A 53758-nucleotide genomic window follows, 5' to 3' on the forward strand; every position below is an offset into this window, starting at 1 on the left:
CGCTCGGCATCGCCATCGGCATCGCGACCATGGTCGCCGTCGTCGGGATCTCGTCGTCGTCCAAGGCCCAGCTGCTGGCCGAGCTCGACCGGCTCGGCACCAACCTGCTGCGGGTCACCCCCGGTCAGAGCCTGTTCGGCGAGCCGACCGCGCTGCCGGAGACCGCGCTCGCGATGGTCGGCGCGGTCGGACCGGTCGAGGTGGCGGGCGCGACCGGCGACACCGGGACGCCCGTCTACCGCACCGACCGGATCGACCCCCAGTCGACCGGCGGGCTGACCACGCGGGCCGCCTCTCCCGAACTGCTGCGGGCGCTGCAGACCCCCGTCGCCGAGGGCGTCTGGCTGAACGAGGCCACGGTCTCCCTCCGGGCCGTCGTGCTCGGCGCGGTGGCGGCCGACCGGCTCGGGGTGCGCGACGTGGGAGAGCAGCTGTGGATCGGCGGCCGGTGGTGGACCGTCGTCGGGGTCCTCGCGCCCTCGCCGCTGGCGCCCGAGGTCGACCGGTCGGCGCTGGTCGGGTTCGCGGCGGCCGGGACGTACCTGAACTTCGACGGCCACCCGACCACGATCTACACCCGGACCGACCCGTCGCAGGTCGACGCGGTGCGGGCGGTCCTCCCGGCCACCGCCTCGCCGGAGAACCCGGAGGAGGTGGAGGTCAGCCGGCCGTCCGACGCGCTGGCGGCGCGGGCCGCCGCCGACTCGGCGTTCACCGGCCTGCTGCTGGGGATCGGCGCGGTGGCGCTGCTCGTCGGCGGGGTGGGGGTGGCCAACACGATGGTCATCTCGGTGCTGGAGCGCCGCAGGGAGATCGGCCTGCGCCGCTCGCTGGGGGCGACCCGGGGCCAGGTGCGCGGCCAGTTCCTCGCCGAGTCGCTGCTGCTCTCGGGCCTGGGCGGGGTCGCCGGGGCGGTGCTGGGCGGGGCGGTGACGGTGGCGTACGCCACCTGGATGGGCCTGCCTCCGACGGTGCCGGCCTGGGCGCCGGCCGGGGCGCTCACCGCGACCCTGCTGGTCGGGACGGTCGCCGGGCTCTACCCGGCGATGCGGGCCGCCCGGATGTCGCCCACCCTCGCCCTGAGCGCTTAACCGGCGTTTACCCCCGGAACGGCAGGATGCGGACCATGCGGGTGCTGGTGGCCGAAGACGAGAAGGTGCTGGCCCGGGTCGTGGCGGCCGGGCTGCGCCGGGAGACGATGGCGGTGGACGTCGTGCACGACGGCGACGCCGCCCTGGAACGCGCGCTGACCAACGACTACGACGTCATCGTGCTCGACCGCGACCTGCCGGCGGTGCACGGCGACGACGTGTGCCGCCAGCTGGTCGCCCGGCGGATCCCGGCCCGCATCATCATGCTCACCGCCGCCGGCGACCTGCGGTCGAAGGTCGAGGGCCTGTCGATCGGCGCCGACGACTACCTCGCCAAGCCGTTCGACTTCCCCGAACTCGTCGCCCGGCTCCGGGCGCTGGCCCGGCGGGTGCCGCTCGCGCACCCGCCGGTGCTGGCGCGGGCCGGGGTGACCCTCGACCCGGCCCGCCGCGAGGTGTTCCGCGACGGCCGGTACGTCGCCCTCAGCCCGAAGGAGTTCGCCGTGCTGGAGATCCTGCTGCGGGCCGAGGGCACCGTGGTCAGCGCGGAGGACCTGCTGGAGAAGGCGTGGGACGAGAACATCAGCTACTTCACCAACTCGGTGAGGGTCACCGTCATGACCCTGCGCAGGAAACTCGGCGACCCGCCCGTCATCGAGACCATCACCGGCGCCGGATACCGCCTGTGAACCGCATGCCGATCAGGGCCCGGCTCACCGTCGTCTACGGGAGCCTGTTCTGCGCGGCGGCGCTGGTCCTCGTGATGATCAACTACATCGTCGTCAGCAGGCAGCTCACCCGGCGGGTGACGATCCGCCTGCCGCTCGACGACCTGCCGCCGCTCACCGGCGACAAGCAGCTGTTCTTCTTCAACAAGCAGGTCGAGGACTACCACGAGACGGTGCTGGGCGCCCTGGTCTGGTGGTCGCTGCTCGCCGCCGTGCTGGTCGGCCTGGTCGGCCTGGCCGTCGGCTGGTACGTCGCCAAACGCGCCCTCGACCCCCTGCAGCACGTCACCGAGACGGCCCGCCGCCTGTCGACCGACACCCTGCACCGGCGCATCTCGATGACCGGGCCGCACGACGAGATCAAGGACCTGGCCGACACCTTCGACTCGATGCTCGAACGCCTCGACAACGCCTTCGACGGCCAGCGCCGCTTCGTCGCCAACGCCTCCCACGAACTGCGCACGCCCCTGGCCATCAACCGCGCGCTGCTGCAGGTCTCCATGTCCGACGGGCTGATCCCCGCGTCGCTGCGGCCGGTCCGCGACGAGCTGCTGGCGTCCAACTCCCGGCAGGAACGCCTCATCGAGGGCCTGCTCACCCTGGCGCTGAGCGAACGCGACCTGAGCGGACGGGAATCGGGCGACCTGGCCGAGCTGGCCCGCCCGTCGCTGCTGGCGCACGGCCTGACGGTGTCGCGCCAGTTCCCGGCGCCGGTGATGGGCGACGGGGTGCTGCTGGAACGGATGATCCGCAACCTGGTCGACAACGCGGTGACCTACAACGACGATCGCGCCGAGGTGACGGTCCGGACGGGCAACGGAGCGGGCCATTCGTACGTGACCGTGGAGAACACCGGCCGCGAGATCGCCCCCGCCCAGGCCGCCCGGCTGTTCGACCCCTTCATCCGCCTCGACCCCGATCGGACGGGATCGGCGGGCGGGGCGGGGCTGGGTTTGTCGATCGTCCGGGCCATCGCGCGGGCCCACGGGGGGACGGCGGAGGCCCGGCCACGGGAGGGCGGGGGGCTGATCGTGACGGTCCGGCTACCGCTCCTCGTCGAGGTCGCTGCCGTCTGACCGGGCCGCGTCGTCGGGCTTCGGGGACTCGGCGGCAGAGCGGAGGGCGCGGCGGATCTCCTCTGCGCCCAGCGCCGCGTGGTCGACCGTCACCGTGAACTCGCCGCCGTCGCGCAGTGCGACCAGCAGGGCCTCGCCCTTGCGGATCAGGACCGCGTGGGTGCGCAGGTTGCGCAGCCGCCAGCCCCAGCCCCACTGGCTCGGGTCGACCTCGATCGCCTCGGCCGTCTCGATGTCGGCCAGGTCGACGCGGCGCAGCGACGGCAGCGGCAGCCGGCCGCGCACGGTGAGCGTGCGGCCGTCGAAAACGGCGGTGACCCCCGACCACAGGTGGAGCCCGGCCAGCGAGATCAGGGCCGGGATGACGGCCCACTCGCTGCCGACGACGGTCACGCCGAGCAGCAGGCAGGCGGCGGCGAGGGTGTTGCGGAACAGCGGGCGGTTCTCGGCCGTCCCGATCCAGATCGACCGGCCCCGGCGGGGCGGCCCGGCCACCGGGTCGTCGGGCAGCGCCTCCTCGTCGTCGCGGCGGCGGCGCAGCGGGCTGACCGCCAGCGCGCCGAACACGGCGCCGGCCGCGCCCATGGCCATCACCAGCGCCGGGGCGTAGCCGGGGGAGCGGGCCTCCTGCCAGGTCGGGGCGTCGAGGTTGCTGAGGATCGGGCCGATCAGGGCTCCGGTGTTCAGCAGCACGATCAGCCCGAGCGCCACGCCCGCGGCCGCGCGGCGGCCGATGGAACCGTCGGGGCGCAGGAACGCGACCAGGCCGAAGACGGCCCAGACGACGGAGCTGAGGATCAGGTCCTCGACGACGGAGGACCACAGGGAGGCCGCCTGGTCGGGACGGCCCTCGGTGAAGTGGACGGCCACCGGGTCGGGCAGGCGGTCCTGGAGCGTCAGCGGCAGGATGGCCGCCGCAAGGTGGATGAGCGCCGGTAAGAGGAGAACCACTCTCGCGAAGTGTGAGGACGCCCTCTTCACCTGATGGTCCTGAACGTGCGAGCGGATTTCACTGGTCCAGGATCTTGTCATAGCTTGGCCCGCTTTGGAAAGCATGTACCACTAGTTCCACCAGCCTGCCCTGAGTCAGCCCCACCCGATGGGCCTCGGCCGCCACGTGGGCGATGGCGCGGGCCAGCCGGGGGTCGCCCACACCGGGCGGTTGCGCCACCACGACGGTGCCGCGGCCGCGCCGGACCTCCAGCAGGCCCTCGTCCCTGAGCAACGCGTACGCGCGGAGAACCGTGTGGAGGTTCACCTGGATGTCATTGGCCAGATCCCTGGCGGGAGGCAGTCGGTCGCCCGTGCGGAGTAGTCCATTGGCCAGAGCGTGGCGGATGCTCCTGGCGATCTGGTCGAACAGGGGTTCCGCCGAGCTCGGATCGATGCTCAGGCGCATGCGGCACTCCCAGCCATCAGCCTGGCCGACGGCACGGTCAGGCGGTTCCACATACCTCGAACGCGAGGCGCGATCATCTTGACACCGCGTCTGCCCGGCCTGTCGTTACGGCCCCATCTGGTCGCGGTGCCGGCCGGGGGGTCGAGGGCGCCGCCAGGAGTGGCGTGTTCGAAGGTCGACACCCCCAAGGTTCTCTCATGACTTGTTCTATGACAACTATGTCAACCCGCCTGGCACAGGCAGGCATTTACAGCGTTGTTTGAGAAGTTATATAACAAGCCAAGTTGGTATCAAGACGGCAACGACCTGGAGTTGGCATGCGACCAATGATCGTCGGAACCATCGTGACCATTTGCGTCATAGCGGCGGGATCGGCCGCGGCGGCGTCCGACCCGCCGGTGAGATACACGGGAGAAGAGCTCTTCTCGGGCCTCCTCCTCTCCCAGGGCCCGGCGGCGGAGACCTACGCCGACCTGCGCGGCCCCCACTCGAACGTCGTCTGGACGGCGGCCGAGGCCAGCCGGCTGACCGGCCGCATCAAGGCCCTGGATCCCCGGTTCTTCGCCTCCTTCAAGGCCGACGTCACCAGCGGCGACCGGGTGCGGGTGCACCGGGCCGCGAATCGGGCGGGCGAACTCGCCGTCAAGGCATACGGGGCCGGCGCCCTCTCCGAGGCGGCCCCCGCCTCGCCGGGCCTGGCCAAGTTCGTCGTGGTCAACCGCACCATCATGAAGCAGACCAGCGTCGTGGTGAACCAGAACAAGTACTGGAGCGGACCCGACCCGTCCGCGAGCAAGCTCGACCACGAACGGTGGGCCGACGAGGTGGCCGACCGCCTCGCTCCATGACGGCGCGGACGGGCGGCGACCGCTGCCTCGGGGCTGCGACGGTCGCGATCGGGCTGGGCTGGATCGTCGTCATCGGCTATGTCGTGCTCGGGCAGCTGCCCTCGCCGGCGCTCGAACTGCCCGGCCAGCGGGTGGTCGCGCGGCACTCCCAGGCGATCGCCCCCCAGGGCTGGGCCTTCTTCACCAAGTCGGCCCGCGATCCGGTGGAGGCCGCCTGGCAGCGCGACTCCGGCGGGACGTGGCGGCCGGCGTCGTCCGGCCCGCACGCCGGGCACAACCTCTTCGGGCTCGACCGGGCGTCCCGGGCACAGGCCGCCGACCTGGGCGTCCTGGTCGCCGCGGTGCATGCGGCCCGGTGGGCCGTCTGCGACGACGGCCTGGTGGACGCCTGCCTCGCCCGGGCCGGGGCGGCCTACCCGGTGACCAACCCGGCGCCGGCGCCCCTGCTGTGCGGGGAGATCGGGATCACCCGGCGGGAGCCCGTCCCGTGGGCGTGGGCCGACGCCGCCGACCGCACCCGCATGCCGGTGACGGCGGTCCGGCTGGAGGTGGCGTGCTGACCCGGCTCGGGGCCGCCGTCCGCGCCCGCGCGGAGACGAGCCCCTGGACGAACGTGTACGGCCTGGCCCGCACGATGCTCGCGGTCGCCACGCTGCTGACCCTGCTGGCGACCGACACCACGAGCCTGTTCCGGCCCGTGGCGGGGGTGCCCGACTTCCCCAACTGTGATGACATCGCCCAGTACGGCCTGTTCTGCGTCGCCGGCCCCGGGCCGGGCCGCTACATCGGGATCGCCGTCCTGGTGGTCGTGGCGACCGGATGGCGGCCCCGGTTCACGGCTCTGCCTCACTGGTGGGTCACGGTCAGCTTCCAGGCGTCCGGCAGCCTGCCCGACGGGGGCGACCAGGTCGCGGCGGTCATGACGTTGCTGCTGCTGCCGGTCGCGCTCACCGACGGGCGGCCCTGGCACTGGGGACCGGCCGCGCGGGTGGCCGACCCGGCCCGGTCGCTGCTGGCCTGGTCGGCGTTCCTGGTGGTCCGACTGCAGGTGGCCGGCATCTACCTGCAGGCCTCGATGGCCAAACTCGGACGCGAGGAATGGGCGAACGGGACCGCGCTGTACTACTGGCTCAACGACCCCATGTTCGGGAGTCCCGAATGGGCCTCCTGGCTGCTCCGGCCGGTGCTGGCCAGCGCCGCCGGGGTCACCCTGCTCACCTGGGGGGCGATCGCGGTCGAGTTCGCCCTCGTGCTGGGACTGGTGGCGCGGCGGGAGGCGTGGCCCTACCTGCTCCTCGCGGGGCTCGGCCTGCACGCGTCGATCGCGCTGCTCATGGGGCTGGGCAGCTTCGCGCTGACCATGATGGCCTGCCTGGTGCTCTATCTGCGCCCGGCGGACACGCCCCTGCCCGGTCCCGTCCCCATGCCGGTCCACGGGTGGCGTCCCGCCCTGCGGCCCGGCCCTGTTCGTGATCTCTCCACCAAATACTGAGCAACTGGGAGGTGCCATGACCGGCGGTCCTGTGAACGGTTTGGTCAGGAAAACCCACAACGGCGAGCCCCGGCCCGAAGCGACTCCACAGCGGCTGGGGATCGACCGGTCGGTCGTCACCCGGCGGACCGGGCTCCAGTTCCCCAACCAGCTCTCCTATCCGGCCTGGGAGCGCATAGGCAAGCAGATCTCGCTGATCTGTGACTCCTCCTCCTGGTGGCTGGGCGACTGGCTGATCTACGGCGAGCAGGCCTACACCGACCGCTACCGGATGGCGATCGAGCAGACCTCGCTCGACTACCAGACGCTCCGCAACTACGCGTGGGTGGCGCGGCGGTTCAGCCTGTCGCGCCGCCGCGACAAGCTGAGCTTCGCCCACCACGCCGAGGTCGCCGCCCTGAGCGAGGAGGACCAGGATCTGTGGTTGCGCCGCGCTGAGCACTTCGGCTGGTCCCGCAACCGGCTGCGGCGCGAGCTGCGCGGCTCGGCCCGGATCGCGGCGGCCGGGGAGGCCCGGCAGGTGGAAGAGGGGAACGGTGAGCCGAGGAAGCGGGCCCGCGCGGCCCGCGCCGCCGGCCCGGACGGCGACGTGCAGCTCACCTACAGCCAGGAACAACTCGAACGCTGGAAGCTGGCGGCCAGCCTGCAGAACAGCGACCTGGTCAACTGGATGGTCGAGGCCCTCGAAAGCATCGCCCAGGAGGTCATCGGCCAGAAACAGCCCGTGGGCTGACCGGCCGCCTCGGGCCGTCTCCGCGTATTCGCGGGGGCGGCCCTTTCCTTTTGTCAATGCCTTTCCGCGATGTTTGCCGCCGCCGGAGTGGGCGTGCTTATTCTTCAGCGCCTTTAAAGAAAGGACGGATGATGAAGGGAATCGTGCTGGCCGGCGGCAGCGGATCGCGTCTCTATCCGCTCACCCTGGCGACCTCGAAACAGCTCCTCGCGATTTACAACAAACCGATGATCTATTACCCGATTTCCGTGCTGATGCTGGCCGGGCTGCGGGACATCCTGGTGATCTCGACCCCCGGCAGCCTCCCGGCGCTGCGCAACGTGCTGGGCGACGGCTCCCAGCTCGGCCTGAACCTCTCCTACGCCGCCCAGCCCGAGCCCAACGGCATCGCCGAGGCGTTCATCATCGGCGCCGACCACATCGGGACCGACCCGGCGGCGCTGATCCTGGGCGACAACTTCTTCCACGGCGCCGGCTTCCCGCGCATCCTGCGGGCCAGCCGCGAACGCCTCGACGGCTGCGTCCTGTTCGGCTACCCGGTCTCCGACCCCGAGCGCTACGGCATCGGCGAGACCGACGCCGAGGGCCGGCTCGTGTCGATCGAGGAGAAGCCGCTGCGGCCCAAGTCGGACAACGCGATCACCGGCCTGTACTTCTACGACAACGACGTCGTGGAGATCGCCCGCGCCCTGACGCCGTCGAAGCGGGGCGAGCTGGAGATCACCGACGTGAATCTGGCCTACCTGAAGCAGGGCCGGGCCCACCTGAACCGGCTCGGCCGGGGCTTCACCTGGCTCGACACCGGCACCCACGACTCGCTGCTGGCGGCCAGCCAGTACGTGCAGGTCATCGAGCACCGCCAGGGCGTGCGGGTGGCCTGCCTGGAGGAGATCGCGCTGCGCATGGGCTACATCGACGCCGACGCCTGCGCCCGTCTCGGGGCCGGGATGAAGAACTCCGAGTACGGCCGGTACCTGATGGAGATCGCGCAGTCGCTCGGCTCCTGAATCCGCCCGCAAGAAGCTGTCCCGCTGGCGGGACCACGTGAAGGAGCACATGTCGTGGACTATCGGGCGCTGACCCCGGCCGGCCTCCTGACGGCCGGGTTCGACACCCTCGACTCCCCGTGGCGGGCCCGCTGGGAGCCGGGGGACCACACGGAGTTCGTACAGGAGCACCTGCCGCCGGAGATCGACTTCGCCACCTCCGGGAGCACCGGCGCCCCCCAGGTCTGGCGGCGGCGGGCCGGGAAGGTGTGGGCGGAGGCGGGCCTGCTGGCCGAGCTGGTGGCCCCCGAGGAGCCAGGGGCGGTGTTGTCGTTCGCGCCGACCGTGCACCTCTACGGGGCCCTCACCAGCGTGCTGATGCCCGCCTGGCTGGGGGTGCCGGTGTGGCACCGGACGTCGTTCTTCGGGGCGATGCCCGCGCTGCCGACGCGGCGGGTCGTGGTGGTGGCCACGCCGTGGATCTTCAAGCTGCTGCTCGAACACCTCGACTGGGTGCGGTCGATGGAGCACGTGACCGTCCTCTACGGCGGCGCGATGTTGCCCGGCACGGCCGGTGAGCTGCTCGACCGGACCGGCCGGACGCTCATCGTCGAGGTGATGGGCTCGACCGAGGCGGGCGGCATCGCCACCCGGCGCTGGTCGTCGGGGGAGCCGCCGGCCTGGACGCTCTTCCGGGACGTCGACTTCCACGGCGTCCCGCCGAAGGAGGAGGCGCCGCTGGTCGTCACGAGCCCCCGGCTCGCCTACCGGCCGGGGGGCGAGCCGCCCGCGTTCTGGGAGGCCGACGACCACGTCGAGGTGACCGGGCCGCGCGAGTTCCTGCTGACCGGGCGGCGGAGCCGCCTGGTGAAGGTGAACGGCCGCCGGATCAACCTCGACCTGGCCGAACACGCCGCCGGCGCGGTGCTCGACTGCGCCGACCTGGCCGTCGTCGCGGTGACCGACCCGGTCATCGGCGAACACGTCGACCTGCTCGTCGTGCTCCGGCCGGGCACCGAGCTGGCCGACCTGGATCTGCCCGCCGCCTTCGAGCGGCTGGGAGTGCGGCCCCGCCGGGTGCGGGCCGTACCGGAAATCGAACGCTCAGCGATGGGCAAGGCGACAACGAAGGTGACCACATGACGGTGATCATGGAACGGACCGAGGACGACTACCTCGCCGAGGTGGTGCGCAGCGCCGCGTGGGACGCCACGATCGCGCCGATCACCCCCGGCGACGTCGAGCGCATGGAGGCCAGCGCGGCGACCATCGCCAAGCACCTGGCGGCCGAGAAGCCCATCTACGGCCTCACCCAGGGCTTCGGCCCGCTCGTGCTCTACAGCGCCGAGTCGGAGCTGGAGCAGGGCTCCTCCCTCATCTCCCACCTGGGCACCGCGCAGGGCCGGCCGCTCGACCCGGAGGTGTCGCGACTGATCCTGTTCCTGCGGCTCAACAGCTCCCGGCGCGGCTACTCGGCGGTCTCGCCGGCGTTCTGGCAGAACCTCGCCGACCTGTGGAACGCCGGGTTCACCCCGGTCATCCCGCGCGACGGCACCGTCAGCGCCAGCGGCGACCTGCAGCCGCTCGCGGCGGCGGCGCTGGCGTACACGGGGTTCGGCGAGGCGTGGCAGCGCGACGGCGACGGCTGGCAGCGGAGGCCCGCCCGGGAGGTGCTCGCCTCGCTGGGATTCGCGCCCTTCGAGTGGCCGGTCCGCGAGGCGCTCGCCTTCGTCAACGGCACCGGCGCCAGCCTGGCCGTCTCGATCCTCAACCAGCAGTCGGCGCTGCGCCTGGTCAGGGCCGGGGCGATGTTGTCGGGGCGGCTGGCGGCCCTGCTCGGCGCCAACCCCGAGCACTACGCCGACGCGCACGCCCACGCCCGCGGCCAGGCCGGCCAGCTGACGGCCGCGCGGTGGATCAGGGCCGAGCTTCCCCCCGGCCACGTGCGCGACGAGCGGCGGGCGCTCCAGGAGCCCTACAGCCTGCGGTGCGCGCCGCAGGTCCTCGGCGCGGTGCTCGACCAACTGCGGATGGCGGGGGACGTGCTGGCGCGGGAGGCGCGGAACTGCCAGGACAACCCGATCACCTTCGAGGGCGAGGTCCTGCACGGCGGCAACTTCCACGCCATGCCCGTCGGGCTCGCCTCCGACCAGATGGGCCTGGCCGTCCACATGGCCGCCTACCTGGCCGAACGTCAGCTCAACCTGCTCCTCAACCCGGCCACCAACGGCGACCTGCCGATGATGCTGACACCGCGCGCGGGCCGGGGCTGCGGCCTGGCCGGGGTGCAGATCAGCGCGACCTCGTTCGTGTCGCGCATCAGGCAGCTCGTCTACCCGGCGTCCCTCACGACGCTCCCGACGAACGGGTGGAACCAGGATCACGTGCCGATGGCCCTCAACGGCGCCAACGGGGTGAGCGACGCGCTCGAATTCGGCTGGCTCATCATCGGGTCGCTGGCGCTGGGCATGGCCCAGCTGGCGGTCATGGTCGGCGACGAGCCGGAGGGGATCTGGGCGGAACTCGCGGAGATCTCCCCGGCGCTGGACGCCGATCGCCCGATGGCGGCGGAGGTGCGCGCGGCCCGGGACCTGTTCGACCGCGTCTGATCGTGAGAAAGCCCGGCGGGTGTCTCCCGCCGGGCTTCCTCCTTGTTCTATTTCTGGACGAACTCCAGCACGGCCATCGCGCTGTGCAGTTTGCAGGTGGCCTGGGTGAAGGCGATGCTGCGCGGGCCGTCGAGCACCTCGGCGGTGACCTCCTCGCCCCGGTGGGCGGGGAGGTCGTGCATGAAGACGGCTTCTGGGCACGCGGCCAGCACCTCGGCGGTCACCTGGAAGGGGGCGAAGAGGGTCCGCCAGTCCGGGTCGGGCTTGCTGGTGCCGGTCGTCTGCCAGCGGGTGGTGTAGACGACGTCGCGGTCGCCCGGCAGGTCGGTCATGTCGTGGCGTTCGCGGACGGTCGCGCCCGACCGCTTGGCCAGGCTGTGCAGGTCGTCGAGCACCTCCGGCTCCAGGCCGTAGCCCGGCGGGGTGCGGAACTCCAGGTCGACGCCGGGGAAGCGGGGGAGGGCGCGGGCCAGGGCGGCGGCGGTGTTGTTGCCCTCGCCCACGTACAGGACCCGGAGGCCCTCCAGGCGGCCGAAGTGGGACCACAGAGTGGTCAGGTCGGCCAGGCCCTGGGTGGGGTGCTCCTCGGCGCTCATCGCGTTGACGACCGGGAGGCCCGCCGCGCTCAGGGCGCGCATCTCGGCCGCCGGGCCGGCCGTTCTGGCAACCAGGGCGTCGAGCATGCCGGCCATCACCCGGCCGGTGTCCTCCAGGGTCTCGCCCGTGTTGAGCTGGAGGTCGCCGGGGCCGTAGGAGATCGTCCGGGCGCCCAGCCGCAGGGCTCCGACGGTGAAGGCGGTCCGGGTGCGGGTGGAGGTCTTGCTGAAGTAGACGCCGACGACCCTGCCGCGCAGCGTCTCCGCACGGTTGCCCGCGAGGTCGACGCCGCGGCGGACGATGCCCTCCAGCTCGGCGTCGGTGAGGTCGTTGAGGGAGATCAGGTTCACGGGGCTCCTTCGGCGAGAGCGCTGGTCAGGGCGCGGGCCAGGTCGGTGACGCAGGGGTCGCGCAGCACGCCCAGATGGTCGCCGGGGACCCGGTGCAGCCGCAGGTCGGCCAGTTCCGACCAGCGGCGCAGGTAGCCGGCGTAGGTGCTGCCCTGGATGGACTCGTGCTTCTCCTGGACGAGTTCGTCGCACAACACCAGGTGCACGGTGCCCTCGTAGCGGGGGAAGGGGTAGTCGAGGCGGGCCTGGAGGAGCTCCCGCCACGACCGCAGGCGGTCGGCCCACTCCGGGCCGAGGTCGTCGGCGGTGATCTGCTCGGCGTCCTCGTCGACCACGTCGCGCAGGACCTCCACCAGTTCGTCGGCCGCGGCGGGATCGCCGAACAGGGCCTCGGCCCGCTTGAAGACCTCCAGCTTGGCCAGGTGGGCCGCGTCGTCGCCGGCCGAGACGTCCAGGACCGGGTCGAGGAGGACCAGCTCGACCTCCTCACCGGCGGCGCGCAGGCGGCGGGCCATCTCCCAGGTGATGCCGCTCGAACCGCACCAGCCCAGCAGGTGGTAGGGGCCCGCCGGGCGGGCCGCGCGCATCGCAGCCAGGTAGAGGTCGGCGATGTCGCCGACCGTGCTCGCCGGGGGGTGGTCGCCGTGCAGGCCCGGCCATTCGAAGGCGGCCAGCGAGCGGCCGAGCGTCTCGGCCAGCACCCGGTACCAGTGGCCGCTGCCGCCGCCCGGGTGCACGCAGAACAGCGGCGTCTCCGGCCCCTCCCGCAACCAGACCAGCGGGGAGCGGGGGCCGCCCGTCACGGTGGCCAGGCCCCGGACGGTACGGTGCCCGAGGAAGTCGCGGAAGGTCAGGGTGATGCCGTGCTCCTCGCGCAGCCGCACGATGATGCGCATCATCAGGAGCGAGTGGCCGCCGATCGCGAAGAAGTCGTCGTCCCGGCCGACCCTCGCCAGCCCGAGCACCTCGGCCCACACCCCGGCGATGGTCTGCTCCCTGGCGCCCCGCGGCGGGTCGTCGCGCGTCGCGGACGTGCCGGCGGGCGACGGCAGGGCCGCCCGGTCGACCTTGCCGTTGGCCAGGCGCGGGAAGGCGTCCATGACCGTGAAGTGGGCGGGCACCATGTGCGCGGGCAGCACCCCGGTCAGGTGGGCGCGCAACGCGGCCACGTCGAGGCCGGGCTCCGCGATCAGGTACGCCGCCAGCGCGCCCCCCGCCGGATGCGCCACCGCGGCGCGGACCCCCGGACAGGCGACCAGCGTGTTCTCGATCTCGCCCAGCTCGACCCGGAAGCCGCGCACCTTCAGCTGGTGGTCGGCCCGGCCGAGGATCTCGATCCGGCCGTCCGGGTGCCGCCGCCCCAGGTCGCCGGTGGCGTAGAGGCGGGCGCCGGGCGGGCCGAACGGGTCGGGGCGGAAGTTCTCCGCCGTGTGGCCGGGCTGGCCGAGGTAGCCCCGGGCCAGGCCGTCGCCGCCGACGTGGATCTCCCCGGGGACCCCGAACGCCGCCGGTTCGCCACCGGGGGTGAGGACGTGGGAGGTGGCGCCGTCCGCCAGGAACCACGTGCCGTCGTCGACCCGGGCGCCGAAGCAGAAGATCGTGGCCTCGTTGGGGCCGTAGCAGTCCCAGACCTGCGCGCCGGTCGCGACCAGGCGGTCCTTCAGCGCCTGGGTCATGGCCTCGCCGCCGGAGACGATCCGGAAGCCCGGCGGCGGCGTCCACCCCGACTCGACCAGCATCCGCCACGTGGTGGGGGAGCACTGCATCCAGCTCACGTCGTGCGCGGTCAGCAGGTCGGCGAGGGAGAACGGGTCGCGGGCCAGGTCCTCGGCGGCCAGGACGAGCCTCGCGCCCTGCGTCAGCGCGCCGAAGACGTCGAGCGTGGCGACGTCGGTGGTGATCGGCACCACGGCCGCCAGCACGTCGTCGGCCGACAGGCCCGGCGTGTGCGCGTTCGACCTGACCCGGTCGGCCAGCGCGGCGTGCCGGACCATCACGCCCTTCGGGCGGCCGGTCGAACCGGAGGTGTAGATGACGCAGGCGACGTCGTCGGGCTGCGGCGACCACGGCGTGACGTCGTCGTCGAGCGGCTCCAGGCCGGGCGTGACGACCACGCGCGCGCCCGCGTCGCGCAGCAGCGCGGCCCGCCGGTCGGCCGGGTCGCGCGGGTCAAGCGGCACGTACGCCGCCCCCGTCCGCAGGACGCCCAGCAGCGCGGCGACCAGGTCGGTGCTCCGGGGCAGGCAGACCCCGACGACGTCACCGGGGGCGACCCCCATCAGCACGAGCCGCGCGGCCCACCGCCTGGCCCGGTCGTGGAGTTCGGCGAAGGTCAGCGCGCCGTCGGGGGCGACCACGGCGACCTGGTCCGACACCGGGATCCGCTCGTGGACGGCTCCCCGCCAGCCTTCTCCCCGGGGTCCGCCGCCGAGCGCGAGGATCTCCGCCCGGTCCTCGGCGGCCAGCGCCGACGCCGCGACGGGGCCGTCGGGGTCGGCGGCCATCGCGGTGAGCACCGTCCGGTACATCCGGGCCAGCAGTTCCCCGTACGGCCGGGCCACCCGCTCCGACCGGAGGGTCAGCACCAGCGCGTCGCCCTCGGTCGAGACGGCCAGCGGGAACTCGTTCGGGCTGATCTCGCTGCTGGCGGCCGTGTCGACGGCCTCCCGGTCGAGGACGTGGAAGTCGAGGTAGTTGAACACGACCTCCAGCAACCGCCCGCCGTCGCCGAACTCGCGCTGCATCTCCGCCAGCGGGAAGCGCCGGTAGGGCCACAACTCGACCTCCTCGGCGAAGGTGGCGCGGACGAGGTCGGTCCAGGTGCCGGAGAAGCCGGGGGCCAGGAACGGGACGGGGTTGAGGAACATGCCCCGCACCCGGTCGCCGTCCTTCACCTCGGGGCGGCCGTTGCTGACCAGTCCGCAGTGGAACCGCGGCGCCGATGTGAGGGAGCGCCAGACGGCCAGGTGGGCGGCGAGCAGCACGCTCTTCTTCGAGGCGCCGGCCCGCTTGGCGAGCAGCCGGAGCCCGGGGTCGAGCCCGGCCAGCGGGACGGTCAGTTCGTAGAGGCCCGGCTCGCCCGCCCAGGACGCCGGGATCTTCACCGGCTCCGCCTCGCCGAGGCGGTCGCGCCAGAAGGCGCGATGGGCCGGGTCGCGCAGGCCGGCCTGCTCCTGGGCGATGAAGTCGGCGTACCGGACCGAGATCCGCTCCTCGGGGAGGGGCAGCCCGGCGCGGGCGGCGCGGTAGCAGGCCAGCAGCTCCGAGATGAGCGAGTTGTGGCTCCAGCCGTCGAGGACGGCGTGGCATTCGGTGAAGGTCAGATACCAGCGGTCGTCGGCGACCCGGTGGGCGCCGAGGCGGACCAGGGGCGCCTTCGTCAGGTCGAACGGCCGCGCCCGTTCGGCCTCCTGGAACTCGAGCAGGGTCGACGTGGGCAGGGTCACCTCCATTTCCGCCGTCTCGTGCACGAGCTGGCGGTAGGAGCCCAGGTCGAAGGAGGTCCGGAGCACCTCGTGGCGCTCGGTGACCGCCTCGGCGGCCCGGCGCAGGGCGGCCGGATCGAAGGGGCCGGTGTCGCGGATCAGATAGCTCGTGACGTTGTGGTAGAGGTTCAGGCCGGGGTCGGCGAGCATCTCGTACACCATGCCGGTCTGGCCCATGGCCATCGGGTAGGCGTCGGCCAGCCCCTCGGGCAGCAGCGCCCGCTCCTCCGCCGGGATCAGCGCGAACGGGGCGACGCCCGGCTCCTCGGCGTGCGTCCCGCCGGTCCGGACGAGCGCGCCCACGGTCGGGTGCCGGAAGAGGTCCTGGACCGAGAAGCCGTGCCCGGCGTCGCGCAGCAGCCCGATCAGCCGGACCGCCCTGATCGAGTCGCCGCCCAGCGCGAAGAAGTTGTCGTCGACGCCGACCCGGTCGACCTGCAGCACCCGCGACCACACCTCGGCGACGGCCCGCTCCGACGGGGTGCGCGGCGCGACGTAGGCCTCCTCCCGGTCGGGGGCGGCCTCGCCGGGCGCGGGCAGGGCCCGCCTGTCGACCTTCCCGTTCACGGTCAGCGGCAGCTTGGCGAGCGGGATGAACAGCGCCGGCACCATGTACGCGGGCATCCGCCCCGCCGCATAGGCGCGCAGCTGCGAGGGCGTCAGCGCCGCGCCGTCCTTCGGCAGCACGTAGGCCACCAGCCGCTGCCGGTCGGCCACGACCACGGCGGTCTCGATGTCGGGGTGGGCGGTCAGGAACGACTCCACCTCGCCGAGCTCGATCCGGAACCCGCGGATCTTCACCTGGTGGTCGAACCGCCCCAGGAACCCGATGTCCCCGTTGGGCAGCCACCGGGCCTTGTCGCCCGACCGGTAGAGCCGCTCGCCGTTCTCGGCGGGCACGAACCGGTCGGCGGTGAGGCCGGGCCGGTCGAGATAGCCGCGCGCGACCCCGGGGCCGCCGACGTAGATCTCACCGGGCACCCCGACCGGCACCGGGCGCATCCGGTCGTCGAGCAGGTGGAGCGTCAGGTCGCGCATCGGCGGCCCGATCGGGCTGCGGTCGCCGCCCAGGTCGGCGCGGGTGAGCGGCCGGTAGGTGACGTGGACGGTGGTCTCGGTGATGCCGTACTTGTTGACGATCTGCGGTGCGGTGTCGGCGAACCGGTTCCACCACGGTTCCAGCGCCGCGACCTCGACGGGTTCCCCCGCCAGGATCACCAGCCGCAGCGCCAGCCCGTCGAGCGCGGGGTCGCCCCGACCGGCGAGCTCGACGAGCCCGTGGAAGGCCGACGGCGTCTGGTTCAGGACGGTGATCCGCTCCCGGACCAGCACGTCGGCCAGCTCCCACGGCGATCGCACCACCGACGACGGCACCACGACGAGCAGCCCGCCGTAGAGCAGCGCGCCCCACATCTCCCACACCGACACGTCGAACGCGTAGGAGTGGCAGAGCACCCACCGGTCCTCCGGCGAGAACCGGTAGGCCTCCTCGTTGGCGGTCAGCAGGCGGACCACGTTGGCGTGGGTGACCTGCACCCCCTTCGGGCGTCCGGTCGAGCCCGAGGTGTAGATGACGTAGGCCAGGTCGCCGGGGTGCGCGCCCGTCTCGGGGGCGGTCGCGTCGCCGCCGAGCGGCTCGTCGAGGTCGACGACGTCGAGCGCCGGGAGCCGGTCGCGCAGCGCGCCCTCGGTCACCACGACCCGGGCCCGCGCGTCGCCCAGCACGTACCCGATCCGTTCGGCCGGGTGGTCGGGGTCGATCGGCAGGTAGGCGCAGCCGGCCTTCAGCACGCCCAGGATCGCCACGATCGTGTTCGCGTCGCGCCGCAGGCAGACGCCGACCAGGTCCTCCCGGCCCAGCCCCTTCGTCAGCAGGTGGTTGGCCAGCCGGTTGGCGCGCAGGTCCAGGTCCCGGTACGTCATCTCGACGTCCCCGGCCCTGAGGGCGACGGCGTCGGGGGTGCGCCGGGCCTGTTCGGCGAACCGCTCGTGCAGGCACGGCGCGGCGGGGGCGGTCCCGGCGGGACCCCGCACCAGCAGCTCGTGCTCCTCCGGCGTGAGCAGCGGCAGGTCGCCCAGCCGGGTCTCCTCGGCCACGACGTCGAGCAGCCGCAGGTAGTGGGCCGTCATCCGGTCGATCGTGGCCCGCGTGAACAGCGCCGTCGCGAAGGTCGCCTCCCCGGCGAGCGACCCGTCGGCCAGCTCCTCCAGCGTCCACGTGAGGTCGAACTTCGCGCCCTGCGAGATGACCGGCAGTTCCGCGCCGGTGAGCCCGCCCGCCTCGAACCGGATCGGCTCCGTCGTCTGCATCACGAAGTTCACCTGGAACAGCGGGTGCGTCGACAGGTCGTGGTCGACCGCCAGCGCGCCGGCCAGCCGCTCGAACGGCACCTCCTGGTGCTCGTACGCGGAGATCGCCGTCTCCCGCGCCCGGTCGAGCACCTCGCCGAACGTCGGGTCGCCGGACAGGTCGGCGCGGAGCACCAGCATGTTGATGAAGACCCCGACCAGATCCTCGATCTCGGTCCGGGTGCGCCCCGCCACCGGGGTGCCCACCGCGAAGTCGTGCCGGCCGCTGTAGCGCGACAGCAGCGCCCAGAACACGGCCAGGTACGTCATGAACGGCGTCGCCCGGTGGTCGCGGCCCAGCGCGGTCACCCGGCGGGCCGTGGCGGCCGGGATCGTGAACGTCACCGTGTCGCCGAGCGAGTCCCACACGGCGGGCCTCGGCCGGTCGGCCGGCAGCTCCAGCGGCGGCAGCCCGTCGAGCGCCTTCAACCAGTGGGCGAGCCCGCTCTCCAGCCGCGGCCCCGACACGCGCTCCCGCTGCCATGCGGCGAAGTCGGCGTACTGGATCGGCAGCGGCGCCAGCCCGGACGAGGCGTAGGCGGCGGCGAGGTCGCGGACGAAGACGCCGCTCGACCAGCCGTCCATCGCGATGTGGTGCACCACCACGGCCAGCACGTTGTCGTCCGGCCCGACCTCGATGACCTTGGCCCGCAGCACCGGACCGGTCTCCAGGTCGAACCGCCGGGCGCCCTCCTCCTTGAGCAGCGCGTCCAGATCGCCCGAGACGACCTCGACCTCGATCGGCGCCGGGTCGTCGACGACCTGGACCGGGTTGCCGTCGGGATCGGTCACGTAGCGGGTGCGGAGGATCTCGTGCCGGGCCACCACCTCGCCGAGCGCCCGCCGCAGGTCGGGCAGCCTCAGCTCGCCCGTCAGCCGCAGCACGATCGGCACGAGGTAGTCGGTGCCGCCCGGCCGCAGCCGGTCGAGCACCCAGAGCCGCTGCTGGGAGAACGACAGCGGCAGCGCGCCGTCACGCGGCACGGGGGTGACGCCGCCGCCGCGCCCGCCCCGGTCGCGCAGCCGGTCACGCAGCAGTCTCGCCCCTGTGGTCTCGGAGTTCATTGCGCACCTTCCATGCTCGCGATTCGTTCCAGGGCGGCGGCCTGCGCCGCGACCGTGGTCGCCTCGAACAGCACCCGCAGCGGGACCTCGATCCCGAACAGGTCGGCCAGCCGGGTCATCACCCGCGTGGCCAGCAGCGAATGCCCGCCGATCTCGAAGAACTCGTCGTGGACGCCGACCTCCGGCCGCCCCAGCACCTCGGCCCAGACGTCGGCGACGGCCTGTTCGACCTCGTCGCGCGGCGGCGTGTGGTCCGCCGGCGCGAGGCCGGGCGGGGGGAGCGCCCTGCGGTCGACCTTCTTGCTCGCGGTCAGCGGGAGGGCGTCGAGGGCGACCCAGAGCGCGGGCACCATGTAGCCGGGCAGCCGCTCTGCCAGATGCGCCCGCAACCCGGCGAAGGCGACGCCCTGGGAGCCGCCGGAGGTGACGACGTAGCCGACGAGGTTCCCGCCGGACACCGCCACCGCGCAGGCGCGGACCTCCGGATGCTCCGCCAGCGCGGCCTCGATCTCGCCGAGCTCGATGCGGAAGCCCCGGACCTTCACCTGGTCGTCGACCCGGCCCAGGAAGTCGAGCACCCCGTCGGGGCGGCGCCGGACCAGGTCGCCGGTCCGGTAGAGCCGCGCGCCTCCCTCGAAGGGCACGAACCGGTCGGCGGTCTGCCCCGGCCTGCCGAGGTAGCCCCGGGCGAGCCGGGTCCCGGCCAGGTAGAGCTCGCCCGGCACCCCCACCGGCACCGGGTTCATCGCCGCGTCCAGCACGTACGCCCCTGTCCCCGGCACCGGGGCTCCGATCGGCAGGGTCGCCTCCGGGGCGTCCGCGCCGATCTCCCGCACCGGGTGCACGACCGAGGTCACGGTCGCCTCGGTCGGGCCGTAGGTGCACAGGAACCGGGCCGGGAGGCCGGTGTCGAGCCAGCGCCGGGCGTCGTCGTGGGTGACGACGTCGCTGCCGACGTTCATCAGCCGCAGCCCGCGCAGCCGGGCGTCGTGCAGGACGACGCCGGACATCATCTCCCGGTAGTACGCCGGCGTGATCTCCATGTGAGTGATCCGGTGTTCGGCCAGCCGGTCGGGCAGTTCGGCCGGGGTCCAGAACCGGTTCTCGCCGACCACGACCGTCGCGCCCGCCAGCAGGGTCGCGGCGATCTGGTCCATCGCGACGTCGAACGTCAGCGCGGCCAGCAGCAGCACCCGGTCACCCGGGCGGATGTCGTAGGTCCCGGCGATCACGCGGCAGTGGTGGACGTAGGCGCGGTGCGGGACCATGACGGCCTTCGGCATCCCGGTGGACCCCGAGGTGTAGATCAGATACGCCAGCCGGTCGGGATCCCCGGCCGGGAGCCCCGCCTCGCGGGGACCGTCGAGGCCGCCCGTCAGGACGACCGCCGGGTGCAGGTCGTCGAGCAGCCTGCGCAGCCGGTCGGTGGGCTGCCCGGGATCGAGCGGCGCGTAGACGCCACCGGCCTTCGCGATGGCCAGCAGCGCCACGATCGGCGCGCTCGACTTCTCCATCAGCACCGCGACCGGCCGCTCCGGCCGCACCCCCCGCGCCCTCAGCCGCTCGGCCAGCTCCGTCGAGCGCTCGTCCAGCTCGGCGTAGGTGAGCCGGGCGTCGGGGGCGTCGACCGCGACGGCGCCGGGGGTCCTGGCGGCCTGCGCGGCGAACGCCTCGGGCAGGCTCTCCGGGGTCTCCTCGGCCGCCGGCGGGTTCCAGTGGTGCCGGAGCTCGGCCTCGGTGAGCATGCCGAGGCGGCTGAGCGGCGCGTCGGGGGTGCGGGCGGCGCTCCGGGCGAGCGTCAGGAAGTGCCCGGTCAGCCGGTCGACGGTGGCCGCGTCGAACAATGCGGTGGCGTACTCGACGTCGGCGAAGTAGCCGCCGTCGCCGTCGGCGCGCAGCGCGAGGGTCAGCTCGAACTTGGCCGTGGTCGTCTCGGGGACGATCCGCCGCACCTCCAGGCCCGGCAGCGCGGGCGTGTCCCCGGCGGACTCCCGCAGCTCGAAGAGCACGTCGAACAGGGGCGTCCGGGCGAGGTCGCGCTGCGGCGCGAGTTCCTCCACCAGCACGTCGAACGGCAGCTCGTCGTGCCGGAACGCGTCGAGCGCCGTGTCGCGCACCCGGCCGACCAGGTCGGCGAAGGCCGGGTCGTCGCCGAGGTCGCACCGCAGCACCACCGTGTTCACGAAGAACCCGACGACGTCGTGCAGCTCGGGCCGGTTCCGCCCGGCCACCGGCGTGCCGACCGGCACGTCCACCGCGCCCGTGTAGCGGTGCAGCAGCGTGGCGAAGACCGCCAGGAACGTCATGTACGGCGTCGCCCCGCGTGCCCGCCCGACCGCCACCAGCTCCGCCGCCACCCCGGCCGGCACGTGCACCGTGGCCGAAGCGCCGCGCCCGTCCCTGACCGGGGGCCGGGGACGGTCGGTGGGCAGGTCGAGCCGGGGCAGCCCGGCCAGCCGGTCGCGCCAGTAGGCCAGCGCGTGGTCCATCGGCTGCTCGTGCTGCCAGAGGGCGTAGTCGGCGTACTGCAGCGGCGGCGCGCCGAGTTCCTCCCCGGCGTAGAGTGCGGCCAGCTCGCGGGCCATGACCTCCTCGGACCACCCGTCGCACGCGATGTGGTGCAGCACCACCGACAGGACGTGGTTCCGGTCGTCGATCCTGGTCAGCCGGGTCCTGATCGGCGGCCGGGCGGCCAGGTCGAACGGCTCGTCGCCGAGGACGGCGGCCGGCTCGACGACCTGGACCGGGCCGGGGGCGTAGCGGGTGCGGAGGATCTCGTGCCGGTCGGCCAGCGCCTTCAGCGCGCCGGTCAGCCGGTCGGCGTCGAGGTCGCCGGTCAGGTGGAACGACCAGGTCACGTGATATTCGGCGCTGCCCGGGTCGAGCTGGTCGAGGATCCACAGGCGCCGCTGCGCGAAGGAGAGCGGGATGCGCTCCGGCCGGGGCCGCGCGACCAGAGGGGCCGCGGCGGGCTCCTGGTCGAGCAGCCGGGCGAGCGCGGCGACCGTGCGGTTCTCGAAGATCGCCTGCACGGGCAGGCCCAGCCGGGCCGTGACGCGGACCGCCATGAGCGAGTGGCCGCCCAGGGTGAAGAAGTCCTCCGTCGCGCCGACCTCGTCCAGGCCCAGCACGTCGGCCCAGACCGCGGCCACCGCGCGCTCGGCCCCGGTGGCCGGGGGGACCGGTTCGGCGCGGTTCGGCGCGGGGTCGGGCAGGGCGTTGCGGTCGGTCTTGCCGGTCGTCGTCAGGGGGAGCCGGTCGATTTCGACGAACACCGACGGGACGTAGGGGGCGGGCAGCCGGGCGAGCAGGTAGTCGGCCAGGTCGGCGGGCATCCCGTCGCGGGGCACGACGTAACCGATCAGGCGCGGCCGGCCGTCGGGGCCGGGCCGGGCCACGACCACGCCGGAGGCGACGCCCTCGTGCCCGGCCAGCACGGCCTCGACCTCGCCGGGCTCCACCCGTACACCACGGATCTTGACCTGGTGGTCGCGGCGGCCCAGGAAGTGCAGGACCCCGTCGGCGTCGCGGCGGACGACGTCGCCCGTGCGGTAGAGCCGCCCGCCGTCGCGGTGCGGGACGAAGGACTCGGCGGTGCGCCGGGGCAGGCCCAGATAGCCGCGGGCCAGGTTCTCGCCCGAGACGCACAACTCGCCCGGAACGCCGATCGGCACGGGTCGGAGCCCGTCGTCGAGGACGTGGATGCCGGTGTTGTCGAGCGGCAGGCCGATCGGGACGGTCTCGCCGGTCTCGCCGGCCCGCGCCCACGCGGTGACGTCGATCGAGCACTCGGTCGGGCCGTAGGTGTTGACGACCGGAGCCGGAAGCCGGTCGGCCAGCTCCCGCGTGAGCGGCTCGCCCGCCGAGAACAGCAGCCGGAGCGAGCCCGGCCGCAGCTCGTCGGCCAGGTGCCGCCACACCGACGGGACCGCCTGCAGGATCGTCACCCCGTGCCTGGCGACGGACGCGGCCATGACCGCCGGGTCGCGCTCGGCCCCCGGCGGCGCGAGCACGACCTCCGCGCCGCACACCAGAGGGGCGAAGACCTCCCACATCGCGGCGTCGAACGTGATCGCGGTCTTCTGCAGCATCCGGTCGCCGGGGCCGATGCCGAACCGCTCGACCGCCCACATGACCCGGTTCCTGATGCCGCGGTGCGGCACCGCCACGCCCTTGGGGCGGCCGGTCGAACCGGAGGTGTAGATGACGTAGGCCAGCGCGTCGGGTTCGGTGCCGACCGGCCCGGATTCCGGCCCGCCGGGAAGGCCGTCGAGGTCGTCGAGGTCGTCGATGACCAGCTTCGCCCCGGCGTTGGCGATCACCCACGCGTTGCGCCCGGCCGGGTGGCCGGGGTCGAGCGGCAGCACCGCCGCCCCCGCCCGCTGCACGCCGAGCATCGCCACGACCATGTCGGGCGAACGAGGCACGCGGACCCCGACGACGTCGTCGCGGCGCACCCCGGCGGCCCGCAGCCGCGCGGCCAGGGCGTCGGCCCGCTCGTTGAGCTCGCGGTAGGTCAGCGTCCCGTGGTCGCTGCGGACCGCCACCGCCTCGCTCCGGTCGGCGGCGATCAGCTCGGGCAGCCCCAGCTCCCCGCGCGGCCGGACCGGCCCCGCGGCCAGCCGGTCGATCTCGGCGACCTCGTCGGCGTCGAGGAGGGGCAGGGCGGCGATGGGCACGTCGGGGGTGACGGCGGTGAGGAGCCGCTCGAAGCAGCCGACGAACCGGTCGACGGTCGCGGGGTCGAACAGCGCGGTCGCGTACTCGACCAGCCCGTCGAGGCCGCCGTCCGCGCGCCGGGTCAGCTCCACGGTCAGGTCGAACTTGGCGGTACGCCACGGGACCGCCTCCGGCGTCACCTCCAGCCCCGGCAGGGCGAACCGTTCCTCCGCCTCGTCGCGGTAGGCGAAGAGGATCTGGAACAGCGGGTTGCGGGACAGGTCGCGTTCGGGAGCCAGCTCCTCGACGAGCCGCTCGAAGGGCACGTCGTGCCCGAACGCCTCGTGCGCCGTCCGCCTGACCTGGTCGACCAGCTCGCCGAACGTCGGGTCGCCCGACAGGTCGGCCCGCAGCACGACCGTGTTGACGAAGAACCCGATCAGGTCGTGCGTCTCGGGCCGATCCCGGCCGGAGACGGGCGACCCGACCGTCAGGTCGGCGCCGCCGGTGAGGCGGGCCAGGAGGGCGAAGAACCCGGCGAGCAGCGTCATGTACGGCGTCGCGCCCCGGCTCCGCCCGATCTCCGCCAGCCGCCCGGCCACCTCCGGGGAGATCGTGAACGGCCGCCCGGCTCCGCGCGGGTCCGCCACCGCCGGGCGCGGGCGGTCGGTGAGCAGTTCGGCCGGTTCCAGCCCCGCCAGCCGGCGACGCCAGTAGTCCATCGAGGCGTCGCCGGGCCGGGAGTGCTGCCAGGCGGCGTAGTCGGCGTACTGGATCGTGAGGTCCGGCAGGTCGCCCGCCAGCTCGCGGGCCAGCACCCCGGTCGACCACCCGTCGGTGGCGATGTGGTGGACGACCAGGGCCAGGACGTGCTCCTCGTCGGAGACGCGCGCCAGCCGCGCCGTGAACACCGGGCCCGCCGCCAGGTCGATCGGCCGGGTGACCAGGTCGGCCAGCAGGTCCGCGGGGTCGACGGGTTCGGCCTTCAGCGACAGCGGGACCGGCGGGTCGACGACCTGGACCGGGCCGGGCAGGTAGCGGGTCCGGAGGATCTCGTGGCGGGCCACGACCCGGTCGAGCCGCCCGCTCAGGCCGGCGACGTCGAGCGGGCCCCTGAGCCGCAGGGCGGTGACCACCAGGTAGTCGGTCCGGCCCGGCATGAGCTGGTCGAGGAACCAGAGCCGGTGCTGGGCGGGGGAGAGCGGCAGCGGCTTCGAACGGTCGGCCCTGCCGATCACCTCGGCGGCGGCCGTGCGGGCCGCCAGGGCCCGGACCGTGGGGAACCGGAAGACGTCACGGACCGAGACGCCGATCCGCGCCGCCGCGCGCGTGGCCAGCACCGACTGCGCGCCGAGGGTGAACACGTCGTCGTCGACGCCGACCGTGTCGAGTCCGAGCAGGTCGGCCCAGATCGCCGCGATCCGGTGCTCGGCCGGCGTCGCCGGGGGCGCCTGCGCCGTCGTCACCGGCGTCAGCGCGGGCAGCCTGCGCCGGTCGAGCTTCCCGTTGCCGGTCAGCGGCAGTTCCGGCAGCAGTCCCCACAGGTCGGGCACCATGTGCCGGGGCAGCCGGGCCGCCACGAACTCCCGCAGCCCGTCGAGGTCGTCGGCGACGACGTGGGCCGACAGCCGCCCGTCGAAGACGACCGCCGCCGCCCTGACCTTCGGATGGGCCGTGATCGCCTGCTCGATCTCGCCGGGCTCGACCCGGAAGCCGTGCACCTTGAGCTGCCGGTCGCGGCGGCCGACGAACTCCAGGTCGCCGCTCGGCAGCTGCCTGACCAGGTCACCGGTCCGGTAGAGGCGGGTGCCGTCCGGGCCTGGCAGGAAGCGCGCGGCCGTCAGCGCCGGATCGCCGAGGTAGCCGCGCGCCACCCCCGGCCCGCCGACGTGGAGCTCGCCCGTGAGGCCGGGCGGGACCGGGTTCATCGCGTCGTCGAGGACGTGCAGCGTCACACCCGGCAGCGGCCCGCCGATCGGGACGGGGCCCGGCCGGGCGTCGGCGGCGGTCAGCGTGTGGGCGCAGCAGGCGATGGTGATCTCGGTCGGGCCGTAGCTGTTCACGACCGTCGTCCGGCCGAGGGCGGGCAGGTGGTCGCCGTGGAGTTGCTCGCCGCCGACGACCACGCGGCGCGTGAGGGAGGAGTCGGCGGCGAGCAGGCCGAGATGGGTGGGGGTCAGCTTGACCAGGCCGAACGGGCGGCCGGGCACGTTGGCGAGGGCGTCGGCGCCGGCGTCGTCCTCGTCGGCCAGCACGATCGTCGCGCCCGCCGCCAGCGGCGGGTAGACGGAGGTCAGCACCAGGTCGTAGGCGATCGAGGTGTGCAGCGGGACGACGCCTTCGGGGCGCAGCTCGTCGAGCGCCCAGGCGAGGTAGTTCGCCAGGCCGCCGTGGGTGATCATGACGCCCTTCGGCTCGCCCGTCGAGCCCGACGTGTACACGACGTAGGCCAGGTCGTCGGGCGAGACCTCGACGTCCGGCCGGGTGGCGGGCTGGTCGCCGGCGACGGTGTCCGCGGTGATCGTCAGAGCCGCGCCGGCGCCACGGGGATGCCGGGGATCCTGCGGGATGTACGCCGCCCCCGACTTCAGCACGGCCAGCAGCGCCACCAGCAGGCCGGGGGAGCGGGGCAGCCGGACGGCGACGAGCTCACCCGGCCGCGCGCCGCGTGCGATGAGGTGGTGGGCGAGCCGGTTGGCCCGCCGGTCGAGCTCGGCGTAGGTGAGCGAGCCGTGCGGGCCGGTCACGGCGACGGCGTCGGGCGTCTTCGCGGCCTGCGCCTCGACGGCCCGGTGGACGGGGAGCGTCTCGCCCGGCGGCGGTCCGGCGAGCGGGACGCCGGTCGTCGCCAGGGGGAGCCGGGCGATCGGGGTGCGGGGGTCGGCGGCGACCGCCCGGACCAGCTCGGCGTAGTAGCGCGCCAGGCGTTGGACCGTGGCTTCGTCGTAGAGGGCGGTCGCGTAGTCGACGTGGCCGTCGAAACCGCCGTCGGGGCGTTCGGTCAGGTGCCAGCTCTGGTCGAACTTGGCGCCGCCGGCGTCCCGCGGTCTCGTGGTCTGGCCGTGCATCGTGAACATGACCTGGAACAACGGGTTGCGGCTCAGGTCCCGGACCGGCGCCAGTTCCTCGACGAGCACCTCGAACGGCACATCGTCGTTGGCGTAGGCCGCGACCGCCGTGTCCCTGACCTGCGCGACCAGCTCGTCGAACGACGGACCCTCCGACAGGTCGGCGCGCATGACGACCGGGTTGACGAACAGCCCGGCCACGTTCTCCAGTTCGGGCCGCCCCCGGTTCGACAGCGGCACCCCGACCGACAGGTCGGTCTCGCCGGTGACCCGCGACAGCAGCCCGAAGAACGCGGCCAGATGGGTCATGAACGCGGTCGCGTCGCCCCTGGCCAGGGCGGGCACGGTGAACCGCACGGTGCCCACGGAGGGGTCCCATTCGGCCGGGCGCGGCCGGTCGGTGGGCGGCGCCGTCGCGACGGCGCCGTCGAGCCGTTCCCGCCAGTACCGCAGCCCTTCGGGGCGGGGCCGCCGCTCGGCGGCGAAGTCGGCGTACCGGATCGGGAGCGGCGGGAGCTCCTCCCCCCGGTAGAGCGCGCGCAGGTCGGCGGTGAGGATCTCCTCGGTCCGGTCGTCGGACGCGATGTGGTGGACGACGAACAGCGCCTCCGACGGCCCGGCCGCGACCCGGACCGGAGGTTCGGCGGCCAGGTCGATCGGGCCGAACAGGTCCTCCGCCGGGGTCAGCTCGAACGGCCGCGCCGGGTCGACGACCTGGACGGGCCCGTCGAGATAGCGGGTGCGCAGGATGTCGTGCCGTTCGACCAGCCGCGACAGCGCCGCGCGCAGCCGGCCGGGGTCGACCGGCCCGTCGAGAGGGACGGCGAACGACTCCAGGTAGGCGGTCCCGCCGGGGTGGAGCCGGTCCAGGAACCACAACGCCCGCTGCCCGTGGGACAGCGGGATCGCCTCTCCGTCGCGGGGGACCGGCTGCGGCCGGGCGGCCGGCGGGGCGGCGGCCACGACGGCGGCCAGCCCCTCGACGGTCGGGTGGTCGAACACCGCCGAGATCGGCAGGTCGATCCCGAGCTCGGCGCGCAGCCGGTTCGCCAGGCGGGTGGCCAGCAGCGAGTGGCCGCCGAGGGCGAAGAAGTCGTCGTCCACCCCGGCCGGGAGCCCGAGCACGTCGGCGAACGCCGCCGCGACCACCCGCTCCTGCGGGGTGCGGCCCTCCTCCGGCCGCGGCGCGGCGGGCGCGGGCAGCGCCGCGCGGTCGAGCTTGCCGTTGGGGGTGGTCGGGAACACGTCGACCGGGACGTACCGCACCGGCACCATGTGGGCGGGCAGCGCGCGGGCACAGTGTTCGCGCAGCTCCTCCTCGTCGAACGCCCCCTGGAGGTAGGCGACCAGCCGCAGGTCGCCCTCCCCGGCGGCCACCGCGCGCACCACCGCCGCCCGCACGCCGGACGCCCGGCAGAGCACGGCCTCGATCTCGCCGGGCTCCACCCGGAAACCGCGGATCTTGATCTGGTCGTCGGTCCGCCCCAGGATCTCGACCCGGCCGTCGGCCAGCACCCGCGCGATGTCGCCGGTGCGGTAGAGGCGGGCCCCCGGGCGCGCGGAGAAGGGGTCGGGCAGGAAGCGGTCGGCGGTGAGCGCGCTGCGGGACCAGTAGCCGACGGCGAGGCCGTCGCCGCCGATGTGCAGTTCCCCGGTCTCCGCCGGTTCGAGACGCTCGTCGAGGACGTGCAAGGTGGTGCCCGCGACCGGCGCGAAGGACGGCGACGGGGTCACCCGGGCGACCGACGACCAGACGGTCGTCTCGGTCGGGCCGTAGAGGTCCCAGAGTTCGCAACCGAGACGGTCGCCCAGGCCGGCGGGCAGCTTCTCACCGCCGCAGAACGCCCGGAACCCCTCCGGCGGACGCCAGCCCGAGTCGAGCAGGATCCGCCACGTCGTGGGGGTCGCCTGGAGGTGCCGCGCGCCGGTGCGGCGCAGCAGTTCCGCCAGCTTCTCGGGGTCGCGGGCCTCGTCCCGGCCCGCGACGACGACCCGGCCGCCGGCCAGCAGCGGCAGGTAGAGCTCCAGCGCGGCGATGTCGAACGACACCGTCGTGATCGCCGGGAACACCACCCCCTCCGGCACCCCCGGGCTGGCCAGCATCGACGTGAGGAAGTTGGCCAGCGCCGCGTGCGAGACCATGACGCCCTTGGGGCGGCCGGTCGACCCGGAGGTGTAGATGACGTAGGCGGCGTCGTGGCCCGAGACGTCCGGCAGGTCGGCGCGGGCGGGGACGAGGTCGTCGAGCAGGACCACCGGCCCGTCGAAGGACAACCCGGCCCGCGCCGGTCCGGTGGTCACCAGCGCCCGCGCCCGCGCGTCCCCGAGGATGTGGGCCAGCCGCTCCGGGGGATGGCCGGGGTCGAGCGGCACATAGGCCGCTCCCGAGGCGAGCACCCCGAGCAGGGTCCCCACCAGCCGGACGTCCCTGGGCGCCGCGACCCCGACGAGGTCGCCCCGCCGGATCCCGGCCGCCCGCAGGGCCGCCGCCAGATCGAGCGCGAAATCCGTCAGCTCGGCGTAGGTGACCCGGTCCGGGCCCGACTCGACCGCCACCTCGGAGGGACGCAGCCGGGCCCGCTCGGCGATCAGCGCGAACGCGGTGGTCATGCGTCGGCAGCCATCCGCAGCCGCAGGCTCAGCGGCCGCATGTCCGTCCACACCCGCTCGATGTGGGCCAGGCACTCCTCGCGGGTGCCCGTGGTGCCCTCGGCCCGCCAGCCGGAGGGGAGGTCGCGGCCGGCGAACCACACGGAGTACTGCTCCTCGTGGTTGACGACGACCAGGTAGGCGGGACCCGGGCGATCGGAGGTCGCCTGTGGCCCGCGCGGGGAATCCGCCTCGAAAGACTCGTCACGCATGAGAACTCCTCAGTCAAGGAAGCCGGGCGCCCGCACCCCGAGACCGCGCGCCTCGGCGACGTCGAGCACGTGGGCGGCCAGGGCGGCGTCGAGCGCGCCCAGCCCGAACGGCGAGAACACGGTGACCCCGTCGGGGTCGTGGGCGGTGGCCGCCCGGCCGATGATCAGGTCGCCGATCTCGTGGTGCACGAACTCCCGCCCGCCGGTCGCCTGCTGGGCCAGGTCGAGCGAGGTCGCGGCCCGGCAGACGTGGCCGGTGTCGTCGACCACGTTGCGGGCGCCGAGGATCGACGGCACGTCGAGGTCCCGCAGCGACACGTGCAGGACGACGGTCCCCGGCCGGCACGGGCCCGTGGACAGATGGGGCGTCGCGGCGGTGGTGGCCACCGAGACGATCCGGTTCGCCGCCAGCGCCTCGTCGGCGCCCGCGGCGATCGTCGTCTTCAGGCCGGTGAGCCGGGAGACGAACCGGTCGGCGCGGCCGGGGTCGGTGTCGTGCACGGTGACCGACTCGACCGGCAGCAGCGCCCGCAGGAACCGCAGGATCTCGAAGTTGATCACCCCGCAGCCGATGAGGGACACGCCGGCGCGCACGCCGTCGGGCGCGCCGGTCGTGAGCAGCCGGGCGGCGAGCGCCGCGCTCGCCGCGGTCCGCCGGGCCGAGATGACCGACCCCTCGACCAGGGCGACGGGCCGGCCGTCGTCCACGGAGTTGACGATGATCGCGGCCGAGGCCCGTTCGATCCCGCGGTCGATGTTGCCGGGGAAGGAGGCGATCCACTTCACCGCGGCGACCGGCCGCTCCCCGCCGACGTAGGCGGGCAGCGCGATGATCCGGTCGCGGGGCGAGCCGGGGAAGCGCAGGAACACGGCGTGCGGCACGGAGGTCTGTTCGCGGGCGTGCGCGGCGTAGGCGTCGGACACGGTCTGGACGACCCGGTCCTCCGCCCCGTCGAGCACGGCCAGGACGTCGCCCTTCCCGAGGATCAGCATGAGGTCTTCCGCTTCCAGAGGTGCATGATCTCGCCGAACTGGTCGTTGACCCACGGGTCGGAGTAGATGGTGTCGAGGTAGCGCTCGCCCCGGTCGGGCAGCACCAGCACGCAGGTCGAGCCGGCCGGGAGGCGCCCGCGCCGTGCGTCGGCCGCGCTGACCACCGCCCCCGACGACCCGCCGCACAGGATCGCCTCGGTGGTGGCCAGGGTCCGGCATCCCACCACGCAGTCCTGGTCGCCGACGTGCACGACCTCGTCGGCGATGTCGTCGTGGTGGAGCGGCGGCCGGATCGCGGCCCCGTGCCCCGGGATGAGCCGGGGCCGCCTCGGGTGGCCGAAGATGGCCGACCCCTCGGCGTCGACCGCGACCACCCGGGTCGGCAGCCCGTTGCGCCGCGAGTAGCTGCGGCAGCCGTGGATCGTCCCGCACGTGCCGGTCGCGATGAACATGTAGTCGGGCGGGACGCCGCCGAGCTGCGCGACGACCTCCCGCATGATGCTCTCCTGCGCGTGCGCGTTGAGCGGGTTGGCGTACTGGTTGGTCCAGAACGTGTGCGGATGCCGGGCGAGGAGCTCCTGGACGCGGCGCAGCCGGGCCGGGAGGTAGTCGCCGTTCTCGGAGTCGGTGACGAGGTCGACCTCGGCGCCGTACGCCGCCAGCAGGGCCAGGTTCTGCGTCGTCGTCTTGGGGTCGACGACGCAGACGAACCGGATGCCCAGGCGGCGGCAGATCTGCGCCAGCGCGATCCCGAGGTTGCCGGAGCTCGACTCGATCAGCACCGTGTGGCCGGGGACGATCGCGCCGGTCGTGATGGCGTCCAGGGTCATGCTGAGCGCGGCGCGGTCCTTGCTGCTGCCGCCCGGGTTCTGCCCTTCGAGCTTGCCGTAGAAGGTCACGGGGGAGTCGGGGAAGAGCCGGTCGAGCCGGATGAGCGGGGTCTCCCCGATCGCGGCCAGGATTCCGTCCGGCGCGGTCTGCATCGTCACGGCGCCTCGTTCTCCGCTTCCGTCAGGTAAGCGTTCTCTCGTTTTCCTCAAGAACGGCGATGATGAAGTCGGCGAGATCCTCGAAGCGTTCGCCACTGAAGTTCTCCAGCTTTTCGAGGAGCTTGACCTGGTAGCTGTTCTCCAGTTCCAGGGCCATCTGGACGAACGAGAACGAGTCCATGTCCTTGAGGGTGTTCGGCTCCGGCACGTCGGGCTGCTCGGCGCAGATCATCCGGGCGGTCTCGCGGACCCGGGCGGTGACCTCTTCCCTGCTGTACGTCATTTCTCGGACTGCCTTTCAGACGATGTGCACGTCGGGGACGTAAAGGATCCAGCGGCCACCCGAATCGCGGAACGCCTGCTCTTTGGCCATGATCTCGTCGGCGTGGTTCCACGCGAACAGCAGCGCGTAGTCCGGATAGGGGTCGGCGAAGTGCTCCGGCGACTTCACCGGGATGTGGCTGCCGGGGGTGAGCCGGTCCTGCTTGGCGGGGGTGGTGTCGGAGACGTACGCCACCAGTTCCGGCCCCAGCCCGCAGTAGTTGGCGACGGTCGCGCTCTTGGCGGTCGCCCCGTAGGCCGCCACCGTCTTGCCCTCTTCGCGCAGGCGGGTCAGCAGCGCCACCAGGTCGTCGCGGATCTTCCGCACGCTCGTCGCGAAGCCCTCCAGTGTGGCCAGGCCGGCCAGGTCGCGGGCCTCCTCCTCGGCGAGCAGCGCGGCGACGGCCGCCGACGGCGTGCGCCGCCCGGCGGGGGCCAGCGTGTAGCGCACCTCGCCGCCGTGGACGGGGATGCGCTCGACGTCGACCAGCTCCAGCCCGTTGCGGGCCGCCATCTCCTTGACCGACTGGGCGGCGAACAGGAAGAAGTGCTCGTCGTAGATCTGGTCGAAGGAGCTGCGCTCCACGATGTCGCCCAGGTAGGGGTCTTCGAACACGAAGACGCCGGTCGGCTTCAGCAGCGTCGTGACGCCCTTGAGGATCGAGTCCATGTAGGGGATGTGGCACAGCGTGTTGGCCGCGTAGATGACGTCGGCAGGGCCGTCGGCGCGCCGCACGTCGGCGGCGGTGGCCTCCTCGAAGAAGTCCTTGCGGACCCGCACGCCCTTGGCCGCCGCCACGTCGGCGACCCCGCCCGAGGGCTCCACGCCCAGGTGGCGCACGCCCGCGTCGGAGACGGTCTTGAGCATGACGCCGTCGTTGCAGCCCAGCTCGACGATGAACGGGTCCTCCCCGGTCAGCTCGGTCGACAGGAACCGCTTGGCGATGTCCTCGAAGTGCGAGCGCATGTACGTCGACCCCGACGACAGGTACGGGTAGTCGGCGTGGAACATGCGCTCCCGGGGCACCTCCTCCATGAGCTGCACCATGCGGCAGTCGCCGCAGACGCCCGTGGCGAGCCGGTAGAAGAACTCCTCCTCCGGCCGGAAAGCCGGGTCGACGAACGCGTCGGACAGCGGCTGGCGCCCGAAGTCGATGAATTCGCGCACGGTGCCGGCGCATATCCGGCATTGCGACGTCGCGGGCATTGGGCCTCCTCGCTGGCGGAAAAACCACGGAATTCAAACGCGGCCTTCTCTGTGATGGCCCGAGTAAATCACCGGAGAACGCCCGGCGGCCAAGCCCGGCTCCGGCGAAAACGCGCTGAACAGCGAGAACGACATTCGTCGTTGTACCGCTGGCGAGACATCGCCGTCCCCGCCGCCACACCGGGGCGCCCCGGCGTGTGCTTATGCTGTGCCGCGAATATCCGGGGACGGAATGTACGGAGGACCATATGGTGCGGTTATCAGAAAGCGCGCCCAAACGCGCCGCCGACATCTACAATTCGACGGTCGCGGCATTCGCCATCAGCGCGGCCTGGGAGATCGGCGCGCTCGACGCGCTGCGCGAGACGGGCGTGCTCGACGTGGCCGCGTTCGCCGCCACCCACGACCTCGACGACCGGGCCGCCGCCGCGATGTTCAACGCGCTCGCCTCCGCCGGCGTGGTGGTCAAGGACGGCCCAAGGGTCGTCGCGGGAGCCGGGATCGAGGAGATCTACCGCCACAAGGCGTTCTTCCACTGGCTGACCGTCGGCTCGGTGAACCTGTTCGCCGACATGTCGGGCGTGCTGCGGAACAAGAACCGGGTCGGCCGCTTCTACAGCCGCAACGCCCCGGCCGTCAGCTACGCCTGCCGCGACATCAACCGGTTGTCGTTCGAGCCGGCCTTCTTCGGCGCGCTCGACGCCCTCGGCTTCGAGCCCAAGGCGGTCGCCGACCTCGGCACCGGCAGCGGCGAGCGGCTGCTGCAACTGCTCACCCGCTACCCGGCCGCCACCGGCGTCGGACTGGACATCGCGCCGGCCGCGCTGGAGGACGCCGCCAACCACCTGCGGGCCGCCGGGGCCGGCGACCGGATCGACCTGGTCGAGGCCGACGCGACCGCCCTGGACGCCGACCCGCGCTTCGCCGAGGTCGAGCTGCTGACCTGCTTCATGATGGGCCACGACTTCTGGCCCCGCGAGGCGTGCGTGGCCTCGTTGCGGCGGCTGCGGGCGGCCTTCCCGAACGTGCGCCGCTTCCTGCTCGGCGACACCGCGCGCACGCGCGGCATCCCGGAATCGGACATGCCGGTGTTCACCCTCGCGTTCGAGGTGGCCCACGACCTCATGGGCGTCTACCTGCCCACGCTCACCGAGTGGGAGGGCGTCTTCGCCGAGAGCGGCTGGACGCTCGACAAGGTCCACCGGGTGGAGATCCCGACCGACTCGGTCATCTACGAACTCAGCTGAGGGAGCGCGGACAATGATCCGATCCGTGGCGATCGTCGGCGGCGGCACCGCCGGCTGGATGACGGCGACCTACCTGAAAGCGGCGTTCGGCGACCGCATCGACGTCACCGTCGTCGAGTCGGCGCAGGTCTCCCGCATCGGCGTGGGCGAGGCGACCTTCAGCACCGTCCGGCACTTCTTCGACTACCTGGGCCTCGACGAGGCCGAGTGGCTGCCGAAGTGCGCCGGCGGCTACAAGCTGGGCATCCGGTTCGAGAACTGGAGCGCGCCGGGCGAGTACTTCTACCACCCGTTCGAGCGGCTGCGCGTGGTCGACGGGTTCAGCCTGGCCGACTGGTGGCTGGAGCACGGCGACCGGAGTCAGCCGTTCGACCGCCAGTGCTTCGTCACCACCGCGCTGTGCGAGGCCAAGAGGGCGCCCCGGATGCTCGACGGCTCCCTGTTCGCCGCGGGCCTCGACGGCTCGCTGGGCAGGTCGACTCTGGCCGAGCAGCGCGCCCAGTTCCCGTACGCCTACCACTTCGACGCCGACAGGGTCGCCGGCTTCCTCGCCGAGTACGGCGTCGCCAGGGGCGTGCGGCACGTGGTGGACGACGTGGAGCACGTCGCCCAGGACGAGCGCGGCTGGATCAGCCACATCGTCACCAAGGAGCGCGGCGAGCTCACCGCCGACCTGTTCGTCGACTGCACCGGCTTCCGGGGCCTGCTCATCAACCAGACGATGGGCGCCGAGTTCATGTCCTTCCAGGACGTCCTGCCCAACAACCGCGCGGTCGCCCTCCGGGTCCCGCGCGACGAGGCGACGGACATGAACCCGTACACGACCGCCTACGCGGCCGGGGCCGGGTGGATCTGGACGATCCCGCTGTTCGGCCGCAACGGCAACGGCTACGTCTACTCCGACCAGTTCATCAGCCCCGAGGACGCCGAACGGGAACTGCGCGCCCACGTCGCGCCGGGCCGCGACGACCTGCCGGCCAACCACATCAGGATGCGGATCGGCCGCAACAGGGACGCCTGGATCGGCAACTGCGTCGCGATCGGCCTGTCGGGCGCGTTCGTCGAACCGCTGGAGTCGACCGGCATCTTCTTCATCCAGTACGCCATCGAGCAGCTGGTGAAGTACTTCCCCGACGAGCGCTGGGACGAGACGCAGCGCCGCGAGTGGAACACCCGGATGGCCAACGCCGTCGACGGCGTGAAGGAGTTCCTGGTGCTCCACTACAAGTCGGCCCGCCGCGAGGACACGCCGTACTGGAAGGAGGCCAAGGTCCGGCAGATGCCCGGCAGCCTGGCCGCCCGCCTCGACCTGGCGCGGTCGCAGCTTCTCGACGAGGAGACGATCTACCCGAACTACCACGGCTTCGAGACCTACTCGTGGAACACCATGAACCTGGGCCTCGGCAACGTCCCCGCCCACCCCAGGCCCGCGCTCCGGCACATGGACCCCACCCAGGCCCTGGCGGAGTTCGCGCAGGTCAAGGCCGATGCCGACGCCATGGTCGCGGCGCTGCCGAGCTGCTACGACTACCTCGCGTCGATCAATGACTGAGACCGTCGGGGACCTCACGCTCACCGACGCCTTCCGCGGCTTCATGAGCACGTACTTCACCGGGGTCTCGATCGTCACCTCGATCGACCGCGAGGGCCGCCCCCACGGGCTGACCTGCAACTCGCTGGCCAGCGTCACCCTGCGCCCGCCGACGCTGCTGGTCTGCCTCGACCGGCACAGCGGCACCCTCGACGCGGTGCTCAGCCGCTCGGCGTTCGCGGTCAACCTGCTGAACGAGGACGGGCGGGGAGCCGCCGAGGCCTTCTCCACGGCCACGCCCGCGCGGTTCACCCAGGTCGCCTGGCGCCGTTCGCCCGGGTCGGGCCTGCCGGTCCTGATCTCCGCCGCCTACGCCAGCGCCGAGTGCGAGGTCGTCACGACCACCGCCGTCGGCGACCACATGGTGGTCTACGGCCGGGTGGTCGCCGTCCGCGCCGACGCCGCCCGGCCCCTCCTGTACGGGATGCGGACCTTCACCACCCTGGGAGAGAAGGCCTAGCCGGCATGCACAACGACACCCTGGCCCAGTTCCTCATCGCCGTCGCCGTCATCCTGGCCGTCTGCCACCTGTGCGGCGCGCTGATGCGCCGCTGGGGGCAGCCGCCCGTGCTCGGCGAGATCCTCGGCGGCCTGCTGCTCGGCCCCTCGGCGCTCGGCCTGGTCTGGCCGGAGGCGGGGGCCTGGTTGTTCACCGCCGACACCCGCGCCTCGCTGGGCCTGGCCGCCCAGCTCGGCCTGGTCGTCTTCATGTTCCTGCTCGGCTGCGAGTTGCGGACCGGCCAGCTCGGCAGACGCAGGGTCGTCCTCGCCACCGTGGCGGGCGGGATGGGCCTGCCGTTCGTGCTCGGCGCCGGGCTCGCCCTGCTCGCCGTGCCGATGCTGATCGCGCCGGGCGCCGAACAGGCCGACTTCGTGTTGTTCTTCGGCCTGGCCATCGCCATCACCGCGCTGCCGGTGCTGGCCCGGATCCTGGTCGACCTCGGCATCGAGCACACCCGGATCGGCACGGTCGCGTTGTCGTCGGCGGCGCTCGGCGACGGCCTGGCCTGGCTCGTCATCACCCTGATCCTGGCCGGCACCGGCCAGGTCGCCACCACGGCCGGGCTGGCGCTGGCGCTGATTCTGGCGACGGTGTTCCTGGTCCGGCCGGCGCTCGCGTACGTGGTCGCGCGGATCCGCTCCGACCAGTTCCTGCTGGCCGTGCTGATCGTCGGGGCGATCACGTTCTCGGCGCTCACCCAGCTCATCAACCTGCACCCCGTCATCGGCGCCTTCCTGTTCGGCGTCGCGGTGCCGCGCGACAACCCGGCCGTCGAGCGGATCGGCAGGCAGTTGCAGGGTTTCACCATCGCCGTGCTGCTGCCGCTGTTCTTCGCCGGGGTCGGGCTCGGCACCAGCGTCGGGCTGCTGGGCGGCTCCTTCGGCAACTGGATGTTGTTCGCCGCCGTGCTGCTCATCGCGGTCGCCGCCAAGGTGGTCGGCGCCGGGGGCGGCGCGCGACTGGCCGGGCTGCCCGGCCGGGAGGCGATGTCGCTCGGCATCCTGATGAACTGCCGCGGCGTCACCGAACTCGTGGTCGCCTCGATCGGCCTGTCGGAGGGCCTGATCAACCAGCTCGGCTTCACCATGCTCGTCCTGGTCGCCGTGATCACCACGGCCGTCACCGGGCCGCTCATACGCCGCCACCTGGCCGCAGAAGAACGTCTCGCCGGCGAGACGGAACCCTCGCGCATCTGAAGGAATTCCTCATGCTCTTTCCGCACGCCCAGTCGGAACGCGTCAATCTGAAACCGGCCGGAACCGACGACGGCCGCACCGCCTACGACGTTCTCTTCTCGCTCGGCCGCACCGCGCTGCCGACCGTCGACACCTATCTCGAACGATTCGGGAAAGGCGTCGCCGCCGCCTTCCTGGTGGAACTCCGCGACACCGGCGAGACGGTCGGGCTCTGCGAGCTCAGCGAACCCTCGCCCGCCGGGCACGTCCAGGCCGCCGTCCACATCAGGCGAGGTCAGGACCGCTCGGTGGCCGCCGACGCGGCGCTGCTCACGGTCAATTTCGCATTCGCCATGTGGCGGATCAGAAAGGTGTACTTCCAGACCCACGAGGCGGATCTGGAAAGTTTGGGATTCCATGGAGAACGCGCCAAGCTGGTGCGACGGGAGGCGGTTCTCGCCGACCATCTCTATTTCCAGGGACGCACCTGGGACATGCACGTCCATTCCATTCAACGGGAAATGTGGGACGCCCAGGGTGCGGAAATCGTCAATGGAATCCGGCCCGGAGGTGCCGTCTGATGAGCCAGTACGTCTGGGGTTATCTGCGGGAGTACGAGGACGAGCGCGACGACATCCTGGCCGCCGTCGACGGCGTGTTCCGGTCGGGCAAGCTGGTCCTCGGCCCGAGCGTCGCGGCGTTCGAGGAGGAGTTCGCGGCCCGCCACGGCGTCGGCCACGGCGTAGGCGTCGACAACGGCACCAACGCGCTGGTCCTGGCGCTGCGCGCACTGGGCGTCCGGCCCGGCGACGAGGTGATCACGGTCTCCAACACGGCCGCCCCGACCGTTGTCGCGATCGACCTCGTCGGCGCCACCCCCGTGTTCGTCGACGTCCACGAGGACGACTACCTGATGGACGTCGCGCAGGTCGAGGCGGCGATCACCGAACGCACCACCTGCCTGCTGCCGGTCCACCTCTACGGCCAGTGCGTCGACATGGCCCCGCTGCGGGAGTTGTCGGAGAAGTACGGGATCCCGATCCTGGAGGACTGCGCCCAGGCCCACGACGCCCGCCACCACGGGGAGATCGCCGGCTCGATGGGCCAGGCCGCGGCGTTCTCCTTCTACCCGACCAAGGTCCTGGGCGCCTACGGCGACGGCGGCGCGGTCATCACCCCGTCGGCGGAGATCGCCGCCGATCTGCGGCGGCTGCGCTACTACGGCATGCGGGACGTCTACCACGTCGTGCAGACTCCCGGGCACAACAGCCGCCTCGACGAGGTGCAGGCCGAGATCCTGCGCCGCAAGCTGCGCCGCCTCGACGGCTACGTGGCCCGCCGGCAGGCCATCGCCGCCCGCTACGCCGAGGCCCTGGCCGACACCGACCTCGTGCTGCCGAAGGTCGCCGAGGGCAACACCCACGTCTACTACGTCCACGTCGTGCGGCACCCCCGGCGCGACGCCATCCTGGAGAAGCTGAAGGAGCACGACGTGTTCCTCAACATCAGCTACCCGTGGCCCGTCCACCGCCAGCAGGGTTTCCTGCGGCTCGGGTGGGCGGAGGGCTCGCTGCCCGTCACCGAGCGGCTGGCCGGCGAGATCTTCTCGCTGCCGATGTACCCGTCGTTGTCGGAGGCCGAGCAGGACAAGTTCATCGACATCCTGCGGGACGTCCTGGCGACGACATGAACGACTTCTGGGAATGGTGGGCCGAACGCGGGCGGGCCAACCGCTTCGTCGTGACCCAGGTGCCGTTCGGCGAGCTCGGCGAGTGGTCCTTCCACCCGGAGACCGGCAACCTGGGGCACGCGAGCGGGCGCTTCTTCACCGTCGAGGGCCTCCAGGTCCGCGACGCCGGGGTGCCCGTCTGGTCGCAGCCGATCATCAACCAGCCGGAGATCGGCATCCTCGGCATCGTCGTCAAGGAGTTCGACGGCGTCCTCCACTGCCTCATGCAGGCCAAGATGGAGCCCGGCAACGTCAACACACTCCAGCTCTCGCCGACCGTGCAGGCCACCCGCAGCAACTACACCCAGGTCCACAAGGGCGCGACCACCCGCTACCTGGAGCACTTCACCGGCCCCCGGCGCGGCCAGGTCGTCGTCGACGTGCTCCAGTCGGAGCAGGGCGCCTGGTTCTGGCGCAAGCGCAACCGGAACATGGTCGTCCTGGTGACCGACGACATCCCCGTCCACGAGGACTTCCGCTGGGTCAGCCTGTCGGCGCTGCGCGCGCTGATGAAGGTCGACAACCTGGTCAACATGGACGCCCGCACCGTGCTGTCGTGCATGCCGTTCGAGCTCCCGGAGGAGGACGACGGCGCGCTGGCCCGCAGCTACCAGTACCAGCAGCGGTCCCTGCACACCTCGGGGGAGATCCTCAGCTGGTTCACCGAGGCCAAGACCCGCTGCGACTGGACGGCCACGCTCATCCCGCTGTCGCGGGTCGACCGCTGGACCCGCGACGACCACGAGATCGCCGACGACGAGGGCCGCCACTTCCGCATCATCGGCGTCCACGTCGAGGCCGGCACCCGCGAGGTGAAACGCTGGCGGCAGCCGCTGCTGGCCCCCCGCGGCCAGGGCCAGGCGTGGTTCGTGGCCCGGCCGATCGAGGGGGTGCTCCACTTCCTGGTCCGGGCCCGTCCCGAGTTCGGGCTGATGGACCTGGTCGAGATGGCCCCCACGATCCACCTCCTGCCGGGGGAGGACCTGGCCGACGTACGCGAGCCCTTCCTCAAGGAACTGGCCACGTCGGGGTCGGGCCGCGTCCGGTACGACGCCGTGTTGTCGGAGGAGGGCGGGCGGTTCCACCACGCCATGACCCGCTATCGGATCGTCGAGGTCGACGGGTCGTTCCCCGCTGAGGTGCCGGAGGACTTCTGCTGGATGACGGTGCGCCAGCTCACCGACCTGCTCCGGCACGGCCACTATCTCAACATCGAGACCCGCAGCCTGCTCGCCTGCATCCAGAGCATGTTGTGACCCAGAAGGGCGGTTTCCATGCAGGTACGCCCACTGTCGGTCGAGGGCGCGTTCGAGTTCACCCCGAACGTGTTCCCCGACGACCGCGGCCTGTTCGTCTCGCCGCACCAGCACCACGCGTTCGTCGAAGCCGTGGGGCGGCCGCTGTTCCCGGTCACCCAGACGAACTTCAGCCGCTCCCGCCGGGGCGTGGTGCGCGGCGTGCACTACACCACCACCCCGCCCGGCACCGCCAAGTACACGTGCTGCGTGCGGGGCCGGGCGCTGGACATCGTGGTGGACATCCGGGTCGGCTCGCCGACCTTCGGGAAGTGGGACTCCGCCGTGCTCGACGGCGAGAACTTCCGCTCGCTCTACCTGCCGACCGGGGTGGGGCACGCCTTCGTGGCGCTCGACGACCACACGATGATGTCCTACCTGCTGTCGGAGCCCTACGTGCCGGAGCACGAGCTGGCCGTCGACCCGCTCGACCCGGCGCTCGGGCTGCCGATCCCGGCCGGCCTCGACCCGATCATGTCCGGGCGCGACCTGGCCGCGCCCACCCTGGCGGAGGCGGCCGAGGCCGGGCTGCTGCCCGATTATGAGACCTGCCTGAAGATCGACGCCCGCTGACTCGGGGGACCCCATGCGAGTGCTGTTCACCTCGGTCGCCCTGCCCGGACACTTCTTCCCGCTGGTGCCCATCGCCTGGGCGCTGCGCGCGGCCGGGCACGAGGTGCTGGTCGCGGTGCCCGGCCAGTTCACCGCCACGGTCGCGCGGGCCGGGCTGCCGGTGGCCTCCTGCGGGCCGGAGGCCGACTTCGTCGCGCTCTCCGGCGGCGTGGGGTCGGCCTCCGAGCACGGCCGGGTCTTCGGCCGGCTGGCGGCGGCCGGGCTGCCCGGCATGCGGGAGCTGGTCCGGGACTTCCGGCCCGGCCTGGTGGTGAGCGAGCGCGCCGAGTTCGCCGGCCCGATCGCGGCGGCCGGGCACGGCGTGCCGCAGGTCGAATACCACTGGGGGGTCGCGCCGCTCATCGACTACCGCGACGGCGCCGCCGAGGTGACCGGCCCGATCCCCGAACCGGCCGAACGGCTCAACCCGTGGCCGCCCCGCCTGCGGCTGCCCTACGCGCTGTCCCACCACAGCCTTCGGCACGTCCCCTACAACGGCGACGCCCACGTGCCCCGCTGGGCCCTCGCGCCCGCCCCCCGGCCGAGGATCTGCGTCACCATGGGCACCCTGCTGCCCCGCCTCGGCCCGTCGGGTGTACGCGACCTCGTGCTCCCCCTGCTCGAAGGGCTGGCCGGGCTCGGCGCCGAGATCCTGGTGGCCGTCGACGAGGCCGTGGCCGCGACCTGGCCGCCGCTGCCCGGCGCGGTGCGCGCGGCCGGGCGGCTGCCGCTCGCGCAGGTGCTGCCGGGCTGCTCGCTCGTCATCAGCCACGGCGGCCAGGGCGGGCTGCTGACCGCGCTCGCGGCGGGCTGCCCCCAGCTCGTGCTCCCGCAGTTCGACGACCAGTTCGACAACGCCGAGGCCGTGGTGCGGTCGGGGGCCGGGCTGAGCCTGCCGCCCGAGGCGTTCTCCGTCGCGGCCGTCGTCGAACGCTGCCGCGAGCTGCTGGGCGACCCCGCCTACGCCTCGGCGGCCGGCCGCGTGGCCGCCGAGATCCGCGCCCTGCCCTCGGCCTGGGAGACCGTCGGCCTGCTCCGCAAGGTCGCCGGCTAGAACATCGTGTCCCGCCACGGCGGGACGGGGTGCCCCATCGCCAGCGAGACGGCGTCGAGGGCCCCCTTGCGGTGCTCCCGCACCGCCCCGGCCGCCGCGAGCGAGGCCAGCGAGAACCCGCCCAGATAGGCCGACCCCAGCGTGCGCACGTCGACCGTCAGGTCGGGCGCGGCCGTCGTCGCCTCGCAGGACGCGCCGCTGGGGTCGCCCGACAACCGCCAGCGCCGCTGGTTCCACGGGCAGACGGCGTCGCGCACCTCGACGACCGCGTCGACCGGCACCTGGTAGGTGCGCCCGGCCAGTGCCGCGCCGACCTCCACGAGGCGGACCTGGTAGTCGCTCAGGCACAGCGCCGTGCGTTCGGCCCCGGCCAGCAAGAGCAGCACCGGGTCGTCGACGGCCAAGCCGCCGTGGCGGGTGCTCGCCATCAGGTCGTGGTCGAGCAGGAATCGCCACAGGGTCACATAGGCCGCCAGGTCGAGGGCGTGCACCCGGTCGGCCTCGACCGTGCCCTCGCCGTCGCCCGACGTCTCGGTCCGGTAGTAGGCGAACCCGGCCGGCTCGCCGTCGCGTTCGGCCAGCACGCACCGCACGGGGGAGCGCCAGCCCGGGGTCATCGCCGAGGGGTCGTTCTCGAGCTGGCGACGCCAGCGGCTCGTGTAGCGGAAGGTGCCGGGGCGGCCGGCGGTGGCCTGGTCGTGGAGGTCGGCGCACAGGGCGCGGGCCGACTCGGGGGAGACGTAGCGCAGCCGCACCTCGCCGGCCGACGGCAGCGGCGGAAGCGGGGTGCCGCGGGCGACGTCCACCGCGATCTGGCGGGCGGCGACGCCGTAGCCGTAGCGGCCGTAGATGGCGGCGTCGCTGGTCGTCAGGGCCGCGAGCGGCTCGCCGCCCCCCTCGTGGAGGCCGGCGAGCTGGCGGCGCATCAGCGTGCCGAGCAGGCCGCGCCGCCGGTGGGTCGGCGACACCGCGCACAGCGTGACCCCGGCCGTGGCCACCTCGCCGCCGGGCACCCGCTGCGCGATCGACAACACGCCGGCGTGCCCGACCAGGTCGTCGCCGTCATAGGCGGCCAGGCTGCGGCCCGGCTCGAACAACCGGGAGTAGGGGTCGGCCGACGCGTCCGGCCATTCGAAACCGAACGACACGCTCATCAGGTCGCGGACCGCGGAATAACCGCCGGAAAGGCCGCGGATTTCGATTTCCGCCATGCGGTCATTCTCCCGGGGTTCGCCGGAATGGCCAGGAATCAGCGGCCCGGATCTTCGGCGGCCGGCTCCTCCGGCGTCGGCGGGAATGGCGCGGAAACCGGCCGCCAGAATTGCGCCTTCTCGGTGTCGCGCACGACGACGCCGAGTTTCGCCAGCTCGTCGCGGAGTTCGCGGACCGCGTCGCCGTCGCCGACCTTCTCGCGCAGGAGGCGGCGGGCCCGCAGCACCGCGTTGACGGGCGCGCTCAATTCGGGTTCGCCGGGCGTCCATTCGCGGAATCGGTCGCGGTGGGGGTCGGCGTCGAGCCAGGTGTAGCCGTGGCGGCGGAACGCGCCGGTCATCGGCGCGACGTTCAGGTCCCACGGCTCGCGGGCGACCTCGGCGCCGCCCGGGTGGAGCAGGACGAGCCAGCCCTCCTCCCAGAACGCGGCCTTCACGTCGGCCCGGGGCACCTCCTGGGTGAAGGATCCCCGGCGCAGCCGTACGACGTCGCCGTCGAGGGTGACCGCGAGCCCGGCCCGGCGCAGCAGGAACGCCGCCGCCAGGCCCACGAGCCCGCCCAGGACGCACATCGCGATCGTCAGGGACGGCTCGGGAACCAGCCGCACCACGAATTCGACGATCTCCTGGTAGGGGGCCCACGGCAGCTCGGCCGCCCACACCCCGACGGCCTTCACCAGCCAGCCCAGGCCCACCCCCACCACGGGCAGCACGGTCCAGGCCGCGACGGTCAGCCACACCGGCTCGCCCACCACGGTGGGCTTCGTCTCGGCCGGCCGCGTGGTCCGCGACGCCATCGATCCCCCTCGGAAGGTTCGGGTCAGGCCTTCTTCTTGTCGCCGCCGCTCCAGGCCACCGTCAGCGCCAGCAGGCCGAGCACGATCAGGCCGATGTTGGCCACGATCTCATAACCCTGGAGGAACTCGAGATATCTCACCACGACCCAGAGGCGGAACCAGCCGATCCATTCATAGATGAGCCCGGCAGCGCCCTGAATGAGGAATAAGAAGCCCAGCAATTCAACCAGTTTTCTCATGGTCAAAGGCTAACTCATCCGGCTGCGAATCGGGCCCGAACGATCTCGTTCACGCAGAGTCAAGATGTTTGTCTCCGGCGTCTCCGCGCAGGTCGCCGCCATTGTAGCCCATGCGCCGTCTCGCCATGGCGGGACAATTTTGGACACACTTCCGTGCCATTGCTATGTTTCGGATCCCAGCCGATCATTTCTGCAGCGTGAGGCGGGCCGTGCGAGTTCTGTTCGCGACGTATTCGGAGAAGACACATCTGCTGCCGATGGTCCCGCTGGCCTGGGCCCTGCGGACCGCCGGGCACGACGTCCGGGTCGCCAGCCAGCCGGAACTCGTCCCGGCGATCACCCGGGCCGGGCTCCCGGCCACGGCCGTGGGCGCCGACCACCATCTGTGGCGGGTGGCCCGGCGTTTCCTCACCAGACGCGTGGCCACCACCGATCCCGTGCTCTACGAGAAGGTGCGCGGGATCCGCCAGCCGCCGTTCGACGTCGCCGACCGGCCGGACGAGGAGATCTCCTGGGAGCACCTGCGGTCCGGCTACGCCGGCATCGTGCCCTCCTGGTACCGGCTCGTGAACGACCCCATGATCGGCGACCTGGTCGCGCTGGCCCGCGCGTGGCGGCCCGACCTGGTGTTGTGGGAGTCGGCCACCTTCGCCGGGGCGGTCGCGGCCGAGGCCGTCGGCGCGGCCCACGGCCGGGTGTTGTGCAACCTCGACATGTTCGGCGTCGCCCGGCGGCAGTTCCTGCGGCTGAAGGGCGACCGCACCGGCGACCCGCTGGCCGAGTGGCTCGCCCCCCTGGCCGCCCGGCACGGCGCGGCCTTCTCCGAAGACCTCGTCACCGGTCACTTCACCGTCGACCAGCAGCCCGGCTCCCTGCGCATGGAGGCGGGCGGCCACCGCTACGTGCCGATGCGGCACGTGCCCTACAACGGGCCCGCGGTCGTGCCGCAGTGGCTGGCCGACGGGCGGCGGCGGATCGCGGTCTCGCTCGGCAGCACCTCCAGCGAGCGCTTCGACGGCTTCGCGGTCGGCGTGCGGGAGATCCTCGACGCCCTCGCCGACGTCGACGCCGAGATCGTCGCCACCTGGGCCGGCGACGGGCGGCCGGTGCCGGGGAACGTGCGGCTGGTGCCGTTCCTGGCGCTGCACCTGCTCGCCCCGGCGTGCGCGGCGGTCGTCCACCACGGCGCGTTCGGCACCGCCACCGCGGCCGGCCTGGCCGGGGTCCCGCAGTTGTCGCTGCCCGAACGGCACGACGCCCCCTACCACGCCACCCGGATGACCCGTCAGGGCGCCGGGCTGGCCATCCCGCACGACCAGGCGACCGGGGAGAACGTGCGCGCCGCGCTGCTGCGGCTGCTGACCGAACCCCGGTTCGCCGAACGGGCGGCGGCGCTGCGCGCCGAGATGCTCGCCCTGCCCGCCCCCAACGACCTCGTACCGGAGCTGGAACGGCTCACGGCGGCCTGCCGGCCGGAAAGGAGCGCAGGTGTCCGTCGCAGCGCGTGAGGAACCGCCGGGTTACGCCGGTCCGCCCGGCGGATCGGGGTTCGCCCGCGGCATCCCTGCCGTCATCACCACCCGGGCGCAGCTGATCGACGCGCTGAGCGTGGCCGCGTCGCTGGAGCACGCGATCCTGCTCCAGTACCTCTTCACCGCCTGGACCCTCAAGCGCCGCCCCGACGAGGGTCTCGACCCGAAGCACGAGCGGTTGCTGCGCACCTGGGGCCAGACCATGTCCCGGGTCTCCCACGAGGAGATGATCCACCTCGGCGTCATCGTGAACCTGCTGAACGTGCTCGGCGCCGCGCCGGTCCTGCACCGGCCCAACTTCCCGCAGGCGATCAGCCCGGAGAGCCCGTTCGACCTGAGCCTGACCCGCTGGGACGACCACACCCTGTGGCGGTACGTCCGCATGGAGCTGCCCCAGGGCGAGCCGCTGCCGCCCGAGCCGGCCCGGATGCGCCCCGCGCACCCGCCAGGTCCCCGCCACGTCATCGAGTTCGACTACCTGGGCGAGCTCTACGACATCATCCGCGCCGGCTTCGTCCACCTCGGGGAGGACGCCCTGATCGTGCCGGCCGGGGTCGACAGGGACACCCGGTGGGGCCTGCAGGTGCGGCGCATCCCGGCGGTGACCGACCTGACCTCGGCCCTGGCGGCGCTCGACCTCGTGGTGGAGCAGGGGGAGGGCGCGCCGGAGAACCGGGAGGACTCCCACTTCGAGCGCTTCACCCGGCTGCGCCGCGAGCTGGCCGCGCTGCCCAAGGGGTTCACGCCGACCCGGAACGTCGTCGACAACCCCCGTACCTGGGCCTCCCACCGGGACACGCCGCTGGCGGGCACCTACATCGAGAACGAGACCACCCGCAGGGTCGCGGCGGTCGCCAACGACGCCTACCGGATCCTGCTGCTGCTCATGCTGCAGATGTTCGGCTACGACGACCCGCCCGCGGCGGGGCCGCCGATGCTGACCGACCGCGACCTGGTCAAGGCGACGAGCAAGCAGCTCATGTCGTCGTTCCTGCGCGCACTCGCCGAGATCCTCACCGAGCTCCCGGTCGGCGACGACCCCGCCGACGGGGTGGCGGGCATCCCGTTCGAGGTGTACGAGGAGGTGCGCCTGTCCCCCCGCCACGAGCCCCGCTTCACGATCGTGATGGAGGGCCTGGCCGGGCTGGAGAACGACTGCAAGGCGCTCGCGGGGGAGACCGGCGTCGCCCGGCTGGGCGTGCTCGCCGAGCACGCCGGATGGATGCGCCACAACCTGGCCCGGGGGGTGCCCGATGGGCGTTGAGGTCGACTTCTCCGGCTGGTTCCAGCTCCGCCTGGCCACCGACCCCGACCCGCACGACGAGCCGCGCGGCGTCTCGGGCTTCACCTGGTCCTATCCCGGCGAGCCCGACTTCGACCGCACGGTCAGGTTCCAGCCCGAGGGCGCGTTCGCCCGGGTGGCGTGCGAGCCGGAGATCGGCATCGGGGTGTACGTCGACGAGGTCCGCGTCGACGGATCGGCCTCGGAGCATCCGCTGGTCGGCGCGGCCGTCCACCTGGCCGACGAGCCGAAGTTCGAGGGCCGCAACGGCATCGTCGCCGAGGCGGGCTACGAGCCGATCATCCCGTTCCGGCTGAGGTTCGCGCACGAGGGCGGCTGGTTCGGCCGCTCCTACGCCGACCGCTACGACTATCCCTATCCGGAGCTGCGCGGCAAGGGCATCGACTTCAGCGACGAGGCCAAGGCCGACATCGCCCGCGTGACGGGCATCTCCGACCTGGGCGCGGTGTGGCGGGAACGGGAGCGCCGCCTGCTGCGGATCATCGAGGCCACGACGGACGAGGCGCTGGCCGAGACGTGCCGCTGCCGCATCGCCTTCATGAAGGAGAACGACTTCCTCATCGGCGACTACGCTCTGCGCTCCTTCTACGCCTTCGACCTCACCGGCCCCGTCGAAGGGGACCTGGTGCCGGTCGACCCCGCGGAGCCGTGGCCGATCCGCTACTGGATGGGCGGCTGGGACTTCGACTCCCTCTGCGGCTACATCTGCGCCACCCTGACCATCGTCAAGTAGGAGGTTCCTCCCGATGGAGCATGTCCGCCTGGGACGCACCGGGCTGAAGGTCTCCCGGCTGTGTCTCGGCATGATGAGCTTCGGCGACCCGGCCAAGGTCCCCTGGCACCTCGACGAGGAGGCCGGCGCGCCGATCGTGCGCCGGGCCGTCGAGGCCGGCGTGACCTTCTTCGACACCGCCGACATGTACGACGGCGGGGCGAGCGAGGAGATCACCGGCCGCCTGCTGCGCCGCTTCTTCGCCCGTCGCGACGACTACGTCCTGGCGACCAAGGTCTACTTCCCCGTCGGCGACGGTCCCAACGACCGGGGCCTGTCCCGCAAGCACATCAGGTCGGCCATCGAGGCGTCCCTGCGCCGCCTCGGCACCGACCACGTGGACCTCTACCAGATCCACCGCTGGGACCGGGAGACCCCGATAGAGGAGACCATGGACGCCCTCGGCGAGCTGGTCCGCGAGGGCAAGGTCCGCTACCTGGGCGCCTCCAGCATGTACGCCTGGCAGTTCGCCAAGGCCCAGCACGTCGCGACGACGAAGTTCGTCTCGATGCAGCCGCACTACAACCTCCTCTACCGCGAGGAGGAGCGGGAGATGATCCCCCTGTGCCTCGACCAGGGCGTCGGCGTGATCCCGTGGAGCCCGCTGGCGCGCGGCCGGCTGGCCGGGAAGCGGGCCACGACCCGGTCGGAGAACGACCGGCTGGCCGCCATGCTCTACACCGAGGCCGACGACGCGGTGGTGGCCGCCGCAGAGGAGGTCGCGGCCGCGCGCGGGCTGCCCGTGGCGCAGATCGCGCTCGCCTGGCTGATGTCGCGGCCGGGCGTGACCGCGCCGATCGTCGGCGCGACGCGGGCGGATCACGTCGACGACGCGGTCGCGGCGGCCGAGGTGAAGCTCGACGAGGACGAGGTGGCCCGGCTGGAGGCGCCCTACCGGCCGCACCCCGTCCTGGGACACGACTAGAACGTGACGCGCAGTTCCCGCACACCCCGGTTGGTCGAGTGGTCGCGCAGCGGCACCTCGGCCGCCGGGACGGCCAGGGCCAGGCCGGGGAACGCCTCGAACAGCCGCACCAGCGCGATCCTGACCACGACCCGGGCCAGCTGCTGCCCGATGCACAGGTGCAGGCCGTGACCGAAGCCGAGGTGCTGGCGCGCCTCGGCGCGGTCGAGCCGCAGCGTGTCGGGGTCGGCGAAGACCCTCGGGTCGCGGTTGGCGGCCGGGAGCGAGAGCGTGACGGCCTGCCCGGCGCGCACCAGCACGCCCTCGACCTCGACGTCTTCGAGCGCGGTCCGGTTGGGGGCGCCCTGGTGGGGGACGGTCGCGTAACGCATCAGCTCGTCGGTGGCGTTGCCTGCCAGCGACGGGTCGGCCCGCAGCGCCGCCAGCTGCGCCGGGTGCGTCAGCAGCGCCAGCACGCCCAGGCCGAGCATGTTGGCGGTCGGCTCGTGCCCGGCGACGAGCAGCAGCAGCGCGATGTTGGTCAGCTCCTCGGCGGTGAGCTCGGCGCGGAGCTCGCCGATGAGCCCGCCGGGCCGGTCGCCCGTGACGAGGCCGTGCAGGTAGCCGCTGAGGGCGGCGAACGCCCGCCCGGCCTCCTCCTTCGGCGAGTCGAGGTCGACGACCGTCTGGGTGTCGCGCTGGAAGGCGGGATGGTCGTCGTAGGGCACGCCCAGCAGGTCGCACGTGACGATCGTGGCCACCGGAATCGCGAACCCGGCCATCAGGTCGGCCCCCGGACCGGCGGCGGCCAGCACCTTGAGCTGCGCGGCCACCACCTCCTCGATGGCCGGGTTGAGCGCGGCCAGCCGGTGGGCGGTGAAATGACGGCTCAGCAGCCGCCGGTAGCAGGTGTGCTCGGGCCGGTCCATGTTCACGAACCAGCCCGGCAGCGCCTCCTCGGGCGTGTGGTCGGGTTCGGCGCCGTCGTCAGGCCGGTATTCCGCGACGGGCACGTGGCGCAGCTCGGGCCGGTTGCTGAACCTGGGGTCGGAGAGCACCTGCCGGGCGGCGGCGTGGCCGGTCACCAGCCAGCCGACGTGGCCGTCGGGATAGGCGAGCGGGGCGACCGGGCAGCGCTCGCGCAGGGCCCCGAGCTCGGGCGGCGGATCGAAAAGGGAACCAGGGGCACGTTTCGTCGGCAGCTCGATCGGGTCCATTTCGGCAGGCTCCTTCAGGAAAACGAAATGCGCTCGGCCGGGAATTCGATCGTACATTACCCGTTGTCTCGCCGGCGAGACGCGTGATTTTCACCCCGGAGGGTTTCTTCGACCATACTTCGGCTATTGGAGAAAAGGCCGTCGAAGCGGGGAGAGGAAATGACCGCGGATTTTAAGATCCCGACGCCGGAAGAGGTCGGCGATTTCTACGACCGGACCAACCGGCTGATCACCGAGTACCAGGGCGGCAGCATGCACTACGGCTACTGGCTCGGGCCCGGCGACGACAGCGACTTCGAGCGGGCGTCCGACCGCTTCACCGACATCATGATCGACAAGTTGCGGGTCCGGCCTGGTCAGCGGGTACTCGACTGCGGCTGCGGGCCCGGCAAGCCGGGTGTCCGGCTGGCCCGGGTGACCGGCGCGGAAGTGATCGGCATCTCCATCAGCGCCCAGGACGTCGTGCTCGCCAACGAGCGCGCCGAACGCGAGGGAATGGCGGCCCAAGCGCGTTTCCAGCGGGCCAACATGCTCGAACTCCCGTTCCCCGACAATCACTTCGACCACGTGCTGGCATTCGAGTCGATCGTGCACGTCCCCGACCGTGCCGCCGTGCTCACGGAAATAGCGAGAGTGTTGCGGCCGGGCGGCCGGGTGGCGCTCACCGATTTCATCAACAAGGGCACGCCGTCGCAGGACGAGGAAGACCGGAGGGCGCTCGCCGACGCGCTCGCCTCATGGTGTTCGGCGCCTCTGGTGGAACTCGACGACTATCCGGGGTTCGCCGAGGCGGCCGGTCTGGTGATCGACGAGATCACCGACGTGACCGAGAACACGAAGTACACCTATCCGAAGACCTACGGCCCGATGTACGAGTACGCCCGCACCCACGGCGAGGTCCCGCCCGAGATGGCCCGGCTGCTCGACGCCGCCCCCGGCGAGGAGGCGATGAAGTGGGTCCTGCGGGAGGAGCCCACCGAGGGCGTCATCATCGCCGTCCTCCACCTGCCCGCCTAGGAGCGGAAGCGGGCCGTCAGCCGTTCGAGGTCGGCGACCGCCGCGCCGGGAGAGGGCAGCGCCTCCATCTCGGCCCGCAGCGCGGCGGCCCGCTCCCGGGCCGCCGGGTCGCCGAGCAGACGGGCGACGGCGTCCCGCACGTCACGGCCCAGAGACGGGGAGGCCGCCACGGCGACCCCCGCGCCCTGGGCCGTCAGCGCGCCGACGAGTTCGGGCTCGTCGAAGTCGCCGTCGAGGTCCAGCCGCGGCACCACCTGCGGCACCCCGCACGCCGACGTCGTGGCCAGGGTGCCGGCCCCGCCGTGGTGAACCACCACGGCGCACGTCTGGGCCAGCGCGTGCAGTGGCACGAACGGCGTCAGGCGCACCCGGCCGGGCAGGCCCGCCAGCTCGCCGTGCCGGTCGGCGGGCACGGTCGCGACCACCTCCACGTCGAGGCCGGCCAGCTCCGCGAGCAGGTCGCGCAGCTGGGACGCGAACGCGTCGAGGCCGATGGTGACCGCCACCCGGGGCCGTTCGGGCGGCTCGGCCAGCCATCCGGGCACGACGGCCGGGCCGCCGTAGGGCACGTAGCGGGTGCGCAGGTAGGTCAGCCCGGCGTCCAGGCGCAGCGACGCGGGGAAGTGGTCGACGGTGAAGTGGCCCGTGACCAGGTCCTCGCTGAAACCGCCCGCACCGTATCGGGCCGCGCAGGCGCCCAGCCAGGCGGCCAGGGTGTCGGGCACCTGCGAGCCGGCCGGCCGCAGCCGCAGGTAGTCGCGGCGGGCGGCGCCGAAGCTGTCGGGGGTGTACATCAGCCGGGCGTGCGCGGCCCCCACCGCCGTGGCGGCGATCGCCCCCGCGTTCGTGGTGGGCTCCCAGATCACCAGGTCGGGCCGCCAGGCGCGGGCGAAGCCGACCAGCGGGTGGATGAGCGGCGTGTTCTCCATCCGGTACCACCAGGTGACCGCCTCGGAGTACTCGTCCTTCACGTCCTCCCAGGTCGGCGGGCCGGTCGGCGCGTCGACCCCGGCGCGGGCGTCCTCCAGGAGCGACGGGTCGGCCTCCAGCACGCGGGCCAGGCCGCGGTCGGAGCCGACCGGCACGGCCGGCAGCCCGGCGCGGGTGATCTCGCCGGCGAAATGGGGCTGGCTCGCCACGGCCACCTCGTGCCCGGCCGTGCGCAGCGCCCAGGCGAGCGGCACCATCGCGTGGAAGTGGGTCCGCGCCGGATAGGTGGTGAACAGGACGCGCATCAGCGGCTCCTCGCCAGCTCTTCCAGCCGCGGCACGAGCTGGTTGGGGGTGGGCAGGGCGAGCATCTCGTCCCGCAGGTCGGCGGCCCGGGCGGCGAACGACGGCTCGGCCAGCAGGCGCTCCACGGCGGCCCGCACGTCGGCTCCGGTGGCCTCCCCGGCGGGCAGGGTGAGCCCGGCGCCCTGGGCGGCCAGGCGTGCGGCCAGGGCCGGTTCGTCGAAGTCGTGCGGCAGCGCGAGCTGCGGCACGGCGTGCAGCGCGGTCGTGCTGAGCGTGCCCGGCCCGGCGTGGTGGACGACCGCCGCGCACGTCGGCGCCAGGGCGTGCAGCGGGGTGAAGCCGACCAGGCGGGTGTTGGCCGGGACGCGGGCCAGCCGCTCCCGCTCGTGGGCGGCGAGGGTCGCCACCACCTCGACGTCGAGCGTGCCGAGGTGGTCGAGCACGTCCTGCACGTCGACCACGTAGCCGCCGTCGGCGTCGGTCAGGCTCAGCCCGAGCGTCAGCGCCACCCGAGGCCGCGCGGGCGGTTCGCGCAGCCAGGAGGGCACGGTCGCGGGCCCGCCGTAGGGCACGTAGCGCATCGACACGTTGGCCGTGGCCGCCTCGACGCGCAACGAGCCGGGCAGCTGGTGGACGGTCAGGTCGCCCACCGCGAGGTCCTCCCCGAACTCTTCGGTGTACGGCCCCAGCCACGCCGCCAGCGGATCGGGGTCGCCGGGCCGGGCCAGCCGGAGGAAGTGGTCGCGGGTGACCCCGAAGACGTCGAGGCTCCACATCAGGCGCGCGTGCGCGGCCCCGCAGGCGCGGGCGGCGACCGCGCCGGCGTAGGTCGTCGGCTCCCAGACCACCAGGTCGGGCCGCCACTCCCGGGCGAAGGCGACCAGGTCGGCGGTCATCGGGAAGTTGACCATCCGGTGCCACCGCTCGACCTGCCGGGCCAGCCCCGGGTGGACGTCGTCCCAGCCGACCTCGGAGGCGGGCCGCATAGCGCTGTCGTAGGGGTCGGGCAGCCCGGCGCCGCCGGTGCCGAGCCAGTCGGGGTGCAGGTCGATCATGCGCCAGAACCCGTGGTCGCGGCCGACGGGGACCGCCGTGTGCCCGGCCTGGGTGATGACGCCGGCGAAGTGGGCCTGGCTGGCGACCGCCACCTCGTGCCCGGCCGTCCGCAGCGCCCACGCTAGCGGCGCCATCATCAGGAAGTGCGTCTTCTGGGGATAGGTCGTGAACAGCACGCGCATCAGCGGCTCCTCGCCAGCTCTTCCAGCTTCGGCACGAGCTGGTGGGGAGTGGGCAGGGCGAGCATCTCGTCCCGCAGGTCGGCGGCGCGCGCGGCGAACGACGGCTCGGCCAGCAGCCGGGCCAGGGTGTCGCGCACGAGCGCGTCGCCGGCCGCGCCGGAGTCGAGCGCCAGCCCGGCCCC

41 protein-coding genes (1 of these 41 running past the window's edge) are annotated in these 53758 nt (G+C 73.0%); 24 read left to right on the forward strand and 17 right to left on the reverse strand.

The features are described 5' to 3' along the window. The 3 genes in view from FDA94_RS18925 to FDA94_RS18935 are tightly spaced (at most 35 nt apart) and all read left to right on the forward strand, a layout consistent with a single transcriptional unit that may run on beyond the window. Nucleotides 1–1091, forward strand: partial view of an ABC transporter permease gene (locus FDA94_RS18925; protein ID WP_137248388.1) — the 3' portion only. Its footprint begins 97 nt before the window's first position; only the last 1091 of its 1188 coding nucleotides appear in the window; the start codon falls outside the window, past its left edge; its stop codon occupies nt 1089–1091. A 35-nt stretch (nt 1092–1126) separates the two neighbouring features. Then, the gene (locus tag FDA94_RS18930) at nt 1127–1780 is read left to right on the forward strand and encodes a response regulator transcription factor (RefSeq protein ID WP_137248389.1); all 654 of its coding nucleotides are present in this window, start codon (nt 1127–1129) and stop codon (nt 1778–1780) included. A 5-nt stretch (nt 1781–1785) separates the two neighbouring features. Continuing rightward, complete coding sequence (locus FDA94_RS18935; RefSeq protein WP_246060034.1) at nt 1786–2895, forward strand: sensor histidine kinase; 1110 nt, start codon at nt 1786–1788, stop codon at nt 2893–2895. Here FDA94_RS18935 and FDA94_RS18940 read toward each other — a convergent pair. Next, nucleotides 2863–3846, reverse strand: coding sequence for a hypothetical protein (locus FDA94_RS18940; protein ID WP_137248391.1), 984 nt, complete (start codon nt 3844–3846; stop codon nt 2863–2865). The genes FDA94_RS18935 and FDA94_RS18940 overlap by 33 nt on opposite strands. A 58-nt stretch (nt 3847–3904) precedes the next feature. Then, nucleotides 3905–4294, reverse strand: coding sequence for a GntR family transcriptional regulator (locus tag FDA94_RS18945; protein WP_137248392.1), 390 nt, complete (start codon nt 4292–4294; stop codon nt 3905–3907). Between the two features lie 326 nt (nt 4295–4620). Between FDA94_RS18945 and FDA94_RS18950 the strand changes: the two genes are divergently transcribed. The 7 genes from FDA94_RS18950 to FDA94_RS18980 all read left to right on the forward strand — a co-directional run bounded on the left by FDA94_RS18950 (nt 4621) and on the right by FDA94_RS18980 (nt 10962). Further along, nucleotides 4621–5142 (forward strand): sporulation delaying protein family toxin, encoded by a 522-nt coding sequence (locus tag FDA94_RS18950; protein ID WP_137248393.1) that lies wholly within the window; start codon nt 4621–4623, stop codon nt 5140–5142. Continuing rightward, the gene (locus FDA94_RS18955) at nt 5139–5702 is read left to right on the forward strand and encodes an SdpA family antimicrobial peptide system protein (RefSeq protein WP_137248394.1); all 564 of its coding nucleotides are present in this window, start codon (nt 5139–5141) and stop codon (nt 5700–5702) included. The genes FDA94_RS18950 and FDA94_RS18955 overlap by 4 nt, the downstream gene beginning before the upstream one ends. Then, nucleotides 5696–6634, forward strand: coding sequence for a sporulation-delaying protein SdpB family protein (locus tag FDA94_RS18960; protein WP_137248395.1), 939 nt, complete (start codon nt 5696–5698; stop codon nt 6632–6634). Before FDA94_RS18955 ends, FDA94_RS18960 begins: the two co-directional genes overlap by 7 nt. Before the next feature lie 16 nt (nt 6635–6650). Further along, nucleotides 6651–7367, forward strand: a complete 717-nt coding sequence (locus FDA94_RS18965) for an LmbU family transcriptional regulator (RefSeq protein ID WP_170991017.1) — start codon at nt 6651–6653, stop codon at nt 7365–7367. Nucleotides 7368–7498: 131 nt separating this feature from the next. Next, on the forward strand, nt 7499–8374 hold the full coding sequence (gene rfbA / locus FDA94_RS18970; RefSeq protein WP_137248441.1) for a glucose-1-phosphate thymidylyltransferase RfbA: 876 nt from the start codon (nt 7499–7501) through the stop codon (nt 8372–8374). A gap of 54 nt (nt 8375–8428) precedes the next feature. After that, nucleotides 8429–9496 carry an AMP-binding protein gene (locus FDA94_RS18975; protein WP_137248396.1) on the forward strand — a complete coding sequence of 356 codons (1068 nt, stop codon included), beginning with the start codon at nt 8429–8431 and terminating at the stop codon, nt 9494–9496. Further along, entirely contained in the window at nt 9493–10962 is a 1470-nt protein-coding gene (locus FDA94_RS18980; protein ID WP_137248397.1) for an aromatic amino acid ammonia-lyase, read from the forward strand. The genes FDA94_RS18975 and FDA94_RS18980 overlap by 4 nt, the downstream gene beginning before the upstream one ends. A gap of 47 nt (nt 10963–11009) precedes the next feature. Here FDA94_RS18980 and FDA94_RS18985 read toward each other — a convergent pair whose 3' ends face one another. From FDA94_RS18985 to FDA94_RS19020, 8 genes are read right to left on the reverse strand one after another with little or no spacing between them, the layout of a single operon-like run. Then, entirely contained in the window at nt 11010–11909 is a 900-nt protein-coding gene (locus FDA94_RS18985; RefSeq protein WP_137248398.1) for an ornithine carbamoyltransferase, read from the reverse strand. Continuing rightward, nucleotides 11906–18808, reverse strand: a complete 6903-nt coding sequence (locus tag FDA94_RS18990; protein ID WP_137248399.1) for a non-ribosomal peptide synthetase — start codon at nt 18806–18808, stop codon at nt 11906–11908. Before FDA94_RS18990 ends, FDA94_RS18985 begins: the two co-directional genes overlap by 4 nt. Beyond that, on the reverse strand, nt 18805–29145 hold the full coding sequence (locus tag FDA94_RS18995; RefSeq protein ID WP_137248400.1) for a non-ribosomal peptide synthetase: 10341 nt from the start codon (nt 29143–29145) through the stop codon (nt 18805–18807). The genes FDA94_RS18990 and FDA94_RS18995 overlap by 4 nt, the downstream gene beginning before the upstream one ends. Next, complete coding sequence (locus tag FDA94_RS19000; RefSeq protein ID WP_137248401.1) at nt 29142–29396, reverse strand: MbtH family protein; 255 nt, start codon at nt 29394–29396, stop codon at nt 29142–29144. Before FDA94_RS19000 ends, FDA94_RS18995 begins: the two co-directional genes overlap by 4 nt. Before the next feature lie 9 nt (nt 29397–29405). Beyond that, a complete protein-coding gene (gene sbnB / locus FDA94_RS19005; RefSeq protein ID WP_137248402.1) occupies nt 29406–30389 on the reverse strand; it encodes a 2,3-diaminopropionate biosynthesis protein SbnB in 984 nt (327 codons plus the stop codon). Next, entirely contained in the window at nt 30383–31372 is a 990-nt protein-coding gene (gene sbnA, locus FDA94_RS19010) for a 2,3-diaminopropionate biosynthesis protein SbnA (RefSeq protein WP_137248442.1), read from the reverse strand. The genes sbnB and sbnA overlap by 7 nt, the downstream gene beginning before the upstream one ends. A gap of 28 nt (nt 31373–31400) precedes the next feature. After that, entirely contained in the window at nt 31401–31661 is a 261-nt protein-coding gene (locus tag FDA94_RS19015) for a hypothetical protein (RefSeq protein ID WP_137248403.1), read from the reverse strand. Between the two features lie 15 nt (nt 31662–31676). Continuing rightward, on the reverse strand, nt 31677–32906 hold the full coding sequence (locus tag FDA94_RS19020; RefSeq protein WP_137248404.1) for a class I SAM-dependent methyltransferase: 1230 nt from the start codon (nt 32904–32906) through the stop codon (nt 31677–31679). A gap of 248 nt (nt 32907–33154) precedes the next feature. On the opposite strand from FDA94_RS19020, the gene FDA94_RS19025 reads away from it, so the two are divergent. From FDA94_RS19025 to FDA94_RS19065, 9 genes are read left to right on the forward strand one after another with little or no spacing between them, the layout of a single operon-like run. Further along, nucleotides 33155–34153 carry a class I SAM-dependent methyltransferase gene (locus FDA94_RS19025; RefSeq protein ID WP_137248405.1) on the forward strand — a complete coding sequence of 333 codons (999 nt, stop codon included), beginning with the start codon at nt 33155–33157 and terminating at the stop codon, nt 34151–34153. A gap of 13 nt (nt 34154–34166) precedes the next feature. Next, on the forward strand, nt 34167–35705 hold the full coding sequence (locus FDA94_RS19030; RefSeq protein WP_137248406.1) for a tryptophan halogenase family protein: 1539 nt from the start codon (nt 34167–34169) through the stop codon (nt 35703–35705). After that, nucleotides 35698–36204 carry a flavin reductase family protein gene (locus FDA94_RS19035; RefSeq protein ID WP_137248407.1) on the forward strand — a complete coding sequence of 169 codons (507 nt, stop codon included), beginning with the start codon at nt 35698–35700 and terminating at the stop codon, nt 36202–36204. The genes FDA94_RS19030 and FDA94_RS19035 overlap by 8 nt, the downstream gene beginning before the upstream one ends. Before the next feature lie 5 nt (nt 36205–36209). Then, a complete protein-coding gene (locus FDA94_RS19040) occupies nt 36210–37442 on the forward strand; it encodes a cation:proton antiporter domain-containing protein (protein ID WP_137248408.1) in 1233 nt (410 codons plus the stop codon). A gap of 11 nt (nt 37443–37453) precedes the next feature. Then, a complete protein-coding gene (locus tag FDA94_RS19045) occupies nt 37454–38002 on the forward strand; it encodes a GNAT family N-acetyltransferase (protein ID WP_137248409.1) in 549 nt (182 codons plus the stop codon). Then, a complete protein-coding gene (locus FDA94_RS19050; RefSeq protein WP_137248410.1) occupies nt 38002–39111 on the forward strand; it encodes a DegT/DnrJ/EryC1/StrS family aminotransferase in 1110 nt (369 codons plus the stop codon). Before FDA94_RS19045 ends, FDA94_RS19050 begins: the two co-directional genes overlap by 1 nt. After that, entirely contained in the window at nt 39108–40406 is a 1299-nt protein-coding gene (locus tag FDA94_RS19055) for an NDP-hexose 2,3-dehydratase family protein (RefSeq protein WP_137248411.1), read from the forward strand. Before FDA94_RS19050 ends, FDA94_RS19055 begins: the two co-directional genes overlap by 4 nt. 18 nt (nt 40407–40424) lie before the next feature. Next, nucleotides 40425–41018: a dTDP-4-dehydrorhamnose 3,5-epimerase family protein gene (locus tag FDA94_RS19060; protein ID WP_137248412.1), complete on the forward strand. Its 594-nt coding sequence runs from the start codon at nt 40425–40427 to the stop codon at nt 41016–41018. Nucleotides 41019–41031: 13 nt separating this feature from the next. Further along, entirely contained in the window at nt 41032–42111 is a 1080-nt protein-coding gene (locus FDA94_RS19065) for a nucleotide disphospho-sugar-binding domain-containing protein (RefSeq protein WP_137248413.1), read from the forward strand. Here the strand turns inward: FDA94_RS19065 and FDA94_RS19070 are convergent. From FDA94_RS19070 to FDA94_RS19075, 3 genes are read right to left on the reverse strand one after another with little or no spacing between them, the layout of a single operon-like run. Next, nucleotides 42108–43322 carry a GNAT family N-acetyltransferase gene (locus FDA94_RS19070; RefSeq protein WP_170991018.1) on the reverse strand — a complete coding sequence of 405 codons (1215 nt, stop codon included), beginning with the start codon at nt 43320–43322 and terminating at the stop codon, nt 42108–42110. The two genes, FDA94_RS19065 and FDA94_RS19070, sit on opposite strands and share 4 nt — an antisense overlap. A gap of 38 nt (nt 43323–43360) precedes the next feature. Further along, nucleotides 43361–44119, reverse strand: coding sequence for a YqeB family protein (locus FDA94_RS39295; protein WP_170991019.1), 759 nt, complete (start codon nt 44117–44119; stop codon nt 43361–43363). Nucleotides 44120–44142: 23 nt separating this feature from the next. Beyond that, nucleotides 44143–44358 (reverse strand): hypothetical protein, encoded by a 216-nt coding sequence (locus FDA94_RS19075; protein ID WP_137248415.1) that lies wholly within the window; start codon nt 44356–44358, stop codon nt 44143–44145. A 209-nt stretch (nt 44359–44567) separates the two neighbouring features. Between FDA94_RS19075 and FDA94_RS19080 the strand changes: the two genes are divergently transcribed. From FDA94_RS19080 to FDA94_RS19095, 4 genes are read left to right on the forward strand one after another with little or no spacing between them, the layout of a single operon-like run. After that, nucleotides 44568–45866 (forward strand): activator-dependent family glycosyltransferase, encoded by a 1299-nt coding sequence (locus FDA94_RS19080; RefSeq protein WP_137248416.1) that lies wholly within the window; start codon nt 44568–44570, stop codon nt 45864–45866. Continuing rightward, a complete protein-coding gene (locus FDA94_RS19085; RefSeq protein ID WP_137248417.1) occupies nt 45847–47154 on the forward strand; it encodes a ferritin-like domain-containing protein in 1308 nt (435 codons plus the stop codon). Before FDA94_RS19080 ends, FDA94_RS19085 begins: the two co-directional genes overlap by 20 nt. Further along, nucleotides 47144–47926 carry a hypothetical protein gene (locus tag FDA94_RS19090; protein ID WP_137248418.1) on the forward strand — a complete coding sequence of 261 codons (783 nt, stop codon included), beginning with the start codon at nt 47144–47146 and terminating at the stop codon, nt 47924–47926. The genes FDA94_RS19085 and FDA94_RS19090 overlap by 11 nt, the downstream gene beginning before the upstream one ends. Nucleotides 47927–47939: 13 nt before the next feature. Continuing rightward, the gene (locus FDA94_RS19095) at nt 47940–48890 is read left to right on the forward strand and encodes an aldo/keto reductase (RefSeq protein WP_137248419.1); all 951 of its coding nucleotides are present in this window, start codon (nt 47940–47942) and stop codon (nt 48888–48890) included. Here FDA94_RS19095 and FDA94_RS19100 read toward each other — a convergent pair. Then, nucleotides 48887–50086: a cytochrome P450 gene (locus FDA94_RS19100; RefSeq protein ID WP_137248420.1), complete on the reverse strand. Its 1200-nt coding sequence runs from the start codon at nt 50084–50086 to the stop codon at nt 48887–48889. The genes FDA94_RS19095 and FDA94_RS19100 overlap by 4 nt on opposite strands. A 159-nt stretch (nt 50087–50245) precedes the next feature. Between FDA94_RS19100 and FDA94_RS19105 the strand changes: the two genes are divergently transcribed. Then, nucleotides 50246–51103: an SAM-dependent methyltransferase gene (locus FDA94_RS19105; protein ID WP_137248421.1), complete on the forward strand. Its 858-nt coding sequence runs from the start codon at nt 50246–50248 to the stop codon at nt 51101–51103. Here FDA94_RS19105 and FDA94_RS19110 read toward each other — a convergent pair. The 3 genes from FDA94_RS19110 to FDA94_RS39300 form a co-directional block, all read right to left on the reverse strand. Continuing rightward, nucleotides 51100–52338, reverse strand: a complete 1239-nt coding sequence (locus tag FDA94_RS19110) for a nucleotide disphospho-sugar-binding domain-containing protein (protein ID WP_137248422.1) — start codon at nt 52336–52338, stop codon at nt 51100–51102. The two genes, FDA94_RS19105 and FDA94_RS19110, sit on opposite strands and share 4 nt — an antisense overlap. After that, nucleotides 52338–53576, reverse strand: coding sequence for an activator-dependent family glycosyltransferase (locus FDA94_RS19115; RefSeq protein ID WP_137248423.1), 1239 nt, complete (start codon nt 53574–53576; stop codon nt 52338–52340). Before FDA94_RS19115 ends, FDA94_RS19110 begins: the two co-directional genes overlap by 1 nt. Further along, on the reverse strand, nt 53576–53758 hold a 183-nt coding region (locus tag FDA94_RS39300; RefSeq protein ID WP_342778498.1), incomplete at its 5' end, for a nucleotide disphospho-sugar-binding domain-containing protein. The genes FDA94_RS19115 and FDA94_RS39300, both read right to left, overlap by 1 nt.

The organism is Herbidospora galbida, assembly GCF_005233835.1.
GTDB classification, from domain to species: domain Bacteria; phylum Actinomycetota; class Actinomycetes; order Streptosporangiales; family Streptosporangiaceae; genus Herbidospora; species Herbidospora galbida.

Coding starts and splice junctions, on each gene's coding strand:
- FDA94_RS18930 (WP_137248389.1), top strand. CDS start 1,127: ATGCGGGTGCTGGTGGCCGAAGACGAGAAGGTGCTGGCCCGGGTCGTG.
- FDA94_RS18935 (WP_246060034.1), top strand. CDS start 1,786: ATGCCGATCAGGGCCCGGCTCACCGTCGTCTACGGGAGCCTGTTCTGC.
- FDA94_RS18945 (WP_137248392.1), bottom strand. CDS start 4,294: ATGCGCCTGAGCATCGATCCGAGCTCGGCGGAACCCCTGTTCGACCAG.
- FDA94_RS18950 (WP_137248393.1), top strand. CDS start 4,621: ATGATCGTCGGAACCATCGTGACCATTTGCGTCATAGCGGCGGGATCG.
- FDA94_RS18955 (WP_137248394.1), top strand. CDS start 5,139: ATGACGGCGCGGACGGGCGGCGACCGCTGCCTCGGGGCTGCGACGGTC.
- FDA94_RS18965 (WP_170991017.1), top strand. CDS start 6,651: ATGACCGGCGGTCCTGTGAACGGTTTGGTCAGGAAAACCCACAACGGC.
- rfbA (WP_137248441.1), top strand. CDS start 7,499: ATGAAGGGAATCGTGCTGGCCGGCGGCAGCGGATCGCGTCTCTATCCG.
- FDA94_RS18980 (WP_137248397.1), top strand. CDS start 9,493: ATGACGGTGATCATGGAACGGACCGAGGACGACTACCTCGCCGAGGTG.
- FDA94_RS18990 (WP_137248399.1), bottom strand. CDS start 18,808: ATGAACTCCGAGACCACAGGGGCGAGACTGCTGCGTGACCGGCTGCGC.
- FDA94_RS18995 (WP_137248400.1), bottom strand. CDS start 29,145: ATGACCACCGCGTTCGCGCTGATCGCCGAGCGGGCCCGGCTGCGTCCC.
- FDA94_RS19000 (WP_137248401.1), bottom strand. CDS start 29,396: ATGCGTGACGAGTCTTTCGAGGCGGATTCCCCGCGCGGGCCACAGGCG.
- sbnB (WP_137248402.1), bottom strand. CDS start 30,389: ATGCTGATCCTCGGGAAGGGCGACGTCCTGGCCGTGCTCGACGGGGCG.
- sbnA (WP_137248442.1), bottom strand. CDS start 31,372: ATGCAGACCGCGCCGGACGGAATCCTGGCCGCGATCGGGGAGACCCCG.
- FDA94_RS19015 (WP_137248403.1), bottom strand. CDS start 31,661: ATGACGTACAGCAGGGAAGAGGTCACCGCCCGGGTCCGCGAGACCGCC.
- FDA94_RS19020 (WP_137248404.1), bottom strand. CDS start 32,906: ATGCCCGCGACGTCGCAATGCCGGATATGCGCCGGCACCGTGCGCGAA.
- FDA94_RS19025 (WP_137248405.1), top strand. CDS start 33,155: ATGGTGCGGTTATCAGAAAGCGCGCCCAAACGCGCCGCCGACATCTAC.
- FDA94_RS19030 (WP_137248406.1), top strand. CDS start 34,167: ATGATCCGATCCGTGGCGATCGTCGGCGGCGGCACCGCCGGCTGGATG.
- FDA94_RS19035 (WP_137248407.1), top strand. CDS start 35,698: ATGACTGAGACCGTCGGGGACCTCACGCTCACCGACGCCTTCCGCGGC.
- FDA94_RS19040 (WP_137248408.1), top strand. CDS start 36,210: ATGCACAACGACACCCTGGCCCAGTTCCTCATCGCCGTCGCCGTCATC.
- FDA94_RS19045 (WP_137248409.1), top strand. CDS start 37,454: ATGCTCTTTCCGCACGCCCAGTCGGAACGCGTCAATCTGAAACCGGCC.
- FDA94_RS19050 (WP_137248410.1), top strand. CDS start 38,002: ATGAGCCAGTACGTCTGGGGTTATCTGCGGGAGTACGAGGACGAGCGC.
- FDA94_RS19055 (WP_137248411.1), top strand. CDS start 39,108: ATGAACGACTTCTGGGAATGGTGGGCCGAACGCGGGCGGGCCAACCGC.
- FDA94_RS19060 (WP_137248412.1), top strand. CDS start 40,425: ATGCAGGTACGCCCACTGTCGGTCGAGGGCGCGTTCGAGTTCACCCCG.
- FDA94_RS19065 (WP_137248413.1), top strand. CDS start 41,032: ATGCGAGTGCTGTTCACCTCGGTCGCCCTGCCCGGACACTTCTTCCCG.
- FDA94_RS19070 (WP_170991018.1), bottom strand. CDS start 43,322: ATGGCGGAAATCGAAATCCGCGGCCTTTCCGGCGGTTATTCCGCGGTC.
- FDA94_RS39295 (WP_170991019.1), bottom strand. CDS start 44,119: ATGGCGTCGCGGACCACGCGGCCGGCCGAGACGAAGCCCACCGTGGTG.
- FDA94_RS19075 (WP_137248415.1), bottom strand. CDS start 44,358: ATGAGAAAACTGGTTGAATTGCTGGGCTTCTTATTCCTCATTCAGGGC.
- FDA94_RS19090 (WP_137248418.1), top strand. CDS start 47,144: ATGGGCGTTGAGGTCGACTTCTCCGGCTGGTTCCAGCTCCGCCTGGCC.
- FDA94_RS19095 (WP_137248419.1), top strand. CDS start 47,940: ATGGAGCATGTCCGCCTGGGACGCACCGGGCTGAAGGTCTCCCGGCTG.
- FDA94_RS19100 (WP_137248420.1), bottom strand. CDS start 50,086: ATGGACCCGATCGAGCTGCCGACGAAACGTGCCCCTGGTTCCCTTTTC.
- FDA94_RS19105 (WP_137248421.1), top strand. CDS start 50,246: ATGACCGCGGATTTTAAGATCCCGACGCCGGAAGAGGTCGGCGATTTC.
- FDA94_RS19110 (WP_137248422.1), bottom strand. CDS start 52,338: ATGCGCGTCCTGTTCACCACCTATCCGGCGCGGACCCACTTCCACGCG.
- FDA94_RS19115 (WP_137248423.1), bottom strand. CDS start 53,576: ATGCGCGTGCTGTTCACGACCTATCCCCAGAAGACGCACTTCCTGATG.